At 37.8% G+C, this 57,671-nt stretch carries 53 protein-coding genes and 3 tRNA genes (2 of these 56 only partly in view); 26 read left to right on the top strand and 30 right to left on the bottom strand.

Annotation, left to right across the window (positions count from 1 at the left end; translation table 11 throughout):
• Window positions 1-134: the start of a DUF5606 family protein gene (locus LZF87_RS07725; RefSeq protein WP_244338213.1), read on the bottom strand. 289 nt of this gene lie to the left of the window's left edge; 134 of the gene's 423 nt are visible here — the first part of the coding sequence; its start codon is at window positions 132-134; the stop codon falls past the left edge of the window.
• Window positions 135-208: 74 nt separating this feature from the next.
• Entirely contained in the window at window positions 209-796 is a 588-nt protein-coding gene (gene def, locus LZF87_RS07720) for a peptide deformylase (RefSeq protein WP_244338211.1), read from the bottom strand.
• Between the two features lie 158 nt (window positions 797-954).
• Here def and LZF87_RS07715 point away from each other — a divergent pair, with 158 nt between their 5' ends.
• Complete coding sequence (locus tag LZF87_RS07715) at window positions 955-3,171, top strand: FUSC family protein (RefSeq protein ID WP_244338210.1); 2,217 nt, start codon at window positions 955-957, stop codon at window positions 3,169-3,171.
• A 35-nt stretch (window positions 3,172-3,206) separates the two neighbouring features.
• Here the strand turns inward: LZF87_RS07715 and LZF87_RS07710 are convergent, their stop codons facing one another.
• The 3 genes from LZF87_RS07710 to LZF87_RS07700 form a co-directional block, all read right to left on the bottom strand.
• A complete protein-coding gene (locus LZF87_RS07710; protein WP_244338209.1) occupies window positions 3,207-4,718 on the bottom strand; it encodes a malate:quinone oxidoreductase in 1,512 nt (503 codons plus the stop codon).
• Between the two features lie 104 nt (window positions 4,719-4,822).
• On the bottom strand, window positions 4,823-5,239 hold the full coding sequence (ruvX, locus tag LZF87_RS07705) for a Holliday junction resolvase RuvX (protein ID WP_244338208.1): 417 nt from the start codon (window positions 5,237-5,239) through the stop codon (window positions 4,823-4,825).
• A gap of 20 nt (window positions 5,240-5,259) precedes the next feature.
• Window positions 5,260-6,000 carry a class I SAM-dependent methyltransferase gene (locus tag LZF87_RS07700; protein ID WP_244338206.1) on the bottom strand — a complete coding sequence of 247 codons (741 nt, stop codon included), beginning with the start codon at window positions 5,998-6,000 and terminating at the stop codon, window positions 5,260-5,262.
• A 346-nt stretch (window positions 6,001-6,346) separates the two neighbouring features.
• Here LZF87_RS07700 and LZF87_RS07695 point away from each other — a divergent pair, with 346 nt between their 5' ends.
• A complete protein-coding gene (locus tag LZF87_RS07695; protein WP_244338204.1) occupies window positions 6,347-7,162 on the top strand; it encodes a 2,3,4,5-tetrahydropyridine-2,6-dicarboxylate N-succinyltransferase in 816 nt (271 codons plus the stop codon).
• Window positions 7,163-7,222: 60 nt separating this feature from the next.
• Here the strand turns inward: LZF87_RS07695 and LZF87_RS07690 are convergent, their stop codons facing one another.
• Window positions 7,223-7,978, bottom strand: a complete 756-nt coding sequence (locus LZF87_RS07690) for a lipopolysaccharide kinase InaA family protein (protein ID WP_244338202.1) — start codon at window positions 7,976-7,978, stop codon at window positions 7,223-7,225.
• A 62-nt stretch (window positions 7,979-8,040) separates the two neighbouring features.
• On the opposite strand from LZF87_RS07690, the gene LZF87_RS07685 reads away from it, so the two are divergent.
• Entirely contained in the window at window positions 8,041-9,102 is a 1,062-nt protein-coding gene (locus LZF87_RS07685; RefSeq protein ID WP_244338200.1) for a glycosyltransferase family 9 protein, read from the top strand.
• 60 nt (window positions 9,103-9,162) lie between these two features.
• Here the strand turns inward: LZF87_RS07685 and LZF87_RS07680 are convergent, their stop codons facing one another.
• Window positions 9,163-9,981: a glycosyltransferase family 2 protein gene (locus tag LZF87_RS07680; protein ID WP_244338198.1), complete on the bottom strand. Its 819-nt coding sequence runs from the start codon at window positions 9,979-9,981 to the stop codon at window positions 9,163-9,165.
• 53 nt (window positions 9,982-10,034) lie between these two features.
• Between LZF87_RS07680 and LZF87_RS07675 the strand changes: the two genes are divergently transcribed.
• Complete coding sequence (locus LZF87_RS07675) at window positions 10,035-10,772, top strand: glycosyltransferase family 2 protein (RefSeq protein ID WP_244338196.1); 738 nt, start codon at window positions 10,035-10,037, stop codon at window positions 10,770-10,772.
• Here LZF87_RS07675 and LZF87_RS07670 read toward each other — a convergent pair.
• Window positions 10,764-11,474, bottom strand: a complete 711-nt coding sequence (locus tag LZF87_RS07670; RefSeq protein WP_244338194.1) for a polysaccharide deacetylase family protein — start codon at window positions 11,472-11,474, stop codon at window positions 10,764-10,766. The genes LZF87_RS07675 and LZF87_RS07670 overlap by 9 nt on opposite strands.
• An 81-nt stretch (window positions 11,475-11,555) precedes the next feature.
• Here LZF87_RS07670 and LZF87_RS07665 point away from each other — a divergent pair, with 81 nt between their 5' ends.
• Window positions 11,556-12,311, top strand: a complete 756-nt coding sequence (locus LZF87_RS07665; RefSeq protein ID WP_244338192.1) for a glycosyltransferase family 2 protein — start codon at window positions 11,556-11,558, stop codon at window positions 12,309-12,311.
• Here LZF87_RS07665 and LZF87_RS07660 read toward each other — a convergent pair whose 3' ends face one another.
• The 6 genes from LZF87_RS07660 to LZF87_RS07635 all read right to left on the bottom strand — a co-directional run bounded on the left by LZF87_RS07660 (window position 12,312) and on the right by LZF87_RS07635 (window position 18,457).
• On the bottom strand, window positions 12,312-13,106 hold the full coding sequence (locus tag LZF87_RS07660; RefSeq protein ID WP_244338190.1) for a glycosyltransferase family 2 protein: 795 nt from the start codon (window positions 13,104-13,106) through the stop codon (window positions 12,312-12,314).
• Between the two features lies 1 nt (window position 13,107).
• Entirely contained in the window at window positions 13,108-14,007 is a 900-nt protein-coding gene (locus LZF87_RS07655) for a hypothetical protein (RefSeq protein ID WP_244338188.1), read from the bottom strand.
• On the bottom strand, window positions 14,004-14,822 hold the full coding sequence (locus LZF87_RS07650; protein ID WP_244338186.1) for a glycosyltransferase family 2 protein: 819 nt from the start codon (window positions 14,820-14,822) through the stop codon (window positions 14,004-14,006). The genes LZF87_RS07655 and LZF87_RS07650 overlap by 4 nt, the downstream gene beginning before the upstream one ends.
• Window positions 14,823-15,746, bottom strand: a complete 924-nt coding sequence (gene fcl, locus LZF87_RS07645; protein ID WP_244338185.1) for a GDP-L-fucose synthase — start codon at window positions 15,744-15,746, stop codon at window positions 14,823-14,825.
• A 2-nt stretch (window positions 15,747-15,748) separates the two neighbouring features.
• Complete coding sequence (gene gmd, locus LZF87_RS07640) at window positions 15,749-16,840, bottom strand: GDP-mannose 4,6-dehydratase (RefSeq protein ID WP_244338183.1); 1,092 nt, start codon at window positions 16,838-16,840, stop codon at window positions 15,749-15,751.
• Between the two features lie 462 nt (window positions 16,841-17,302).
• Entirely contained in the window at window positions 17,303-18,457 is a 1,155-nt protein-coding gene (locus tag LZF87_RS07635; protein ID WP_244338181.1) for a glycosyltransferase family 4 protein, read from the bottom strand.
• A 313-nt stretch (window positions 18,458-18,770) separates the two neighbouring features.
• Here LZF87_RS07635 and LZF87_RS07630 point away from each other — a divergent pair, with 313 nt between their 5' ends.
• Window positions 18,771-19,331, top strand: coding sequence for an L-threonylcarbamoyladenylate synthase (locus tag LZF87_RS07630; RefSeq protein ID WP_244338179.1), 561 nt, complete (start codon window positions 18,771-18,773; stop codon window positions 19,329-19,331).
• A 103-nt stretch (window positions 19,332-19,434) separates the two neighbouring features.
• On the opposite strand, the gene LZF87_RS07625 is transcribed toward LZF87_RS07630, so the two are convergent.
• Both LZF87_RS07625 and LZF87_RS07620 read right to left on the bottom strand, forming a co-directional pair.
• Window positions 19,435-20,322 (bottom strand): polysaccharide pyruvyl transferase family protein, encoded by an 888-nt coding sequence (locus LZF87_RS07625; protein ID WP_244338177.1) that lies wholly within the window; start codon window positions 20,320-20,322, stop codon window positions 19,435-19,437.
• A 10-nt stretch (window positions 20,323-20,332) separates the two neighbouring features.
• Window positions 20,333-21,475 (bottom strand): glycosyltransferase, encoded by a 1,143-nt coding sequence (locus LZF87_RS07620; protein ID WP_244338175.1) that lies wholly within the window; start codon window positions 21,473-21,475, stop codon window positions 20,333-20,335.
• Between the two features lie 346 nt (window positions 21,476-21,821).
• On the opposite strand from LZF87_RS07620, the gene LZF87_RS07615 reads away from it, so the two are divergent.
• Together LZF87_RS07615 and LZF87_RS07610 are read left to right on the top strand one after the other, a co-directional pair.
• Complete coding sequence (locus LZF87_RS07615; protein WP_244338173.1) at window positions 21,822-23,240, top strand: CCA tRNA nucleotidyltransferase; 1,419 nt, start codon at window positions 21,822-21,824, stop codon at window positions 23,238-23,240.
• A 75-nt stretch (window positions 23,241-23,315) separates the two neighbouring features.
• Window positions 23,316-24,338 (top strand): COX15/CtaA family protein, encoded by a 1,023-nt coding sequence (locus LZF87_RS07610; RefSeq protein ID WP_244338171.1) that lies wholly within the window; start codon window positions 23,316-23,318, stop codon window positions 24,336-24,338.
• 67 nt (window positions 24,339-24,405) lie between these two features.
• Here the strand turns inward: LZF87_RS07610 and LZF87_RS07605 are convergent, their stop codons facing one another.
• The 6 genes from LZF87_RS07605 to LZF87_RS07580 form a co-directional block, all read right to left on the bottom strand.
• Entirely contained in the window at window positions 24,406-25,173 is a 768-nt protein-coding gene (locus LZF87_RS07605; protein WP_244338169.1) for a LytR/AlgR family response regulator transcription factor, read from the bottom strand.
• A gap of 111 nt (window positions 25,174-25,284) precedes the next feature.
• Complete coding sequence (locus LZF87_RS07600) at window positions 25,285-25,608, bottom strand: 2TM domain-containing protein (protein ID WP_244338167.1); 324 nt, start codon at window positions 25,606-25,608, stop codon at window positions 25,285-25,287.
• On the bottom strand, window positions 25,598-25,921 hold the full coding sequence (locus LZF87_RS07595) for a 2TM domain-containing protein (RefSeq protein ID WP_244338165.1): 324 nt from the start codon (window positions 25,919-25,921) through the stop codon (window positions 25,598-25,600). Before LZF87_RS07595 ends, LZF87_RS07600 begins: the two co-directional genes overlap by 11 nt.
• A gap of 2 nt (window positions 25,922-25,923) precedes the next feature.
• Window positions 25,924-27,261 carry a histidine kinase gene (locus LZF87_RS07590; RefSeq protein ID WP_244338163.1) on the bottom strand — a complete coding sequence of 446 codons (1,338 nt, stop codon included), beginning with the start codon at window positions 27,259-27,261 and terminating at the stop codon, window positions 25,924-25,926.
• Between the two features lie 37 nt (window positions 27,262-27,298).
• Complete coding sequence (locus tag LZF87_RS07585; protein WP_244338161.1) at window positions 27,299-27,937, bottom strand: tetratricopeptide repeat protein; 639 nt, start codon at window positions 27,935-27,937, stop codon at window positions 27,299-27,301.
• 202 nt (window positions 27,938-28,139) lie between these two features.
• Window positions 28,140-30,293, bottom strand: coding sequence for a TonB-dependent receptor (locus LZF87_RS07580; protein ID WP_244338159.1), 2,154 nt, complete (start codon window positions 30,291-30,293; stop codon window positions 28,140-28,142).
• Window positions 30,294-30,462: 169 nt separating this feature from the next.
• On the opposite strand from LZF87_RS07580, the gene LZF87_RS07575 reads away from it, so the two are divergent.
• From LZF87_RS07575 to LZF87_RS07520, 12 genes are all read left to right on the top strand, one after another.
• The gene (locus tag LZF87_RS07575; RefSeq protein ID WP_244338157.1) at window positions 30,463-30,921 is read left to right on the top strand and encodes a YciI family protein; all 459 of its coding nucleotides are present in this window, start codon (window positions 30,463-30,465) and stop codon (window positions 30,919-30,921) included.
• A 3-nt stretch (window positions 30,922-30,924) separates the two neighbouring features.
• Complete coding sequence (locus LZF87_RS07570; RefSeq protein WP_244338156.1) at window positions 30,925-31,287, top strand: MmcQ/YjbR family DNA-binding protein; 363 nt, start codon at window positions 30,925-30,927, stop codon at window positions 31,285-31,287.
• An 87-nt stretch (window positions 31,288-31,374) separates the two neighbouring features.
• Window positions 31,375-32,655, top strand: coding sequence for a chloride channel protein (locus tag LZF87_RS07565; protein WP_244338154.1), 1,281 nt, complete (start codon window positions 31,375-31,377; stop codon window positions 32,653-32,655).
• Between the two features lie 3 nt (window positions 32,656-32,658).
• Window positions 32,659-33,267 (top strand): HPP family protein, encoded by a 609-nt coding sequence (locus LZF87_RS07560; RefSeq protein ID WP_244338153.1) that lies wholly within the window; start codon window positions 32,659-32,661, stop codon window positions 33,265-33,267.
• Between the two features lie 3 nt (window positions 33,268-33,270).
• On the top strand, window positions 33,271-33,660 hold the full coding sequence (gene gloA2 / locus LZF87_RS07555) for an SMU1112c/YaeR family gloxylase I-like metalloprotein (protein WP_244343762.1): 390 nt from the start codon (window positions 33,271-33,273) through the stop codon (window positions 33,658-33,660).
• Between the two features lie 86 nt (window positions 33,661-33,746).
• Window positions 33,747-34,298 carry a plasmid pRiA4b ORF-3 family protein gene (locus LZF87_RS07550; RefSeq protein WP_244338152.1) on the top strand — a complete coding sequence of 184 codons (552 nt, stop codon included), beginning with the start codon at window positions 33,747-33,749 and terminating at the stop codon, window positions 34,296-34,298.
• Window positions 34,299-34,407: 109 nt separating this feature from the next.
• A complete protein-coding gene (locus LZF87_RS07545) occupies window positions 34,408-35,466 on the top strand; it encodes a nucleoid-associated protein (RefSeq protein WP_244338151.1) in 1,059 nt (352 codons plus the stop codon).
• Window positions 35,467-35,580: 114 nt separating this feature from the next.
• The gene (locus tag LZF87_RS07540; RefSeq protein ID WP_244338149.1) at window positions 35,581-37,419 is read left to right on the top strand and encodes a hypothetical protein; all 1,839 of its coding nucleotides are present in this window, start codon (window positions 35,581-35,583) and stop codon (window positions 37,417-37,419) included.
• Between the two features lie 65 nt (window positions 37,420-37,484).
• Window positions 37,485-38,381 carry an ABC transporter ATP-binding protein gene (locus LZF87_RS07535; protein ID WP_244338147.1) on the top strand — a complete coding sequence of 299 codons (897 nt, stop codon included), beginning with the start codon at window positions 37,485-37,487 and terminating at the stop codon, window positions 38,379-38,381.
• Between the two features lie 80 nt (window positions 38,382-38,461).
• The gene (locus LZF87_RS07530) at window positions 38,462-39,298 is read left to right on the top strand and encodes an ABC transporter permease (RefSeq protein ID WP_244338145.1); all 837 of its coding nucleotides are present in this window, start codon (window positions 38,462-38,464) and stop codon (window positions 39,296-39,298) included.
• A gap of 15 nt (window positions 39,299-39,313) precedes the next feature.
• Entirely contained in the window at window positions 39,314-41,638 is a 2,325-nt protein-coding gene (locus LZF87_RS07525; protein WP_244338143.1) for a T9SS type B sorting domain-containing protein, read from the top strand.
• An 88-nt stretch (window positions 41,639-41,726) separates the two neighbouring features.
• Entirely contained in the window at window positions 41,727-41,981 is a 255-nt protein-coding gene (locus LZF87_RS07520; protein WP_244338141.1) for a GlsB/YeaQ/YmgE family stress response membrane protein, read from the top strand.
• Between the two features lie 50 nt (window positions 41,982-42,031).
• On the opposite strand, the gene typA is transcribed toward LZF87_RS07520, so the two are convergent.
• From typA to proS, 6 genes are all read right to left on the bottom strand, one after another.
• Window positions 42,032-43,831: a translational GTPase TypA gene (gene typA / locus LZF87_RS07515; protein WP_244338139.1), complete on the bottom strand. Its 1,800-nt coding sequence runs from the start codon at window positions 43,829-43,831 to the stop codon at window positions 42,032-42,034.
• Between the two features lie 145 nt (window positions 43,832-43,976).
• A complete protein-coding gene (gene rpsT / locus LZF87_RS07510; protein WP_023574315.1) occupies window positions 43,977-44,228 on the bottom strand; it encodes a 30S ribosomal protein S20 in 252 nt (83 codons plus the stop codon).
• A 157-nt stretch (window positions 44,229-44,385) separates the two neighbouring features.
• Window positions 44,386-44,457, bottom strand: a tRNA-Glu gene (locus LZF87_RS07505).
• A gap of 42 nt (window positions 44,458-44,499) precedes the next feature.
• Window positions 44,500-44,571 (bottom strand) — tRNA-Glu (locus LZF87_RS07500).
• Between the two features lie 25 nt (window positions 44,572-44,596).
• Window positions 44,597-44,668, bottom strand: a tRNA-Glu gene (locus tag LZF87_RS07495).
• Window positions 44,669-44,748: 80 nt separating this feature from the next.
• Entirely contained in the window at window positions 44,749-46,227 is a 1,479-nt protein-coding gene (proS, locus tag LZF87_RS07490) for a proline--tRNA ligase (RefSeq protein ID WP_244338137.1), read from the bottom strand.
• 102 nt (window positions 46,228-46,329) lie between these two features.
• Between proS and LZF87_RS07485 the strand changes: the two genes are divergently transcribed.
• From LZF87_RS07485 to LZF87_RS07465, 5 genes are all read left to right on the top strand, one after another.
• Window positions 46,330-47,403, top strand: coding sequence for a hypothetical protein (locus LZF87_RS07485; protein ID WP_244338135.1), 1,074 nt, complete (start codon window positions 46,330-46,332; stop codon window positions 47,401-47,403).
• Between the two features lie 67 nt (window positions 47,404-47,470).
• Window positions 47,471-48,997, top strand: a complete 1,527-nt coding sequence (locus tag LZF87_RS07480; RefSeq protein ID WP_244338133.1) for an OmpP1/FadL family transporter — start codon at window positions 47,471-47,473, stop codon at window positions 48,995-48,997.
• A 233-nt stretch (window positions 48,998-49,230) separates the two neighbouring features.
• Complete coding sequence (gene rimO, locus LZF87_RS07475) at window positions 49,231-50,550, top strand: 30S ribosomal protein S12 methylthiotransferase RimO (protein WP_244338131.1); 1,320 nt, start codon at window positions 49,231-49,233, stop codon at window positions 50,548-50,550.
• A 166-nt stretch (window positions 50,551-50,716) separates the two neighbouring features.
• On the top strand, window positions 50,717-51,259 hold the full coding sequence (locus LZF87_RS07470; RefSeq protein ID WP_244338129.1) for a YfbU family protein: 543 nt from the start codon (window positions 50,717-50,719) through the stop codon (window positions 51,257-51,259).
• A 265-nt stretch (window positions 51,260-51,524) separates the two neighbouring features.
• Window positions 51,525-52,397, top strand: coding sequence for a DUF808 family protein (locus tag LZF87_RS07465; protein ID WP_244338127.1), 873 nt, complete (start codon window positions 51,525-51,527; stop codon window positions 52,395-52,397).
• A 62-nt stretch (window positions 52,398-52,459) separates the two neighbouring features.
• Here the strand turns inward: LZF87_RS07465 and LZF87_RS07460 are convergent, their stop codons facing one another.
• Window positions 52,460-54,649 carry a B12-binding domain-containing radical SAM protein gene (locus tag LZF87_RS07460; RefSeq protein WP_244338126.1) on the bottom strand — a complete coding sequence of 730 codons (2,190 nt, stop codon included), beginning with the start codon at window positions 54,647-54,649 and terminating at the stop codon, window positions 52,460-52,462.
• A 397-nt stretch (window positions 54,650-55,046) separates the two neighbouring features.
• Complete coding sequence (locus LZF87_RS07455; RefSeq protein ID WP_244338125.1) at window positions 55,047-56,453, bottom strand: vanadium-dependent haloperoxidase; 1,407 nt, start codon at window positions 56,451-56,453, stop codon at window positions 55,047-55,049.
• Window positions 56,454-56,942: 489 nt separating this feature from the next.
• Here LZF87_RS07455 and LZF87_RS07450 point away from each other — a divergent pair, with 489 nt between their 5' ends.
• Window positions 56,943-57,671, top strand: the 5' portion of a protein-coding gene (locus tag LZF87_RS07450) for a T9SS type B sorting domain-containing protein (RefSeq protein WP_244338123.1). Its footprint extends 2,592 nt past the window's final position; 729 of the gene's 3,321 nt are visible here — the first part of the coding sequence; its start codon is at window positions 56,943-56,945; its stop codon lies beyond the right edge, outside the window.

The following is a 57,671-nucleotide window of genomic DNA, read 5'->3' as shown; positions in this document are numbered from 1 at the left end:
ACGTTGCTACGCATTCCAACAGTGATTTTTTTACCGTCGATTAATGACTCGGCAACGAAACCTGTTCTTGTTTGCAATTTTAAATCGTATAATCCCGGTTTACCTGAAATCGATAATATTCTTTCTATGCTCATTGTGTATTGTATGTATTGTGTATATTATTTTATAAGGATGACAAATATCTAATCTTTACGTTGAAAAACAAAAATTATCTGCCTTTTTTGGCAACAAATTTCATTTTATAATCCGGACGGGTTTTCCCTTCCATGATGTTTTGTAATTTCTTTGATATTAAACGTTTCTTAAGTGAAGATATCCTGTCAGTAAACAAAATCCCTTCAATATGATCGTATTCGTGCTGAATTACTCTGGCAATCAAACCATCATACACTTCCGTTTTCTTATTAAAATCTTCGTCGTAATATTCGATTGTGATTTGTTCATGACGGAAAACATCTTCACGAACTTCCGGAATGCTTAAACAGCCTTCATTAAAACCCCATTCCTCGCCTTCTTCTTTAAGAATTTTAGCATTGATGAAAGTTTTTTTGAAACCTTTTAATTGCTCTGCTTCTTCTTTTGACAAATCATCGCTGTCGCCGAAAGGTTCGCAGTCAACAATAAAAAGACGAATCGCCAAACCTACCTGCGGTGCTGCTAATCCAACGCCATAAGCATTGTACATTGTCTCATACATATTAGCAATGGTCTCCTTAAGATTCGGATAATCTGTAGAAATCTCCTCGCCCATTTTGCGAAGCACCGGATCGCCATATCCTATAATTGGTAAAATCATGTTTCGAAACTTAGTTATGCCGCAAAAATAATCAAAAAGTAGGGATTCTGACAGTGTTTCAACGCTTTTGGCTTTTTTTAAACAGAATATGTGAAATGATTCTTAAATTTATAGTCGGTTTTCCCGCCCAAAATACCCTAGTACTGTTGAAATCCGTCATGATTCAAAAAATTAAAAAACATACAGACAACACCAACTTCGCCAACGCTTTAAAAGTGACTATTGCCTGTGCACTTCCCGTAATTATTTTGTCGCAATTTGATCATTTTAAGGAAGGTTTTGCCATTGCCATCGGAGCTTTACTTACTTTCCCCAGCGATGTACCGGGCAGTTTAAGCCATAAAATAAGAGGTATTCTTATTGCTGTTTTCCTAATCACGACCACAACATTAACACTCGGTTTTATTCAGGACAGCCCTATTATCGTATATCCGATATTATTGGTTTTATTATTCTTTTTTTCGATGATTTCTGTGTACGGACAGAGGGCCAGTATGGTTTCTTTTGTCTGTCTGATGACTGTTTCGCTTGCTTTCAGTCATTCCTATAAAGGATCGCAACTTATTGAACATACCCTATATATTTTACTTGGAGGTTTGTTTTACCTTTTCATTTCGTTGCTTTTTCATTTCCTCCGGCCGCACCGTTATATGGAATTACAGATTGCCGATTGTTTGCGACTAACCTCAAAATATTTAAAGCTTCGTGGAGATTTATGGAATACTGATGCCGATAAATCCAAAATAACTGAAGAACAACTTGAAATTCAGGTGGAAATAAATACAATTCACGAAAGTATTCGTGAGTTTTTATTCCAAAACACCATCAATTCGAGCAATTCAAACCAAAATCGAAAAATGCTGATTGTCTTCACCAATTTGGTGGAAATATTGGAAATTTCGCTTTCATTTTCATTCAATCACGACGAATTACATCAGCGTTTCGACAATCATCCGAAAACATTACGAACCTATCAGAACCTCGCTTATGACATGGCGGCAACGCTTAAAAAACTGTCACAGAGTCTTCAAAACAATACAAAATACACTCCGGAACACACCCTGATCCACGATTTGGAAAAATTGCAGCAGATTATCGAACAATACAAAACCGAAATAGGCACAACCGCCACCCCGGAAGGTCTTTTGATGCTGAAAAATATGCAGCACTATGCCGAAAGACAGGTGGAGAAAATTAAAATTATCGAAAAGGCACTGGCCGGATACCTTAATCTGGAAGAGTTCAGTCACAAACACAAGGAAATAGAAAAGTTCCTGACACCTCAAAATTACCGTCTTCGCGTATTGGCTGAAAATATGAGTTTTTCATCCACTGCTTTCAGGCATTCTTTACGCCTGTCATTAACCATTCTTGCAGGTTTTATTATTGGAAAACTGCTTCCGCTTCAAAATGGTTATTGGATTTTGCTGACTATTGTGGTCATCATGCGTCCCGGTTACGGTTTAACAAAACAACGCTCTTTCCATCGGATTTTCGGAACTATCATTGGAGGAATAATTGCATTTGGTATACTTTACTTTGTGAGTAATAATTATGTTTTAGGAACGTTATCGGTTATTGCAATGATTTTAGGTTTTATCTATTCGCAAATCGATTATAAAATAGGGGCTACATTCGTAACCATCAATGTGATTTTCATTTACGGAATGCTTTCACCAAATGTAACTGAAGTTATTCAATACCGAATTTTAGACACACTATTTGGAGCTGTGCTGGCTTTTTTAGGCAATTACTTCCTTTGGCCTTCCTGGGAATTTTTAAAACTCAGCAATCACCTCGAGAAATCGATTGGCGCCAACCGGAATTACCTGAGGGAAATCACCCTTTTTTACAACCAAAAAGGAGAAACCACCACAGAATATAAATTATCCCGCAAACAGGCTTTCATTGAAATCGGGAATCTGATGGCTTCGTTCCAAAGGATGAAACAGGAACCGAAATCAAAGCAGAAAAACATAGCAAATGTTTACAAAACCGTTGTACTTAACCATACACTGCTCTCCTCAGCTGCATCGTTGGGTACCTATGTACAGTCGCATAAAACCACTGAAGCTTCCGAAGCATTTAACATAGTAACTGATACCGTTATCCGTAATTTAGATTTAGCCATTGAAACCCTCAACGGAAAAAGAAAAGACTCGGCGCTAACAAGCGATGAAAAAGAACGATTGGATTTGAGTTTTATAGAACTGAAAAACATCCGTTATCAGGAATTAAAACGCAAGAGCATTAATGAGGAAGATTTTCAACTGAAGATGGAAGAAGCGCAACTTGTAATTGACCAATTAATCTGGCTGATTAACCTATCTGAAAATTTATTGAAAGAGATAAAGAACCTAAATACAAACGAATAAAAAAAGGCGTCCCTAATTGGTTCGCCTTTATTTTTTTAGATTGAAGACTTAGTCAAATCTTTCAATTTCAGTATTGTTCCTGTTTTGTGACGAAGTTCGTCCGCCAACTGAGGATTTTCGTTTAATTTTTGACCATAAGAAGGAATCATTTCTTTCAGTTTACCTTGCCATTCCGGAGAAGCTAATTCTTCTTTGAAACAACGCCCGATCAAATCCAACATGATAGAAACCGCTGTGGAAGCCCCCGGAGAAGCCCCAAGCAGAACCGCCAAAGAACCATCAGCAGCATTTACCACTTCAGTACCGAATTCTAAAACTCCTTTACCGTTTTTATCTTTTTTGATTACCTGAACACGCTGACCGGCATTTTCCAATACCCAGTCTTCTTTTTTCGCATCCGGCAAATATTCACGCAATGCTTTCATTCGGTCATCCGGCGATTGCATTACCTGCTCAATTAAATATTTTGTCAACGGAATATTGCTGATTCCGGCACCAAGCATTGGTTTGATATTACCTGGTTTAATGGATTTTGCCAAATCTAAATACGAACCACTCTTTAAGAATTTCGTTGAAAATCCTGCATACGGTCCGAACAACAACGCTTTTTTACCGTCGATCATTCGTGTATCGATATGGGGAACTGACATTGGCGGAGCTCCAACCGCTGCCTTTCCATATACTTTTGCCTGGTGTTTTTCAATCAGCTCTTCGTTGGTACATCTTAACCATTGCCCGCTCACAGGGAAACCACCAAAACCTGCTCCTTCAGGGATATTGGCTTTTTCCAACAATAAAAGGGATCCTCCTCCTGCACCTATAAAAACAAACTTCGCTTTAACACGTTTTTTAATTCCTGTGCTAAGATCATTAACTCTCACCCTCCAAGGTCCGTCATTGTATTGTCTAAGCTTGCGCACATCATGATTGAAATGTAACTGTACACCATCCAATGTTTCTAGGTATCTGAAAATGCTTCGGGTTAATTCACCGAAGTTCACATCTGTTCCGAAACGCATCGTAGTAGCTGCTAATTTCTTAGCACCTTTACGGCCTTCCATGATAAGCGGAGCCCATTCTTTAATTCTTTCAGGGTCTTCCGTGTATTCCATATCCTTGAAAAGGTGGAATTCCTGTAAAGCGTCGAAACGTTTTTTAAGGTACTTTGTATTTTTTTCGCCCCAAACAAAACTCATATGGGGTACACTTTTTATAAAATTTTCCGGATTGTTCAACAAACCTTTCTCAACCAGATAAGACCAAAACTGACGTGAAACTTCAAAAGCCTCAACGATTTTCACCGCCTTAGAAGTATCGATAGAACCATCACCCTTTTCGGGAGTATAGTTCAGCTCACAAAAAGCAGCATGACCAGTTCCAGCATTATTCCATGCATCGGAGCTTTCGGCAGCAGCTATATCTAAACGTTCAAAAATTTCGATTTTTAAATTTGGCTGAAGTTCTTTCAGCAGTAATCCCAAAGTGGCACTCATAATTCCGGCCCCAATTAAAACTACATCTGCTTCTGATTTGTGTTGTGTTGTCATTGCAAAATTTTAAAGTGCAAATTTACGTCTTACGATGCAAAATTTATCTTAATTTTCAGCGGTTTACTGACAAAAAATCATTTTTAGGAAATTTTAAACAAAAGTTAAAACATTTTTCGGGATAGATAATCCTGAAGCATAATTGTTGCGGAAATCTCATCAATCAGCGCTTTATTTTGACGCTGCTTCTTTTTGAGTCCGCTGTCAATCATCGTTTGAAATGCCATTTTTGAGGTAAAACGCTCGTCCACACGCTCCAGAACCATTTCCGGAAAAGCCGATTTGAATTCAACAACGAAGGATTCTATAAGTGGCGCACTTTCAGACGGTTGCCCATTCATTTGTTTCGGCTCCCCGATAAGTACTTTAGCAACATTCTCTTTTGCGAAATAGTCTTTTAAAAAAGTGATTACAGTTTCTGAAGGAATAGTGGTCAGCCCCGAAGCGATGATTTGCATTTCATCGGTAACGGCAATCCCGGTGCGTTTCATACCGTAGTCTATAGCGAGAATTCTTGGCATTTTATTTTTTTTTTACAAAGTTACGGTTTTAATTTTCCAATCCTCAAAAACATCGGAAAAGCCACTTTCTTATTCCCTTTTTCCCAAGACGTTTTTAATTCTTCTCGAACAATATCGATTGGATTTTCATTGTTGTTTGCTTTCTTGTAATTTGTTGTGGCCGACCAGGTTTCCAGATATCCAATTAACTGTTCGAACGACCAAGTGTAAGATTCCGTAAATTTCTTATTCACTATTTCCTCGAACGGAAACGGAATCGTTTGATATTCCTGCGTAAGATAGTCCCGTTCCGGATCCCAATACAACCCTACTATATCTTCATACAACCGCCACAATATTTTATCCGAATCTTTATTGGTGGAGAAAAAACCGTAACCCATTACTGCGAAAACGCCTTCCGGTTTTAAAATTCTATAAACTTCCTTGTAAAAGACATCAAAATCAAACCAATGAATGGCTTGCGCAACCGTAATTAAATCGAATTGATGGTCAGTGAAATCGGTGTTCTCACCAGGCATTTTTTTATAGATGACATTTTGAATTTCAGGTGCCTGACTCAGTTGATTTTCGCTTATATCGGTACCATAAACCGTTTGAAAAAACTCCGACAGTTTGACTGCTACCTGACCATTGCCAGTTGCCACATCCAATGCTGTATTTTTATCTTTTACTAAGGAAACAATTTCGCGAATCATTTCCTCCGGATATCGGGGACGGAATTGGGAATATCCTTTCGAATTGACGGAAAAATAATCTTTCATTGATTTTGATTTTCCACCAATTTACAACATTTCAGAAAGATAACAAATGCAAAAATGGTTCCCTCCATAGCCCAGTCCCGATAGCTATCGGGAGCAGTGAAAATCCTTTCATTGCAAACTTGCAATGAAAGATTGAAACGGAAAGCGGGAACAAGTCCCGATAAGTATCGGGATACAAATAAAGCCCATCCCGATAGCTATCGGGACATTCGCTCCAAAAAATCCCAAAAATGATTTCGTTGAAAATTTAACATTCGGACTTTGCCTTGTGACTTTCGGATTTCGAATTCCGACTTTTCGTCAAATCCTCGTATCTTTGCCAAAAATTAATTACAATAATTACAATATGAGCACTTTACAGACTATCATAGAACAAGCTTGGGATAACAGAGCTTTATTACAGGAAGAAAGCACCCAGAAAGCGATCAGAGAAGTTATCGAATTGTTGGATTCAGGGAAACTGCGTGTTGCAGAACCTGTTGAAGGCGGATGGCAAGTGAACGAATGGGTAAAGAAAGCAGTAGTAATGTATTTCCCTATCCAGAAAATGGAAACTTGGGAAGCAGGTATTTTCGAATACCACGACAAAATGCTTTTAAAACGCAACTATGCTGAAAAAGGTATCCGCGTGGTTCCTAATGCTGTAGCACGTTATGGTTCTTATATTTCAAACGGTGTGATTTTAATGCCGAGTTATGTAAATATCGGTGCGTATGTAGATGAAGGTACGATGGTAGACACGTGGGCAACTGTGGGAAGCTGTGCTCAGATTGGTAAAAACGTACACTTGAGCGGTGGTGTTGGTATCGGTGGTGTATTGGAACCATTACAGGCAGCTCCGGTAATTATCGAGGACGGTGCTTTCATCGGTTCGCGTTGTATCGTGGTTGAAGGTGTTCGCGTGGAAACGGAAGCGGTTTTAGGAGCAAATGTTTGTTTAACAGCATCTACTAAAATCATCGACGTTACTGGTGATGAGCCGGTTGAGATGAAAGGTATTGTTCCGGCACGTTCGGTAGTAATTCCGGGAAGTTATACTAAAAAATTCGCAGCAGGAGAATTCCAGGTTCCTTGTGCTTTAATCATTGGAAAACGTAAACCTTCAACGGATTTGAAAACGTCGTTGAACAATGCGTTGCGTGAATATGATGTGGCGGTTTAAGAACCATTCGTTATAATCAAAACGAAAAAGCTCCGGATAACTCCGGAGCTTTTTTATTTATTAGCGTTTCAGTTTACGTTTTAACCATTTCTTTTTGGTTATTTTCCGCTTGAAATCCAAGGTTTTTTCTAAAAGTAAGGCATGTAGCTTTTCTTCTGACTGATTGGTTAATTCGGCATACTTTTGAGCGATGACCTTTACCATGGTTTTGGAAAGCCACATTTTTTTGAAATTGTCCATTCGGGCTTCGGTCGACATGGATTCGAATTTCATTCTGTTCAAATCAATCAGAAAGAACTCATACTCGCCTGCTCCTTTTTTTACTATCAGGGTATTCCCGGGTGAATGGTCCAAAAAATTCACATTGGCTTCGTGCATTTTGAAGGTAAACTCGGCAAACTGCTCCAAGATTATATTTCGCTCGGGAAATAACGGATCGTGAATCAACTCACGAATGGTAAAATCATAATCGATTTGCTGGCTTACATAGTAACTGTCCCCAATCAATCCTAATCCGTTTCTTTTTTCTAAATAAGCTATCGGAAAAGGTGTCGGAATGTTATGCTGAAGCAGATAGTTGGCATAATCATACGAACGTTTGGCTTTTGTGCTTCTAAAAAACGAATAAATAACCGATTTAATGAAGCTGGGTTTCTTGAAGTATTTGATATTTACCTTTTTTTCACCCAACACATTTGATTTGATGGTATTCCGGGCACCTTTCACAATCAGGTCTCCTTCGTCAAAAAAAGCCATAACTAATTGCAGTACAGCGTTTTTTTGGGATGCATATTTCGGATGGATGGTAATTCTCACTGAGGTAAATAATTTTGGTTTAAAAGTATAAAAAATAGTACTTTGCACCAAGAATTAGTTTTATGAAGAAAGTTTTAATCATACAAAACAAGCGAATCGGAGATGTATTGATCAGTTCGGTGATAGCCAATAATTTCAAGGCAAAATACCCCGACAGTGAAGTTCATTTCATGGCCTATGATTTTACGCACGGTGTGATCGAGAACAATCCGAACATTGATAAGATCATTTCCATCAATGACAAAGAACTGAAAAAATTCCCTGTTTTGTTGAAACTGATTCGTCAGATCCAAAAGGAAAAATACGATGTCATTTTTGATCCGTATTCCAAAACACAGAGCCGTATCATTTGTAAATTCTCCGGAGCCAAACAGACCATCGGTCATAAAAGCCGTAAGAAATTCGGAAATTGGGGCTACTACACCAACCCGGTTGAAATCTCAAAAGAAAAAACCAAAATCTGTGGTAAAGCTATTGAAGACCGCATTCATTTACTAAATCAGGTCGGCGATTTTGAACCGATTAACTATGAGCCGAAAATCTTTTTATCCGAAGCAGAGAAAAAAGAAGATTTGTTAGGAAAGTATGCCGACAAAAAAGTAATCGTCCTTGGCGTATTGGGAAGCACTCCGCAAAAATCGATGCCATATGAATATGTTGCTGAGATGGTTGATTTCATTTCTGAGAAGTATGATGTAAACATTCTTTTCAATTATGCGCCGCATCAGAAAGTCGAAGCCATGAAAATCTACGAAATGTGCAAAAACAAAAGCAACATCATAGTGGATATTTATGCGCAAAGTATTCGGGATTTTGTCAAATTAATGTCGCAATCCACTGCATTGGTCTCCAATGAAGGCGGAACAGTCCATATTGCAAAAGCGTTGAACAAGCCTACTTTTACGATTTTCTCGCCTTATGTAAACAAAGATCATTGGGCCAGTTTTGAAGACGGCAAATTCCATCATTCGGTACATTTACTGGAAATGAAACCGGATCTATTCGATAGTTTTACTTTTGAAGAGCGCAAGAAAATTGAAAAAAATCCGGACGAACTATACAAACAACTGACTCCGGAAATGATTTTACCTGAATTGGATAAATTCCTGCAAAATAATTTATAAGACAGAAATAAAAAAGCTCCAAATATTGAATTTGGAGCTTTTACTTTTATAACCTAGCAACTATTTTTTAACGATTCCGAAATCGGTCCATTTTTTCTTCAGATCCTTGGTTTCTTTACGGATGTTTTTATTCTTATTGATGGATTCCGGAGTGGCATAACCTCTTGGGTGATCCAAATGCAGGCAAACCGTACTATAGCGGATTTGTTTCGGCTTGATTCCGTAGTTAACCAAACGTTCCCCTAACTCTCTGTCCTGACCGCCATATTGCATGCGTTCGTCAAAACCATTGATGGCAACAATATCCTTTTTCCAGCCCGAAGCATTATGTCCGTTCCAACTTGGTGTTGTAGGCGTCAGCAAATTTAAAAACCAGCTTTTCATACCCACAGCATCAACTTTCTGGTTTTTAAAAGAGGATTCCATTCCGTTCTTCTTTAACCAATTTACATCAAAACATTTACCGGAATAAATATCTTCTTTGGTGATGTTTTTCGATAAATCCATTGGCAGTTTGTGATACCCTCCGGAAAGGAAATAGCCTTCTTCCCTGAATTTAATGTGCTGTTCCACAAAATCCGGGCGCGGAATGCAATCCCCGTCGGACATCATGATATAATCGGTTGTACAGGCTAAAATAGCTTTGTTTAAAATTTGTGATTTTTGAAAACCGTTGTCTTCATGCCACACATGGATAATCGGATAGAACACTTCCTTTTTCATTTCTTCGATCAAATCGAATGTGTCCTGACGTGAGCCGTCATCTGCGATAACCATCTCGAAGTTACGATAGGTCTGTGTGTTATACCCCCAAATTACTTTTTTAAGCCATTCAGGTGAATTGTATGTACTAATTACAACTGAAATATTCTTTTGCATAATGCTGCAAAGGTAACCTAATTTTGTTAAATTTGTTTTCCCAATTAAAAATAATGAGTACGCTTTCGGTTATTATCCCCACCTATAATGAGATTGACTATATTGAAGATGCAGTGAAATCAGTAGATTTTGCTGATGAAATTATTGTCATAGATTCGTTCAGCAGTGACGGAACCAAAGAAAAAGCCATCTCATTAGGCTGTAAGGTTTTGGAACGAAAGTTTGACAACTTTTCCAGCCAGAAAAACCACGCCATCAAAGAGGCAACTGGAGATTGGGTACTTTTCATTGACGGAGACGAAAGGGTAAGCCAAAAACTTAAATTCGAAATTCTTGAAGTTATGGCTTCAGGAAAACACGGCGGCTATAAAATCAATTTCCCTCATTTCTACATGAACCGCTTTTTATACCATAAAGTTGATCGTGTGGTAAGACTGGTAAGAAACAACAACATTCACTTTACCGGTGATGTACATGAAAAACTAAATGTACCGGGTAGTATCGGACAATTGAAAAATTTCATGCTGCATTACACCTATAAAGGCTTGTTTCATTTGCTGCAGAAAAAAGACTCTTATGCTTGGTTTCAGGCCAACACTTCGATTCAAAAAGGTAAAAAAGTCACATATTTTCACTTATTCTTTAAACCTTTATACCGCTTTTTTTCGTCCTATATTTTAAAAAGAGGATTTATGGACGGTGTCCCGGGGTTAGCACTGGCAAGTGTTAATGCTTACGGGGTCTTTTCACGTTATGCAAAAATGCTCCTGATTCAGAAAGGCTTAAAATAATTTCAGTTTACCGAAACGCAGTTTCAGTTTGAATTTCAGCAGACTGTCCTCTCCTTTTACATCAATACGCATAATTTCAAACGGATTTTTAAACGGAAATTTGTTGATTTTGTTACCAATCCGCAATCCCATTTTAATATCGTTCTGCTTCAAATTTGTCTTGAATTTGGATTTTTCAGGCTCTTTTTTGGGAAAATTACCATAAGGATAAGCAACAGCGCTATAAACTTTAAGATTGTGCTCTTCGATACATTTGAAGCATTTTTCGAAATCATTATTAATTTCCAATTCAGAAAGGGAGTCATATTTTTTATGAGCATAAGAATGCAGACCCAATTCAATGATTTCAGGAAGATTTCTCAATTGTTCATAACTCATGATTTTCTCGCTACCATCATTCCACATATCCGTTTTATCAACGTAGGCAAAAGGCACGAAAAATGTTGCTTTTAAATTGTATTTCTTCAATAATGGTACGGCATAGATCAATTGATTTTCCGTAACATCATCAAAAGTAATTATGATGCTTTTCTTTGGCAGCTGGCTCTTGGTTTCCAATTCCGACAAATGATAACTTATGTACTTATTCTCGGTTAAATAACGAAATTGACTCTCTAACTTTGCAGCAGAAATTATAAGTCCCCTACTCTTTTTCTCTTCTTCAGAAACGTTATGGTACATTAAAATTGGTAGTCGTGTCATTTCGTTATTTTATATTAGTAAATAATTGTAAAATTATTACATTTGCTTCTATATACATCAAAAAATACATCTCTAAATAATTTGACACCAAAAATAACAGCATTAGCGATTACCTTAAATGAAGAAGAAAATGTAAAACGGTATGTTGAAAGTTTATCTTTTGCTGATGAGATTATTTTTGTTGACTCCAACAGCGCCGATAAAACGGCAGAAATTGCAAAAAGTCTTGGTGTAAAGGTTATTCAAAGGGATTTTGACGATTTTTCCAACCAACGCAATTTTGCCATCAGTCAGTCTAAAAACGATTGGATTATTTTTTTTGATTTAGATGAAATTGTTACTCCCGAATTAGAAGCAGAAATTTTATCTGTTACTACCTCATCTTCTGATATTGTCGCCTATTATACGAAGCGAAACTTTCATTTCATGGGAAAGCACATCAAGTATGGTGGATGGCAATCTGATAAGGCAATTCGTGTTTTCAATAAAAAGTACTGTCAATACAACGGAAATCTTGTTCACGAAGTTATTGCCGCCAATGGCAAGGTAGGCTTCCTAAAAGAAAGGGTTAACCATTTCAGTTACAGAAGTTTCGACAATTACAACAACAAGCTCAATTTATACAGCAAACTACAGGCGGAAAGTCTTTATCTTAAGAACAAAAAGCCCAATGCCTATCATTTTTTCATACGTCCAAAATACCGTTTTCTTTGGCAATATTTCTATCGTTTGGGAATTTTAGATGGTAAAGAAGGATTCGTACTGGCCTATGTACACGCTTTTTCGGTTTTCAAAAGGTATTTGCAGCTCTGGATGATGTATCGAAAACTGGAATAATTATTTCAGGTATTTATCGGCGCCGTTTTCTATCCAAACCACTTTATTGGCAATCGTTTGATTCTGCATTTCATCATTTTTTTCAAAATTAGCCCTTGAATTAATTTTGTGATGAATATGAAAGACGATACCGGCATAACGAAGTCTTTTAGCTTTTACGCCTTTATTTCCCATTCTTATTACCAAATCGGAATCTTCTCTGCCCCAGCCTTCATAGTCTTCATTATAGCCGTTGATCTCGATAAAATCTTTTCTCCAGAAAGACACATTGCATCCTCTGAACTTATCGGAATATGCTTTATGTACTTTATAAAAAGAGGCAAAAAAAGGAATGTGCAACGATCTGGATTTATTTTTGATTTCTTTTGAAAAATACCCAAACGAAACAATTTCTTTTTCCAGCACTTCAGCCACAAAATCCGGAAGAATATTTACACGTGCTCCATATAAATAAGCCTCTTTTACACATGCTTTTATATGGTCTTCCACAAATTTTTCGTGCATGATACAATCACCATCCACCTGAATGATATAATCGGCATCGGTTCCAGCAACCGCCTGATTTAAGATTCTCGATTTTCGGAAACCTAAATCTTCCTGCCAGAAATGTTTTATGGGTACGACGCATTTTTGCTGATAGGACTCTATCAGGGCTTTTGTCTCTTCTTTCGAACCATCGTCAGCAATAAGAATTTCGTCCGGCATAACGGATTGAGAGACGGCACTTTTAAGCACGACGTTAAGAGCCGCTGGCCAGTTGTAAGTCGAAATTAATAAAGCTGTTTTTAGTTTCATGTTATAACTCGAAATAAGATTCGAAATCGTTTTTTTTCTTTTTGAATAAATGCTTGAACCATTGGCCAAAATTCCTGAAAAACAATTTGGTAACCGGGATGGTCAATGTTGCGTCGTTTTCAACAATTTTCTTAATCTCAGAAAGATTATTGGACGGAAAAAACCCAACGGACGGCCAGGTATCAGCGTCAAGATAAAAGACATCTTTCAGGTCTTTATAATTTTGTGCATTGGCCATTTTCCATTTGTCCAAAAACGTATCGTTTATTTCATGCTTATGCCCCCAATTCGCTAACTTCACTTTCAAATCCTCCTCGGTTCTAGCCAATCCTTCGTGTAACACTAAGGAATTGAAATATACTATTCGCGATTTCGTGTTTTTAGCGTATTTATAGTTGGGATAATTGGTCGCCACTAAAAATTTGGAAGGCTTGTCGATATACAAAATACCTTCCGGCAAATATTTATAGACATTGACATGAAAAGCGGCAAACTGAATCGGATTCTGTGCCGGGTTTTTCAGATATGAATCGTACTTTCTAAGATTCGTGACAAATGATTTAAAATCGATAAAAATCTCGTCGGAATCAATTTGAACCAGCCAATTACCGATACCCATTTTATTTCCGAGCATATGACGCTCACGGGTGTCATTCTGAATAGCATTCAGCTCCGGAACGTAAAAATTATCGGCGTAAATTTCGATCTTCTTATCAACATCGAAGGCTTTCAGCCAATCAAAAAAGTCATCAGGTATTGAAAATTTATTACCTGACCATGTTCTGTATTCTTTATCAACGGCCAAAAAAATAGTATCCGCGTCATTATATACCGGCGGAATGGATTTCTTCAGCAATTCGTAGTCATACGACAATAAAAAACCTACTTGTATCTTTTTCATTTTTTCATTTTAGGAATAAACAGTAACAGGACACTAATTGTACTTTTTAAAATTTTCCAGGCTACCGGAAAGTTCTTGATATGAAAAACCTGCTGTACCCGTTTTGAATTCAGTTCGGCCACCTGCTTGTAATCCTCCACAAACAATGGAAAATACATTTTCATAGTAGCTTCCTTTTCCTGAGCAATAGTATTTCTGCTTTTTTCAGACGATGAAATACCTGTGAAATCATATTCACTGATAGTACAGTTTAAGTACTTATACGGGACATTCTGCTTACAGATAGTGTAAATGAAAAAGTCCCAATCAGCTACAATTTTATAGTTCTCTTTGTATAAAAAATGGTCAAAAAATAACTTCCTTCTAATAAAAGTAGACTGATGATTTAATGAACTGGAATAGAAAAAAGAAAAAGACAATTGTTCAGGGTAGGTTTTCTTACGCTTTGCATTGTCTTTCACCTTAAAATTATCGCCGTAATAAATATCATATTCAGGTACCAGCATTTTCTGAACATTTTCAAGCACCTGCGTGTCATAAAACAAATCGCCGCCATTCATAAAGAGCACAAATTCTCCGGTAGCAGCTTTAATACCTTTATTCATGGCGCTGTAAACCCCTTTATCCGGTTCACTTACCCAATAGTCAATTTTATCGGCGTAGCTTTCTATCAACTCTTTACTTCCGTCGTTGCTTCCTCCGTCAATAACAACATATTCAAAGTCCTTCAGGGTCTGAGATGTTACACTTTGCAGTGTTTTCTCTAAACCGGCTTTATCGTTATAATTAACTGTTATTATTGATATTTTCGTCATTTAGCTCAAAAATTTTTCCTTGTAAACAGCTTCAATACCGTCTTTTAATTCGATGGAATAGTTCCAGCCTAAATCATTTAGCTTACTAACATCCATCAATTTTCTTGGTGTTCCGTCCGGTTTTGTGGTGTCGAAAATAATTTCTCCTTCAAAACCGACAATATCTTTCACCAAAAAAGCTAAATCATGTATGCTGATTTCTTTTCCGGATCCAATATTTACAAAACCTTTTTCATTGTAATTCTGCATCAGAAAAACGCAAGCATCCGCCATATCAGTGGCATGAAGAAACTCTCTTAGCGGAGTTCCTGTTCCCCAAACGGTCACTTCAGGTGCGTCGTTATGTTTTGCCTCATGAAATTTACGTAATAAGGCAGGCAATACATGGGAATTATTTAAATCGTAATTATCGTTTAAACCATAAAGGTTTGTTGGCATCACGGAAATAAAATTACAGCCGTACTGATCACGGTAAGCGTCACACATTTTTATTCCTGCAATTTTAGCTATGGCATAAGGTTCGTTGGTTTCTTCCAATAAACCGGTTAAAAGATAATCTTCTTTTAAAGGTTGCGGCGCCAGTTTAGGATAAATACAAGACGATCCAAGGAACATCAGTTTTTTAACCCCATTTTCAAAACTCTGATGAATCACATTATTTTGAATCATCATGTTTTCATATATGAAATCGGCTCTGTAGGTATTATTGGCTACAATTCCTCCCACTTTCGCTGCAGCAAGAAATACATATTCCGGTTTTTCAGCTTCAAAAAAATCGGCAACCGCTTTTTGATTTCTTAAGTCTAATTCAGACGAAGTCCTTTTAACAATATTAGTGTAGCCTTTCCTTTCCAGATTTGCCACGATGGCACTACCCACCATTCCACGATGTCCGGCTACAAAAATTTTCGAATGTAATTCCATTATTATTTAGCGTGTGCTTTTAGGTGTTTTTCTTTTTTAAACAATTCGACATCGGCCTCCATCATTTCCTTAACAAGCATTTCCAAAGTATATTTTGGTTCCCAGCCCAATTTTGTTTTTGCTTTCGTATTGTCGCCAATCAGTAAATCCACCTCGGTCGGTCTGAAGTAAGTAGGGTCAATTTTCACAACCACTTGACCAACGGTAAAACTGTATTCTGGGTTAGAAGTAGATACAACTACAGCCACTTCATCGACACCTTCTCCGGAAAATGCCACTTCAACACCAACTTCTTTAAAGGACATTCTGATAAAATCTCTAACGGTAGTCGTTACACCTGTTGAAATTACAAAATCTTCCGGTTTTTCCTGCTGCAAAATCAGCCACATAGCTTCCACATAATCTTTGGCATGTCCCCAATCACGCTGTGAGTCAATATTCCCCATAAACAGTGTGTCTTGCATTCCCATTGCCATTTGAGCAACCCCTCTGGTAATTTTTCTGGTTACAAAGGTTTCTCCTCGACGTGGACTCTCGTGATTGAATAAAATTCCGTTGCAGGCAAACATATCGTAAGCTTCACGATAATTCACCGTAATCCAGTAGGCATACATTTTCGCCACCGCATAAGGAGAGCGCGGATAGAAAGGAGTCGTTTCCTTTTGAGGAACTTCCTGCACCAATCCGTACAATTCTGAAGTAGATGCCTGATAAATTTTGGTTTTCTTGGTTAATCCCAGTAAACGAACGGCTTCCAGAATTCGTAAAGTTCCGATTCCATCAGCATTTGCCGTATATTCAGGGGTATCGAAACTAACTTTTACGTGGCTCATAGCACCCAAATTGTAGATTTCATCAGGTTGTGTTTCCTGAATGATTCTGATCAAATTGGTAGAATCACTTAAATCGCCATAGTGCAATTTAAAATGCTGGTTTTCAATGTGCGGATCCTCATAAATATGATCAATGCGCTGTGTATTAAATAAAGAACTTCTTCTTTTAATACCATGAACCATATATCCTTTTGACAGTAATAATTCTGCCAAATATGCTCCGTCCTGTCCTGTAACCCCTGTTATTAAGGCTGTCTTCATACTAATTTTATATAAAACAATTCATCTGTTGATTATCTCAAAAAGACGAATTTTATGTTGTTAATTGATATCTATTCCTTTTCAGTCTTTTAATCAGTAACTGATTTATCTAAAAAAAATATTTTATTATGATAAACTGCTTCTGCAAATACATCGCAAAAATAGAAAAAACATTTTGAGACAGGCAATCATCTTTAAAGACAATCCCTCTAATAGATCAAAAAACAGATTATTACCTAAGAAGCTGCATATTTATGCACAAAATTTTCTTCTTTGAAACGCATCTTTACTTCACAATCCTAATCAATAGGCAATACAGACGCCGCTTTCAAAATAACCTCAACATCCTTGTTTTCCCAGGACCAACTCTGGTCATAAACAACCTGTCATATCTTACTTTTCTGATCTATTCAAAACCCTATGAATTCTTTCCTGCCAGTTAAATATCAGAAAAAGAATTCTTTATTTATTTTTATGGGTCAATACTATAGCTTCATTATAAACCTTTATACAAGAAGCGCTGGCTTCATCCCAGCTAAATTTTTTTATTCTCTCCAATCCCTTCTGGATGTGCTTTTCTCGTAAATCAGCATCAGCAAGAACCATTTCTATTTTGCTTCTTAAATCTGCCTTATCATTCAGTTTGAAAAAAATACCGGCATCTCCTGCCACTTCCGGGAAAGAACTGTTATCTGTTAGTATTATTGGACAGCCGCATGCCATTGCCTCTAAAACGGGTATCCCAAATCCTTCATACACGGAAGGAAAAATAAAGGCGATTGCATTCTGATATATCTTCCCTAACTGTTTTTCCTTAAACGGCAACTGAAGAACTTTATCTGTCAACCCTTTACTCTTAAGGAATTCTTTTTCTTTTTCTTTAAAAGCCCCGCCTCCGGCACATAATAAAACCAAACCATCCTGACTTTTCAAAGTTTCTTCTATGGCTTCGGTGAGTAAACCAAAATTCTTATAATGCTCTCTGGATCCAACATAAAGAAGGTATTTCGGAGGTAAATCAATTTTTTCATCAGGATAAATTTCAATTGAATTTCCATGATAAATCACCTCAATTTTACTTGCGTCCAAATGAGGATAGATACGCAGAATGTCATTTTTGGTATTATTTGAAACCGCAATTATTTTGGTTGCTTTTTCCATCAGTAACAACTTGTTCTTAACAGTTGTGGTGTCATCCGGAAAATTGGAAGGAAACAATTCATGAATCATATCATAAACTGTCAGCACAAAAGGTTTTCCCCCAATTAGATTTAAAAAATACGGATCAAAATAAGTCGGGATAAACAAATCGAAGTCTTGTGAACCAATTATTTGCAACGCAAAGGATCTGTTTCTTTTTTTAATTTTTTTTCGGACACTGATTCCTATTTTATTCAAAAAATCAATGTAGCGCCCAAAAGATGCCGATTTGGAATCATTTAAATCACTTTCGGCCAGGTAAACATTCTTGGAATACAGCGCCGGTACTATAACTTCGAAATCCTTACTATTTCGCTTTACCCTGGAAAAAATCTCAACATAATATCTTGAAATCCCTCCATATTCCTGGTCGTTAAAAATTTGGGGATCTAAAACTATCTTTTTTTTATGCACCATAATAAAAATTCAATACCGGACTACTAATTCACTTTCATTTAAACTATTGTATCCGATTAATAAATAAACAGATAGTTTCTTTTAGACTTTATATTTTTGTCAAAAATCAATTTTCACAAAAATAAGAAATTTGATTAAGGAAATAGGCAAAACGATTACAACTAATTCAAATTGACAAAATGAAGTTGTTATTATTTCCCTACCGCAAGGAAACCTTTCTCAACAGCACTGTCTTTAGTTTTTTTGTAAAAGCAGATTTCATTATTAATAAACTATAATAAAATGATTAATTTTACTACGAAAAATAACTGCAATGAATACTGAAATCCACAACGCTTACGAAGTCATCAAAAATGGCGGAATCATTCTTTATCCTACAGATACCGTTTGGGGCATTGGTTGCGATGCGACTAATCCGGAAGCGGTAAAAAAGATCTATGCCTTAAAACAACGTGAAGAAAGTAAAAGCATGATCGTTTTAATGAACGGAGAGCGAATGATGTACAATGTTTTTAAAGACATACCCGAAGTGGCCTGGCAGATTCTTGATTTATCTGAAAAACCAACTACCCTAATCCTGGACAACCCACGAAATGTAGCTCAAAATATCATAGCAGAGGACAATACTTTAGGTGTGCGAATTGTAACAGAACCGTTTTGTTTTAAACTGATGGAACGCATGAAAAAACCATTAGTTTCAACTTCTGCCAACATATCCGGGCAACCTACTCCGAAGTCCTTCAAAGAGATAAGTCCGGAAATTTTAAAAGGTGTTGACTATGTGGTAAATCTAAACCAGGATAAAATTTGCGACAAACCCTCGACTATCATTAAATTAACTAATGACAATCAGGTAAAAATCATCCGAAAATAACCTTATTTAATTTATAAATATCAAATCCATCCTGATCCTGTCTTTGCCTTATTACCTGGTTCAAAAACATAGATTTTTCGAAATAATCTAAAGTAAGTGAACTTTATTTGTTGTTCATATAACGAATCAATTCTTCTTTTTTAGCTTTCAATTGGGAAACAATTGTTGTAAACCTTGCTTCGCTGGACAGATAAAAGGGAACTGATTCGTGTATTGACAATCGTTTTTTTACTTTTTTAAGGTGCTTTTGTTCATAGTAAAACTTAAGCAGTTTACGATACCATTTTTTTCGCTTTTGGGGAATCTCCAAGTATTGATTATCGTATATTTCAATCGAAAAAAGCCAGTCCATCCATTTGAATTCGGAAACTTTCTCTCCCTCATAATGGTGGGAATAAAACCGAAGCCTCTTCCAGGGAACCCTCAAAACATCAGCCAAAATAGCACCATGCATTGCTTCACTGATAACAAATTCGCTGGCTGCCACTTCTTGAATAAAATGTTCCACGTTCATTGTTTCAGGTGTAATCAAATGCCAGCCCAAATCACCACAAAGTTTTTTCCAATCCATTTTATCCATGGACCGATAATACGGTATCACAGAGATTTTGTATTTCTTGGGTGTATTTCTGTATGTCTCATATTTATCCAAAAGTGCCACATAATAAGCGCCATCCGTAATATAATCAGAAGTTGACTGTTTAAGCCGTAACGAGCTGAATGGTCCACGCAAAAAGGAAACATACCAGCTGTTGTCCATTTCAATCCGTTCGCTTACTGAACGTACTCCGGTCCCAAAAACAACTTTTTTGCTGTATTTGGAAGCTTCTTCAATATAGTCGGAATTTTCAAGAAGAATAGAACCAATGCCTAAAAAAGCTGTATCATCACCTTCTTCAAGGATTTTATCACCGAAAATTTTTGGCCAGAGCCAGACATTCAATTCATCGCCGATATTCCCCCTATCACAACTATAATAAATTAATTTCATGCACTTTTATTTAATTTATAAATATCGAATCCAACATTTTGTAAACTACATTTCTCTCGTAGTTTTGCATAAAATGGTTTACAGACTGCTCGGATACCTTGTTGTACAAATCGTTATCCGATAACAACTTGTGTATATTTTCAGCAAACTCTGATGGAGAATTTGTTGCTAAACATCCGTTATTGTATTTTGACGACAAACCATCTAACCCTCTTTCATTACAAACCACCGGAAGCCCATAAGACATGGCCTCAACAACTTTTATTTTCAGTCCTGTTCCTGAAAGCATCGGACAAATTGCAATCTTTGATTTCTTGTAATAATCGGTTAAATCATCAACACTCACCAACTTAATTATATTCGGTTTATCTTCAATATGTTCCGACACCTTGCCTATTACGCAAATTTTAACTTCCTCATTCAATAACGGATATACATTTTCAAAAAACCATTTTGCGGATTTGACATTATGAACATTATCACTGGCCACATAAATAAGGTCGTACTCGTAATCTTTTTTGGATACAGCTCCATTAAAAGCAATTGGATGAGGAGCCCAAATAACTTCTTTGTTTAAAAACTGTGAAAATATATACTTCTCATCAACCGAAATGGTCAAAATCTTATCAAACTTGTTCAGTAATTCAAGTTCTTTATCTAAAAAAGCGCCTGTTTTAAACTTTTTCTCTTCTTTATACTGTGCTGTTATAAAATCGTGGGTATCAATAATTAACTCGGCTCCTTTCAATAATTCTTTACTATCTATCAGGTGTGACCAAAAAACATACGAAATAACAATCTTATCGTATTTCTTCTTTTCTAAAATGTCCCTGAATTGATCGACTTTAACCAACTTTCCCTGCCTGAAGTATTTTCTTAAATAAGAAATTTTGTTAGGCAAAGAATGTTTAAACATATATTTAATTTGGTTTTTCTTTCTTGAAGGCGTTTCTAAAACATATCCATTCTCTATTAGTCCTTCTTCTTTTAGAAATTCTATACCTCCTTGAGCAAAAAAATCACTGGACGCACTAACAAAATCAACACTTATGCCTCGGTCTTTAAAATATTTCAATAATTCCAATGCCCTGACATTGTTCCCATGTCGTTGTAACATTAAGTTTTCCGGAAAAAAATAAAGGATATGGCTCATTGTCGATTTTTCAGTTTAAAGCACAAAACTAAAATTAATTCTATTTATTGAGGATAAACTTTACTATTTATTTTTTTTTAAAAAACTATTGCTGTATCACTCTTAACCAAGCAATAAATCTAAAATGAATTCAATAAAAAACCTTTTAAATTTTCGTTATCGATTATCAAAGTGGTAAATTTGCACCACGATAAAATTTGCGGCAAACCTCCCACTATCATTTAAATTAACTTCTGATAGCCTGGTGCAGATAATTCGCAAATAACATTTGTCGTACAGACGAAATCCTATCGGACGTAAACGTGAGATTTCTCCTTCGTCGAAATGACAAAAACGGAACCTTGAAATGAATTACAAAGAAGCATTACAGGATAAAATTTTCAGAATCATCGCTCAGGCAGCTAAAGAACTAAACGTAGAAAGTTATGTGATTGGTGGTTTTGTACGTGATTTGATTTTAAAAAGAGACCACAAAAAAGACATCGACGTTGTTGCTGTGGGCAGCGGCATTGAATTAGCTTTAAAAGTATCCGAACTCATCCCGCACAAGCCGAAAGTCCAGGTTTTTAAAAACTACGGAACGGCAATGTTGCGCTATGAAGACATGGATATTGAATTCGTTGGAGCCAGAAAAGAAAGCTACAACCGCGACAGCCGTAATCCGATTGTAGAAAACGGAACGCTGGAAGACGATCAGAACAGACGCGATTTTACCATTAATGCTTTGGCGCTTTCGCTGAATGAGACAACATATGGCGACTTAGTGGATCCTTTTAACGGACTGGCCGACATGGAAAACAAAACCATCAAAACGCCTTTAGATCCGGATATCACTTATTCAGACGATCCGTTGCGCATGATGCGTGCCATTCGTTTTGCTTCCCAGCTTAATTTTCATATCGAAGCCGAATCCCTGGCATCCATCAAAAAAAACAAAGACAGAATCAATATCATTTCGGGAGAACGAATTGTTGACGAACTGAATAAAATACTAATGTCTGAAGTTCCTTCTGTTGGTTTCATCTTGCTATACCAAACCGGATTGCTTGACATTATCCTTCCTGAATTAACCGCTTTAAACCAAGTGGAGGAAATTGAAGGGCATACACACAAAAACAACTTCTACCATACTTTGGAAGTTGTGGATAATATCTGCCCAAATACCGATGACGTATGGTTACGATGGTCGGCATTGCTGCACGACATCGGGAAAGCACCCACAAAACGCTACAACAAAAAACAGGGATGGACATTCCACGGCCATGAATTTTTAGGCGGGAAAATGGCGAAGAAAATTTTTGTTCGTTTGCATATGCCTTTGAACCAGAAACTGAAATTCGTTCAGAAAATGGTCATGATGAGTTCGCGACCGATAGTGTTGGCTGAGGATATTGTCACGGATTCTGCCGTTAGACGTTTGGTTTTTGATGCAGGAGAAGATGTGGAAAGCCTGATGACTTTATGCGAAGCTGACATTACGACCAAAAATCCGAAAAAATTCCAGAAGTACCATAACAACTTCAAGATTGTTCGCGAAAAAATCGTTGAAGTAGAAGAACGTGACCGGGTTCGCGTGTTCCAGCCTCCTATTACCGGGGAAGAAATCATGGAATTGTTTGACTTAAAGCCTTCAAGAGAAATAGGAATTTTGAAAGAAGCAGTGAAAGAAGCTATTCTGGAAGGTGAAATTCCGAATGAATATCAGGCCGCTTACGATTTTGTAATGAAGAAAGCAGAAAAAATGGGGCTGAAAAAAGTAAAATAGAAAAGATTAACTTCTATCCGATTGCATTTTAATTGAATTAAAAATAATTTTGCTCCAAATACCGCTGAATCTGAAATGAGAAAAGAAGACAAATCCATTATTATCTGGTTATTATCCGGTTGTGTATTATTGTTCATTATGGTAATGGTTGGTGGCATCACCCGATTGACCAACTCCGGTTTATCAATGACTGACTGGCATTTAATCACCGACACCTTTCCTCCGTTAACTGAAGAAAAATGGCAACAAGCTTTTGAAGAGTATAAAAAATTCCCTGAATATCAGCTAATTAACATACATAACGATTTTGATTTAAGCGATTATAAATTCATTTATTTCTGGGAATGGTTCCATCGTTTTATCGGACGAATCATCGGAATGGTTTTCATTATTCCTTTTGTTTACTTTTTAATCAAAAAACGACTTTCTTCGGAAACTATCAAAAAATGCATTGTCCTTTTGGGAATGGGTGCGTTTCAGGGATTCTTAGGATGGTTCATGGTGAAAAGCGGTTTAATTGACAATCCGGATGTCAGTCATTTCCGTTTGTCATTGCATTTGACCTTTGCTTTCATCACTTTCGCTTACACACTTTGGGTAGCGCTGGATTTGATTTACCCAAATAAAATTGAAGTTATAAAACCATTGCGCAGTATTGCCAGAATCGCCTTGGTTGTGCTTATCATACAAATTATTTACGGTGGATTTGTAGCTGGTTTGAATGCCGGATTAATACACAATCACTGGCCATTAATGAATGACGGTCAATTTTTCCACGAAAGTATTGTTTTGGAAAAAGATTCGTGGTTATTAAGACTAACCGAAGGGAAAAGCGGCGTACAATTCGTTCACCGATCCATAGCATACGTAGTGGTTGGTTTGATGCTGTATTTGTATTTCCGCAGTAAAAAATATGTTCTGAACACTACTCAGAAAAAAGGCTTAACAACTTTGGTAGCGATTGTTTTCGTTCAGTTTGCTTTGGGGGTTTTCACGCTATTATTCCATGTTCCGCTTTGGTTGGGACTGGCACACCAGCTGGTAGCTTTCGCGTTGTTATCGACGATGGTGTTTTCCTTGCATCGCCTTAGTAAATAAAACTTTTTAATATAGTTAAGTGTTCAAAAGACGATTAAAGTAATTCAATTGTCTTTTGAACATTTTTTTACCCCAGCCATTCTTTAAAATCACTCACGCGCTCTCTCGCCACAATTACCTCATCGTCATTGTATGTTTGCAGAAGGACTTTTAAACGTGAATTACTATGCAGTTGAATTTCCTTAATCGCTTTCATCGGAACAATGAATTTGCGGCTGACGCGGTAGAAATCCTTCGGATCGAGTTCGGCTTCCAATTGCTCTAAGGTACCATCCAACAGATAATCGCGATTGTCTAATGTATGCAGATAGGTTCCTTTGTTTTCGCTGTAGAAACATTCCACCTCATCAACATTAATCAATTTTAACTGCTGACCTATTTTAACCGTGAAGCGTTTTTTATAACTCTTATCGATTGGATTTACCAGCATCTTCTTAATCATTTCAAAATCCAACGACAAGTTTTGCGGCTGGTTTCGGGCTTTGAATTTGTTTACCGCTACTTCCAAATCGTCTTCATCAATCGGTTTTAAAAGATAATCGATGCTGTTTAGTTTGAAGGCACGCAAAGCATATTCATCATAAGCCGTGGTAAAGATTACAGCACTTTTGATAGGGCGCTGAGCTTTGTCGAAGTGCTCAAAAATCTCAAACGACAAACCGTCAGACAACTGAATGTCCAGAAAAATTAAATCCGGATGAGGGTTATTCTGAAACCATTCCAGTGACTCCTCCACCGAATGCAGCATAGTAGCCACATTCAATCCGAGTTTTTCAACTTTACGCTGCAATAAACGGGCAGCCGGTTTTTCGTCTTCTATTATGATGATGTTCATATCTTCTTTAAGGCACTAAGGCTCTGAGATGTTAAGGTTTATTTTTTACCTACAGTCTTAAATACTATTGATTTTCTACTTTCTGACTTCCGTTTTTTCTGACTTCAAAAACTACTCCCACTTTTCATGCTCCTGTTTATCCTTTTCCATGAACTCTTTGATCTTCCGCTCTTCCCATTCTTTTCCGAAAATCAAATGATGCCCGAAAACACTAACAGCATGTGCCAACAAACCAATTCCCCAAAAGAAAGCAGTAAAAAAGTTTTCAAATTGAAAATAGCTCTCTCCCGGTTTCAGATTATTAATATTGATAAAAACAATCAAAATATTTACCAAGACATAGATTATCAGGTGTGAATAAAAACCTTTTAACCGCTTTACCCTTTTTTGAGCATCTTCGTAGCGTTCGTCGAAATTGTCAATATTATTTTCCATTATGCTGATCTTTTAATTCAATCTTCTGAAGCTCTTCCTCTCGCATAAACTCGCGTATTTTTTTCTCTTCCCAATCATTCCCGAAAAATGGAATACAATTAAAAACACGTAATCCATGAAAGGTTACTCCGATTCCCCAGCCTAACATTGGCCAAAAAAACCATAAATCTTTCGGTGATGTTAACAGGTTGATTACCAAAAAGAATATGTTCACACTGACATAAACTGCTAAATGTCCGTAAAAACCTTTTATTTCCTGGACTCTTTTTTTTGCTCGTTCCAATTGTTCTCTTTCGTTATAATTTGTTTCCATGATTACTTCCAGTTTTGTTTGTCATTCTGTTTATTCAGTATTTCCCTGATTTTTCGATCTTCCCATCTGGATCCGTATCCGAAAACACCAAAACCATGCATAAAAAGTCCCATACCCCAACCAATCATCGGGAACCAGAACCATTGAAATTTAGGCGAAAAATAAAGGTTGATAAAAACCAGCGCCGGAATAACCACACAATACGATATCAGACTTCCGTAAAATCCGCGAATGGCTTCCACCCGTTTTTTAGCTCTGTAATAGGACGAATCATCGTTTGTTTTATATGTGGTTGACATAATTCCTATTTGTTTCGTTAATAACGGTAATTCTACCGTAAACTCTTTTTCGGTTTGCTTGATACTGACTTTACGTTCGGTCAGAATTGCGTATCGGTTGATTATATTCTGTAAACCAACCCCTTGCCTGTCTTTCAAGACTTCTTTTTTCTGTAAATCGTTTTGAACCACCAGACAATTGTTTTGTTCAAAAATCCGTATATGTAAAGGTTTCTTTTCGCTTACAACATTATGCTTTACCGTATTTTCCAGCAGTAACTGCAAGGACAAAGGCACCACTTTCGCTTCAGGATTATTTACTTTTTCTGGTAATTCGTAAAAAATACTGTTCTCAAAACGCATCTTTAGCAAATTCATATACGTTTTGGCAAAAGCCAGCTCTTCCTCAACACTCACCAGTTCCTTATCCCGTTGTTCCAGGACGTAGCGATAAATCTTGGAAAGCGAAGATGTAAATTTCTGAGCACTCTCCGGGTTTTCCTCAATGAGCGAACTTAATACGTTCAGACTGTTAAACAAAAAATGCGGATCAATCTGGTTTTTTAAGCTTTCAAATTTTGCAGATGCCGTTCCAGCGATTATCTTCTGTTCTTTAACCCTGTTTTCCTGATACGAACGGTAAAAAAATATTACATGAAAAATCAGCGTAACAATAAACGTCATGATTGTGGCCACTAAATAATCCGAAGCCTTCTCATTTTCTATAAAGCTTTCAAAAGAATCCATTTCTATAACAACTTCCTCGAAAATCCTCAAAAGGAAGATAGTTAAAACCGACACTACAAAAGAGCTGAAAAATCCAATCAGAATCCTTTTAAAAGTAAACCTGTTATTCGTAAAAACCTTATCTAAAAAAACAAATACCAAAGAGTTAACCATGTACAGACAAACCGAATACAACAAGGTATACTGAAAATTCATCAGCAGATTGTTGTCTAAGGCAATCTTTTTACCTGTGAGCAAACCTACAAAGATCAGCACTACAAATATGATCAGTCCTAAAACAATCGATTTTAAAAATTCTTTGAGATACTTATTCATTGATTACTGAATTTATCAGATTTTGATTTGAGACCGTTTATTTCCCACAGTTAGCCAAAACCTCTTTAGCGCGATCTAATCCCCAGCTTGGATGAAAAGCAGTCTCTGACTTAAATTTAGCAAAAAGTCCGAGGGAGCGCTCCACCTCAGCACACATAGGCTTTGTATCAGTTCCCCAATATTTTGCACCACCTATTTCGAATTCAGCCTTAGAGAAAACAACTCTTGGGTTTTCAGGTGCAAGGGCTTGTGCTTTGTAATACTGTTCCATTGCTTTGCTGGAATATTTCATCCCGTTGGTCATTGGATCCTGAACAATATAAGCAGTGTAAATCAGCGCCTGAACCACCATCAGCTCTGGGTTATTCTGACTAACCGCTGTGGCATTGTCCAAGGCCTGTTGTGCTTTGTCTAATAATGCAGAAGCTTTCGACTTGTCCTGTAATTTAAAAACTTCGATAGTATTGATGAACGCAACATAATAATTAGGCAGCCAATTTGTTTTCTCTACAGAAGCAATTCGCTCGAAAATGGCAGTTGCTTCAGCTGATTTTCCTTCTTTCCATAAACCCATCGCTTTCCCCATTCCCTGTTCGTAGGGTGAACTTGTAGCGGACGATTGTGAAAATGCCCAACTGCAGATAAATAATACTAATGATGTGATAATTCGTGTCATAATGTTCTTTTTTAGTTGATTAATGATTGATTTTTATTGATGATTAAAACTTCTTCTGATTTAAGACTCCAAAGGTATTTCAGTTTTTACTACTTTAAAATTCATACTTACTGAACTGTCGAAATTCAAGGATGAACTGTTTTTAAAACTTTGGGCCTCCCTCTTATCCCTTATCCCTTATCCCTTACTTCTTGTCTCTTTCCTACAAATTATCCAACTGATTCTTGCTCTTATCTTTACTGATTGTCCAAAAGAAACCTATAAAGAAAAAGCGGTCTGCAGGCTGTGTAATGGCTTGTCGTTGATATACTCCATTGCTGTCGGGAGAAAGTGCATAGTCATATCCGAAGATATTATCCCTTCCCAACACATTGGATACGGAAAAATACAAAATTTTCTGAGGCGAAAGCAAATATGCCCAACTCATACTCAGACTATTGTAATCTTTAGCCTTTCCGTTCATGAATGCTGTTTCATTGGGATTATCGTAAGGGCGTCCGGTGGCAAAACTGTTCGTAATACTCAATTGCGATTTCCAGTCTTCTATCCAATATTTAGTCACCACAGAAAGCGTATGATTAGCCACAAAGTTTGGTATCACATTGGTTTCATAATTCTTATAATCGCGTTTGCTGTCTATGTAAGAATACGAAATCCAGTAATCAAGATGTTTAACTGTTTTATTATCTCTCCAAAAAACATCCAGTCCTTTTGCGTAACCGTAACCATTGTTGTTGTAGTTGCTGTTAAATAGTGGCGTATAAGTATCGTATTTTACCAAATCGGAATAATCTTTATAGAAGACTTCGGCCCGCAGGGTTCTTCCGTTTACAGAATATATGTAATTCAGGATATAATGGGATGTTTTTTCGTAATTGAAATCCGAATGGAATTTCAAGTAATTCTGAACCGGATTCTGATGAAAATCACCGTAGGCCAAAGAAACCTGTCCGTTTTTACTCGTTTTATAAGCCAATGAAATCCTTGGTTCTATACTGCTCTTGTCAATATGAGTACTGTTTAGTGCACGAAGACCTAATTTGGCTGCCAGTTTTTTGGAAAAGAAAATATCCGTTTCGGCATAAACCGCTGTTATATTGTTGTAGTACCCATCTTTAAATTCACCTAAAGTGATATCGTTGTAATTTTCCTCGAAATCGGTAATGAAATAATCGCCTCCAAAAGCCAGATGAACTCTATCTGAGAACTTTTTGGTAAGTTTCAGTTTCATGTGTGATGCATTTTCCCTGTTTTTCAGATTGCTTCTGTCGACCTCATTTTTATTTTGATTGTAACCGAAACTGATTCCGCCATGAATGCCCCAACCTGCCCCGAAATTGCCTTTATAGGAGGCATTCGTATAAAAATTATTGTTTTGTGTATCCACGTTTATGGGTTGGGAAAAATTAACATTCTTCTGATTCAGATTGAACGTCGTATAATCAAATGCGGCATAAAATTTAAATAATCCGTTGTTAAACCCTTGTCGGAATACCGTTTCGCCTGACATAGACTGATATGGCTTTTCCCAATCAACATTTTGTTTAACAACTTTCTGATAAGGTTCTAAATTGATATACGTCAAATTGACGCTTAAGGAACTTTTCTTCCATTTCTGAACGTTGCTGGCTCCAAGACCGACAGTCATGAATGAAAAATTCGATTCCTCATTATCCACTTCGTTGATTGTATTCAACAACAGTACGCTTGACAAAGCATCTCCAAACTCAGCCGAATAACCGCCTGTTGAGAAAGTCATACCACTGAATAAAAAAGGAGAAAAACGCCCGCGTGTCGGAATATTGTTAGCAGTAGCATTATAGGGTTGTGCAACGCGGATTCCGTCTACGTATGTCTGCGTTTCATCAGATTCGCCACCGCGTACAAACAGACGCCCACTTTCCCCTACAATCTGCGCCCCCGGTAACGTTTGCAATGCACCTATAATGTCGCCCGCGGCTCCGGCTGTTGTAACAATATCTAAAGGTTTTAAAGCCGCTGCTTTCGAATTGTCGCCTGCTTTAAAAGTTCCTGCAGAAATCACAACGGCATCAAGCGTATTCACACTTTCTTTAAGTTTAATGGTTTGCGGTTTATAGTTTTCAATTACGATTGAAACTTTCTGCGTTTCAAAACTCAAAAAAGTAATTACCAATACCTGATTGCCTTTCTCTGATGCTGTAAAAGAAAAATCCCCGTTTGCATCAGATGTCGCTCCGTCATAAGCTCCTTCTATAAAAACGTTAGCTCCTTCAACAGGTTTTCCTTTCTGGTCCAAAACTTTTCCTGAAATCGTGGTTTGCGAAAACAGGCTCATGCTGCATAAAAAAACTAATAGGGTAATAAGGGTTTTCATTTCTGTAATTTTAACAGAGCAAATTTGCGTAAGAAAAAACGGAAAACCCAAAAAATAATTCCGAATTGTTATTTTTTAGGGATGAATTGTTTTTTAAAAGGGGCTAAGGGACTGGGACGCTAAGTAGCTAAGTTTTTGTACATTTGAGACATCATTAAAAATCCATATGATGAAAAAGCTATTCTTTATTCTACTTGTAGCCCTGAGTAATAATATAATTTCAGCACAAAAAACTGAAGTTACTTACGACGAAAAACTGGCCAATGAATTAGGAGGAGACAACAACGGTATGAAGACCTATATTTTCTGCATCCTTAAAACAGGTTCTAACACAACTGCGACGAAAGAAGAGAAAACAAAATATTTTGAAGGCCATATGGCTAACATCAATCGTCTTGCCGATGAAGGGAAACTGATTGTAGCCGGCCCATTTATGAAAAACGACCGTAATTACCGCGGGATATTCATTTTTAACTGCGCTACCGTGGAAGAAGCACAAAAATTAGTGGAAACGGATCCCGCTGTGAAGGCAAAAATCTTTGAGGTGGAATTAACTCCCTGGTATTGCAGTGCTGCTTTGATGGCGGTTCCTTCAACACATAAAAAAATAACCAAACCAACTAAGTAACCTATGAATATTGAAGATTTACAACAACTTTGCAAATCATTACCGTCAGTTACCGAAGATATCAAGTGGGAAAACGATTTGTGTTTCTGCATAGGTGAAAAAATGTTTTGTGTCGTCGGATTAAACCAAACACCCACTTCTGCTTCGTTCAAAGTCACTCCGGAAGAGTTTGATGAACTTTCCACTCAAAAAGGGTTCAAGCCTGCCCCTTATGTGGCGCGCTACAAATGGGTTTTGGTGGAAGACATCACTACTTTATCGCCTAAAGAATGGAAACACTATGTAACACAATCATATACGCTGGTGAAAGATAAATTGCCCGCAAAAATCAAAAAGCAATTAAGCCTTGGATGTTCTGACTTTTGAATTAAACTTTAACGTTTTGAAAAGATTTTTTCATTAGCCGATAATTATTTTTGCGATGCAAACCGCTTTGCACGATTACTTACACCTATGAACAAAACCGCACAGCTTCGTAAAAGTCACAAACTGATCAAATTCCAAAAACTGAGCATTGTTTCTGTACTGATTGGTTTTCTGTGTGCATTCATGGCGGTTTCCTTAAAGCGTTTAACCGAGCATTATGAGGAAATCCTCTTCCATAAGGCTTCTTCAAACTGGATTTTTTTTCTGGTATTTCCGGTTTTTGGTTTGTCTGTGATCTATTTTTTGCGTCAGTATCTGTTCAAAAAGAAAGAAAACAAAGGGATTAAAGAGATTTTTGAAAGCACTGGTTCCCGAACCAAAAAACTTCCGGTTTATAAAATCCCTTCCCATTTTTTCAACGGTTTGCTCACTGTTGCTTTTGGAGGCTCAACCGGAATTGAAGTCTCTACTGTGGTAGCTTCTGCCGCCATTGGTTCTGTCGCTCAGGAAAAAGAAAATGTTTTTAAAAGACATAAAACCGAACTCATTTGTGCCGGAATTGCCGCCGGGATCACAGCTTTGTTCTGTAGTCCGATTGCAGGAGTCTTGTTTGCCTTTGAAGTAATCTCCAAGAAGGTAACCAAAACCTTTGCCTTAACTACAAGTTTGTCGGTAGCTGTTGCTTACAGTTTCATTTTGCTTTTAGATGAAAAACCGCTGTTTGAAGTGTCAGTCACCAATTGGCACCTGTATGCTTTCCCGTATTTTTTATTGCTTGGCGTTTTGGCGGGAATTAATTCGGTGTACCTGACCAAATCTGTAATTTACATTAAATCGAAATTCGGGCAGATTGAAAAACATTCCACTAAAATCCTGATTGGTTCAGCCATAATCAGCCTATCATTATTAGTTTTACCACAATTATACGGAGAAGGATATCACGCTATAAAAGATTTGTTTTCCAATTCTGATTCTATCGTTTTGACTACTTCGTTTGTGCTTACGATGTCTGGCGTCTTACTTCTGAAACCAATTATCACTTCGGTAACTTTGGCTTCCGGTGGCGATGGCGGCGTATTTGCGCCCAGCATGTTCATTGGTGCTTTTTTGGGATTACTAACCGCATCTCTTCTCAATACTTATTTTGATGCCGATGTGATTCCGCTTAACTTCATGATTATCGGAATGGCTGCGATGTTGAGTGCCAGCATTCACGCGCCTTTCACCGCTTTATTCCTGATTTGCGGATTGATTAATAACTACACGTTGTTTTTACCACTTTTAGCCGTGTGCCTGGTTTCCAAAACCACAGCGCAGTTGCTTTATCCATATACCGTTTACAGTTACCAGCCAAAAACCGTTTCCTGATTTATGCCTACAAAACACTTCAAACGCAATTACCGAAAAGCCAAATACGTACTGTATAAGGAAACACTTGTTGATTTCAAGGAGCACTTTTGGGCTTTTGTGGGCGCTTTTGTCGGAATGGGGATTATCGCTTATTTACACTACAATATTTTCCCAAGAGAAGATTTCATTTTCTTAATCGGTTCCTTTGGTGCGTCGTGTGTTTTGGTTTATGGTGTGATTCAAAGTCCGCTCGCCCAACCGCGTAACCTCATTGGCGGGCATGTGATTTCTGCCATTGTGGGAGTTACCGCTGCCAAACTTTTTCCTGACATGATTTGGCTGGCTTCTGCCCTTGCCGTTGCATCATCCATCGTTTTGATGCAGATTACTAAAACCCTGCATCCACCCGGAGGTGCTACTGCACTGATTGCCGTTACCGGTTCGCCCGCCATTTTGAAACTGGGGTACCTATACGTAATTTCTCCGGTGCTGAGTGGTGCGATGATCCTTTTAACAGTAGCCTTGATATTCAACAATATGACTTCCAACCGTCAATATCCGACAAGTAAGAAGTTCACCAAGCTGAAAAAGAAAATTTCCGGTCATCTCAAAAAGAATCAAGACAATTAAATGATGCTGAAACTGAATAAAATTCACCATATCGCGATTATCTGTTCCGATTACGAAAAATCAAAGCACTTTTATACTGAAATTTTAGGTCTTGAAATCCTGCAGGAAATATATCGGAAAGAACGCCAATCCTATAAACTTGATTTGGCTTTAAACGGAAACTATGTGGTAGAATTATTTTCGTTTCCGAGTCCTCCAAAACGAGTTTCCCTTCCGGAAGCAGCCGGATTACGCCATCTTGCCTTTGAAGTGGATGATATCGAAAATACCAGAGGTTTTTTGGTTCAGAACAACCTCGAGGCTGAGACTATCAGAATCGACGAATTCACAGGCAAGCGATTTTTTTTCATCTCAGATCCTGATGATTTGCCTATCGAATTCTACGAGAGTTGATTAAAATCTTATCAACAAAACGCAAATCTGAAATCTGAAATCTAAAATTATAATTACCTTTGACCTTTCAAAAAAATAATAAGGTCATGGTTTATAAATTCCGAGTAATCCTCGATGCCGAGGAAGACATTTTTAGAGATATTGCAATCCTTGAAGACGATACTTTAGAAGATTTACACAATGCTGTCGTTAACGCTTTTGGCTTTGACGGTACGGAAACAGGTTCGTTTTTCACTTGTGAAAACGATTGGACATGGAATGAAGATGATGAAATCCCGATGTTTGATACCGGAGATGTTCTTGGGGAAATGAAAACGATGGCTGATTTCAAGATCAACGATTTAGTGCACAAGGACAACACCAAAATGGTGTATATCTATGATTTCTTCAGCATGTGGACGTTCTTCTTAGAGCTTGCTGCCATTGAAGAAAAAGAAGAAGGAGAAACTTATCCTGCACTATTGTTCTCCCACGGTGAACTACCTGCCGAAGCAGCTTCAAGCGGATTTAGAGGTGCTGATGTTACCAACGACGACATTTACGGCGACTTTGAAGATGAATTCGACGAAGAAGACATGGATATGTTCGAAGGAGATGATTCATTTGAAGATTTTGGTTACGAAGAAAACTGGAATTAAATCAGAAGCGAGAAACAGGAAGCAAGAGATTTTCCATAATAAAATTAACGGAACCAAGATTTAAGTACGATTCTTTTTTCTTGGTTCTTTCATCTAAAATATTACCCTAATGATCAATTTATTTAATACACACATAGACAACCTTTCCATCCACCGCGTTGGAAACAAGAGCCGCAATGAAGCTATTTTCCTTTCGGAACAACCTTATAACCTGAATGATGAGATTATGCCTCTTTTGAAAGAGTTTTTCTTTAAACCCTTCAGAGATAAAGAGGAAAATTACTTTCAGTTTGCTCACGATGTGGATTTAGATTATAACGAAATGTATAATTATGCGAATGAGATTTTCGCTAATCCAGGCAGTGTACATGAGGTTTCTAAAAAAATTACGAAGCACTTGTTCGAGCAATCAAACCATCCGCACATTAAAAACGGTGAGGTGTATGTGACCTATTTAACAAATGTTTCAATTGACAACAATGTGGTTGACGCTATCGGTGTTTTCAAAAGTGAAATCAAAGCCGATTTCCTTCAATTTGAAGAGAAAGACACTAATTTAGACATGATCCTGCAACAGGGAATCAGTCTGAACAAATTAGACAAAGGCTGCTTGATCTTCAACTATAAAAAAGAAGAAGGTTACAAAATCTTAACCGTAGACAGTAACCGTTATGATGCACGCTACTGGTTGGAGCATTTCTTATCGGTAGATGCTTTCCAGGATGAGAATTTCATCACTAAAAAATACCTGAAATTCTGTCAGGACTTTGCTAAAGAAGTAGTACTTCCTGCTGAAGACAAAAAAGAAGAAGTGATGTTCATGAACCGTGCTGTAAACCACTTCGCTAAAAACGACAATTTTGAAGAGACGAATTTCATTAACGAAGTAATTGACAATCCGGATTTGATTTCGGAATTCAAAAACTATAAAGTAGACAAAGGAGAAAAATACAGTATTGAAGATTTGACTTCCTTCCCTATTGCGAATGCTGCCGTTTCGGATGCTCGTAAGAAAATGAAAAACGTAATTGAACTGGATACGAACATTCAGATTAAATTAGATTTCATCAATCCGGAAAGTGCCGAAAAATTTGTGGAAAAAGGTTGGGATGAAGAAAAGCAGATGTATTATTATCTGGTATATTTTAACAAAGAACAAAAAAGTTAATAGTAAAGAGGCTCAACAGGCCTCTTTTTTTATTTTTGATTATCAGAACAATAAAGAGTAAATTTATTAGTTGATTTTCTAGTCGATTCCCACTTTCAAAATATGTGCAAAAAGTTGCTTTTATATATAGTCCTGCTCTTTTGTTTCTGGCAACCATTAGCTGCACAGGTTGTTCCTGTTAAAAAGGATTCGACAAAAGTAAAAACGGACTCAACAGAAGTTATGTTCCGCAATATTGAAAACTATTCCAAAAAAAGAAAATTCACTAAATTCCTCCACCGTCTCCTTTTTAAACCAACCGATAGAAAAAATAAAGCTAAAAGGGGTGGTGCTCCAATTCGCACCATAAATTTCGAATACTACCAATGTAAAATTATCCGAAATATTAACATTACTACTTTAGATCCCTTCGGGTTTGATATTAATGGTTATGAAAAAAATCCCAAAACATGGTTCGAAAGACAAGGAAATGCAGTCCATCTTAAAACAAAGCACTGGACCGTCCGAAATCAGTTATTATTCAAAAAAAACGACCTTCTGGATTCACTCTTGATAAAAGAATCCGAACGTTTAATTCAGCAGCAGCGATACATTCGGAAAGTTGCCATAAGACCGATCCCAACTAATTCCAATGACTCTATTGATATTGAAATTACCGTTTTGGATTCCTGGAGTTTGATTCCTTCTGGCTATTTATCGCAAACAAATGGGAGTTTTGAAATAACCGAACGCAATTTTTTGGGTTTAGGCCACGAATTTCAGAACATTTTCAAACAGCGTTTTTCGGATAATAAAAATGCATATGAAATGCGCTATATCGTTCCCAATTTTAAAAACACCTTTATCCGTACTACACTTCTGTACGAAAAAAAATACAATAATGATTATTATAAGGCAATCGGTTTCAGCCGCCCTTTCTTTTCTGCTTACACCAAATGGGCTGGGGGAATCATATTTGATGAGCGTTTTTACAAAGATTCCATAAAAGCAATAAACCGAATCCCCCTTTACAGCAATTTCAAACTTGAATCTGAAGATTATTGGGCCGGTTACGCCATCCGGATTTTCAAAAAAACCAAAAAGGAAAAACACGTCACCAACCTGGTAACAACATTTCGCTTTAACAACCTAAAATATACAGAAAGTCCAAGCGCAGTTTACGACAGCATCCGATATTTCACCAATTCCAGATTATACCTGGCGAGTATTGGGGTTACTTCCCGTCAATATATAGCCGACAAATACCTTTTCAATTACGGAATTCCCGAATACGTTCAAATCGGAAAAACCTATTCCGTTACAGGTGGTGTAGAATATAAAAACAACGTTAAGCGATATTATTTTGGAGGAAGGTATTCGGTTGGAGGGTATTATACTTTCGGATTTCTGGCCGCTACTTTTGAGGCGGGCAGTTTTTTTAAAGACGACCGCAACCAACAAGCAACCTTCAATGCCGAAATGAATTATTTCACACCATTATTCGAATTGGGGAATTGGAAATTTCGTCAATTTATAAAACCGCAATTAACAATTGGGAATAATCGGTTGGAGACAGAAAGTGATTTAATCAGTTTAGGTGGTAATTCAGGTATTGAAGGTTTCGAGGACAGGCGAAAAGGCTCTAAAAAAATGTTGGTGACATTTCAGACGCAATCTTATGTTCCCGGCCAGTTGTACGGATTCAGACTAAGTCCTTTCTATAGTATGGAATTCGGTATGCTAAGCGGTTCAACCGAAAAATTATTTCAAAGTAAATTGTATTCAAAATTTGGAGTCGGATTTATAATCAGTAATGACTACATGGTTTTTAACAGTTTCATTCTTTCATTTGCCTATTATCCTTCCATTCCCGGGGTTGGAGATGAGGTGTTTAGATCGAATGCCTACAAAAACAACTATATCAGGCTCCCTGATTTTCAGATTGGCCGACCTGAAATTGTACCTTATCAGTAATTTACAACTTGTCGGTAACAAATTATAGAATAGTTCGTCCTATTAATAACCTAAAGAAAGTTATTTTGGAAACTATACTGACAATTGACAACCTGAATAAAAAATTCGGAAAAATTCACGCCGTAAAAGATGTTTCATTTGAAATAAAAAAAGGAAATGTCTATGGTATTTTAGGTCCGAACGGAAGTGGAAAATCAACCACATTGGGAATCATCCTTAATGTTGTCAACAAAACTTCGGGAAATTATAAATGGTTTGACGGAAAAACAGACACCCACCACGCCTTAAAAAAAGTGGGGGCTATCATCGAGAGACCGAATTTCTATCCTTATATGACAGCTGAGGAAAATCTGAAATTGGTTTGTGATATCAAAGGTATCCATTATGATAAAGTTGATGAAAAGCTTGAGGTTGTTGGCCTATCGGATCGAAAAGACAGTCCGTTTCGAACTTTTTCTTTAGGGATGAAACAACGTTTGGCTATTGCCTCTGCCTTATTAAATGACCCCGAAATACTCATTCTGGATGAACCTACCAATGGGTTGGATCCGCAGGGAATAAGACAGATTCGAGACATCATTAAGCACATCGCTTCTTTAGGAACCACCATTTTATTGGCTTCCCACCTTCTAGATGAAGTTGAAAAAATATGCACACATGTAATTGTATTAAGAAAAGGAGAAGTTCTGTACTCGGGCTCTGTGCATGAAATAATGGCCAGCGAAGGATTTTTTGAATTGCAATCCGAAAACAATAATGAATTAAAAGCATTGCTTCAACGCCATAGTGCAGTTGACAAAATTGACGAAGAGGACGGAAAATTGTATGTCTTTTTAAAATCACCGCTGGAAGCTGCCGATTTGAACCGATACCTTTTCCAAAACAATATCAGCCTTCAGCTTTTGGTAAAACGAAAACACAGCCTGGAAGAACAGTTTCTGCAGCTAACCAATCATCAATAGCTATTCGAGTTACACTAGCAACTAATCAAATTCAAAAAAATGGACCCGATATGCCTTCGGGACTAATTCCCAAATAAAAAATGAAACGACTTTTAAATATAGAATTACAAAAACTTTGGAAAAACCACGCTAGCCGCGTACTGATCATCACCTATTTTGTACTGATCTGCTTTATTTCATTAGTTGCCTCGATCAAATTCGATTTAGGCCCTTTTAAATTTAATGCAGCCGATAGCGGTATCTTTAATTTCCCTTACATCTGGCATTTCAACACTTATTTTGTGGCGTGGTTAAAACTTTTCTTGGCTGTTGTTATCGTTTCGATGATAGCAAACGAGTACAGCTATGGGACGCTTAAACAAAATCTTATTGACGGAATGAGTAAAAAAGAATTCATTCTGTCAAAATTTCTAACCGTACTTTTATTTGCCGGAATTTCAACAGTGTTTGTCTTTATCGTTACCCTCATCTTAGGTTATTCATTTTCTTCCTATAATGAAATAGGTATTGTTTTTTCGGATCTGGAATACCTGATGGCTTATTTTATCAAGTTGGTTGCTTTTTTCTCTTTCTGTCTATTTCTTGGCATATTAATCAAACGTTCTGCATTTGCGCTTGGTTTTTTAATGGTTTGGTTTTTCATAGAAAAAGTCACCTACGGAATAATGGGCAAATTTGTATTTGATGATTTCGACAGAGCCAATACAATCTTTAAATTTTTCCCTCTTGAATCAATGTCCAATCTGATCATAGAACCCATAAGTAGGTTGAATTTCATTAAAACAGTCAGCACTCAAATTGGAGTGGAAAACATCAAGGATTACAATGTTCATTTCTCCTCCATCTTCATCGCGTTAATTTGGACAGTTATTTTTGTTATTATGTCGTTTAAAATTCTGAAAAAGAGAGACTTGTAGTATCTTTAAGGTACTATGCATACATCCTATATCCCATATCAAATACCATTACTCCTACTGTTCGTATTGTTCAGTATATCTTCTAATGCGCAATATATTACCATTGACAATACCAAGACTCCTACACAATTGGTCAAGGATCTTTTTTCGACTGAAAGCTGTGTGGAACCGACAAATGTTTCGATTACTGGATGGAATTTTGGCAATGGACAAAAAAGTTATGCCTGGTTTAACGCAAATTCTTCAGGATTCCCATTAGGACATGGGTTGATTATTTCCACCGGCAAAGCTTCATCAGCTGTCGGACCTAACACAACCTTACTTAGTCAAGGACCTACAAACTGGCCGGGAGATTCAGACTTGGAGCGAGCCATCGGAGAAAACAACACCGTTAATGCCACCATAGTCGAATTTGATTTTGTTTCGGTGACCAATTACGTAAGTTTCAATTACATATTTTCATCAGAACAATATTTATCAAATCCCAAATCTAACCAATGTAATTCTTCTGATGGATTTGCCCTTCTGATAAAAAAAAACAGCTCCCCAAACTATAAGAACCTAGGCGTTGTACCAAAAACAACCATTCCGGTAAAAGTGACCACTGTTAGAGGATCTGGAACAACATGTCCACCAGCAAATGCTGAATATTTTGACGCTTTCAACGGAAGGATCTATCCCACCAATTTTAACGGTCAGACGCAGATTATGAATGCAGAGGCTGACATAGAACCCGGAATATCATATCATGTCAAGTTAGTTATTGCCGATCAGGCAAATAATCTTTATGATTCGGCTATTTTTATTGGCGGTAATACTTTCAGTAACGATTATGCTATGGGAGAAGATCGTTTATTTGCGAACGGAAACCCGCTTTGTCCTGGAGAAACCCTTACCATAACACCAGATTATATTGTACCAGGCACACGAAGCTATACCTGGCACAAAAACGGCACACCTATTCCCGGTTATATCAATATCAGTTCTCCTACCTATACCATTGCTTCTGCAGGCGTATATATGCTGCTTGCAGATGTAGGTACTTGTAAAGTTCGCGGCTATATGAATGTTGAATATGTCCCTACACCAAATGATGCTGTTTTAGTCCAATGTGATGACAACAATGATGGTATCAGCGCATTTAATTTAAACACTGCCACTCAAACTATTACGGGAGGATTAAACGTAATATCCATCACTGGGTATTACCACAGCTTAACAGATGCCCAAAACCAACAAAATAAAATCACTAATCCTCAATCGTATTCAAACAGCCAGGGAAATACTATTGTAGTTCGAGTTGAAAATAAGTTTGGTTGTCCTGTCGATTATGCCACCATCACGCTTCAAACAGTTAACAATGCCGTAAATCCGCTTGCCCCCGTAATTATCTGTGATTCAACTGAACCACAAGATGGCTTACATCCTTTTGATTTAGATGCAATATCACAACAAATCATTGCTAACAATTCGTTACCAGCAAATTATATCATTAAATATTTCATAAGTTCACAGGACGCTCTTCTCGAGAATAACCAACTAAACACACCATTCACAAATACAATTGCAAATCAGCAAACCATTTATGCACGTATTATTAACGGACCGGATTGTTATGGAATAATTCCTGTGACTCTGAAAGTAAATTCTTTTCCTAACTTACTCGATGAAACAATTGTACTTTGCAACGGCGAAAGTATAGTATTGGATGCCGGGAGTGGTTATACCAGTTATTCATGGGATACGACACCTGTTCAAAACGCGCAATCCATAACGGTTTCCGAATCTGAAGATTATACTGTGACCGTTACCAATGCGGATAATTGCGTTACTTCTAAAACATTTACAGTTATTGCTTCGGAAGTGGCAACTATCATAAGTATTGAAGTAAACAGTTTTTCAGGAATGAACAATTCTGTCACTGTGCATGTAAGCGGAAACGGAAATTATGAATTCTCATTAGATGGCGTCGTTTATCAGGACAGTAATGTTTTTACAAATGTTTTACCTGGAGAATATCAGGTTTTTGTCCGTGATAAAAATGGTTGCGGCACCACTAGACCTCAACATATTATTGTATTGGATTACCCGAGGTTTTTCACGCCTAACGGAGACGGTTACAATGATATTTGGGCAATTAAAAATCTTGACAGTGAATATCCAAATTCCAAACTCTTCATTTTTGATCGTTACGGTAAACTTGTAAAACATATTTTCCCTCTAAACGATGGATGGAATGGTACTTTAAACAATTCTGCATTGCCATCGGATGATTATTGGTTTAACCTTACCTTGGATAATGGCAGAAATATAAAAGGCCATTTCACTTTAAAGCGATAAGTCTTCTCAATATTCATACTATAAATGATATCGTTTTGTGAATTTATAGTGGTAACTTTGTAGCTATCAACTTATAAACCAATACATTATGGAATTAATAGGGACATTAATCATCGGGGCTATAGCCGGATGGTTGGGGAGCCAGATTTTCAGCGGAGGCAGTTTGGGATTATTAGGCAATATCGTTGTTGGTATTTTAGGAAGTTTTGTAGGATATTGGCTCTTAGGTAAGCTTGGGATAAGTCTTGGAACCGGTATTTTAGGGGCGATTTTAACCGGTGCCATTGGTGCCATTGTTATTTTAGCAATCGTAAATCTACTTTTCAAAGGAAAACCGAAATAATAAAAAAAGCCACTCGTTTGAGTGGCTTTTCATTGTATAGTACGATAAGATTATGCAATCTTGAAACGTTTTCTGTCATTTTCAGTCAAATGGATTTTACGTAAACGTAACGATTTTGGCGTTACCTCAACATACTCATCTTTTTGAATGTATTCTAATGCTTCTTCCAATGAGAATTTGATAGCAGGAATAATTCTTGCTTTATCATCAGCACCAGACGAACGAACGTTAGAAAGTTTCTTAGTCTTAGTTACGTTCACAGTCATATCATCGCTACGGGTGTTTTCACCAATAACCTGACCTTCATAGATATCTTCATTCGGATCAACGAAGAATTTACCTCTGTCTTGTAATTTATCAATAGAATAAGGAATAGCTTTTCCGTTCTCCATAGAGATTAACGACCCGTTATTTCTTCCTGGAATCTCACCTTTAAATGGTTCGTACCCGATAAAACGGTGTGCCATAATCGCCTCACCAGCCGTAGCGGTAAGTAATTGATTTCTCAATCCGATGATCCCACGAGAAGGAATGTTGAATTTCACAATCATACGATCGCCTTTACCTTCCATACTTAACATTTCTCCTTTACGAACAGAAACAAATTCTACTGCTCTACCAGAAAGGTTTTCCGGTAAGTCGATAGTCAATTCCTCAATTGGCTCACATTTAACACCATCAACTTCTTTGATGATTACCTGTGGCTGACCAATCTGTAATTCATATCCTTCACGACGCATTGTTTCAATAAGTACCGATAAGTGCAATACACCACGACCGAATACCATGAATTTATCTGCTGAATCGGTATCACCAACTCTTAACGCTAAGTTTTTCTCTAATTCTTTAGCCAAACGATCTTTAATGTGTCTTGAAGTAACGAATTTACCTTCTTTACCAAAGAATGGCGAATCATTAATCGTAAACAACATGCTCATGGTTGGCTCATCAATGGCGATAGACGCTAATGCTTCCGGGTTTTCGAAATCAGCAATAGTATCTCCAATTTCAAATCCTTCAATACCAACAATCGCACAAATATCTCCAGCAATTACTTCGGTAACTTTTTTACGTCCAAGACCTTCAAAAGTGTGTAATTCCTTAATTCTTGATTTGATGATTTTCCCGTCTCTTTTTACCAAAGAGATTGGCATACCTTCAGTCATAACACCTCTTTCCAAACGACCGATAGCGATACGTCCTGTAAAAGAAGAGAAATCTAAAGATGTGATTAACATCTGAGGAGTTCCTTCCGATACTTTCGGAGCCGGAACGTGCTCTAAAACCATATCCAATAATGGCTCGATGTTTTCAGTCTGATTTCTGAAGTCATCAGACATCCAGTTATTTTTAGCAGAACCGTACACTGTCGGGAAATCCAACTGCGCTTCGGTAGCGCCTAATTCGAACATTAAGTCGAAAACTTTCTCATGAACTTCTTCCGGAGTACAGTTTTCTTTATCTACTTTATTAATAACCACACATGGCTTTAATCCTAAATCAATCGCTTTTTGCAATACGAAACGGGTTTGTGGCATTGGGCCTTCAAAAGCATCCACCAATAAACAAACACCATCCGCCATATTCAATACACGCTCTACTTCACCACCAAAATCGGCGTGACCAGGAGTGTCGATAATGTTGATTTTTGTTCCTTTGTAAGTTACGGAAACGTTTTTAGAAGTGATGGTAATTCCTCTTTCTCGTTCTAAATCGTTGTTATCCAAGATCAAATCACCTGTGTTTTCGTTTTCACGGAATAACTGACAGTGATACATAATTTTGTCAACCAATGTTGTTTTACCGTGGTCAACGTGAGCAATAATCGCGATGTTTCTAATTGAAGTCATATACAAATTTTGAAGGTGCAAAAGTACAACTATTTTTTGAATTAAAAATACTAACTATGAACTAGTTAGCTAAATTTTAACCTATTGATAATAATAAAAAAAGCTCTCAATGATGAGAGCTTGATTATTTTTCAAAGAACGCCTACTATAAAGCAGCTACGTGTCTTGTTAATTTTGATTTTAAGTTTGAAGCTTTATTAGCGTGGATGATGTTTTTCTTCGCTAATTTGTCAATCATAGAGATTACAGAAGATAATTTCGCAGATGCTTCAGTTTTATCAGTTGCTAAACGGATTGCTTTAATAGCATTACGTGTAGTTTTATGTTGGTATCTGTTTAATACTCTTTTTTTCTCGTTGCTTCTAATTCTTTTTAAAGCTGACTTATGATTTGCCATTTTTTTAATTTTTTAATTGTAATAATTATTTTAAACTATTAGCTAAAAAAGAAAAACCTCCCACAATTGCTGAACAATCACTTTGGTTTTAACCAATAAAACAATGATTCGAGACACTGAATCATTATTTTATAAAACTTAATCACAACTAATTTTGTAGCCCGTAGGGGAATCGAACCCCTCTTACCAGGATGAAAACCTGGCGTCCTAACCGATAGACGAACGGGCCGTTAAGCTCATTTCTTTGGTTGCCCAATTTTTCAATAAATAGTAGCCCGTAGGGGAATCGAACCCCTCTTACCAGGATGAAAACCTGGCGTCCTAACCGATAGACGAACGGGCCAGTAAAGCAATAAAGAAAAAAGTTGTAGCCCGTAGGGGAATCGAACCCCTCTTACCAGGATGAAAACCTGGCGTCCTAACCGATAGACGAACGGGCCGTCTTTTTTCTTCATTGCGGTTGCAAAAATACAACTAATTTCTATTCTTGCAACACTTATCTCAAAAAAATTATTTTTTTTTAATACGCTTTAGCGAAAAGCACTCTGCCTGAGGATGGTTTGCCTGTAAAAACACAGCTTCCCGCCTCTTCTTTTCGCTCCAAAGCGATACATCGAATGGTCGCTTTTGTAAGTTCTTTTATCTTTTCTTCCGTCTCTGGAGTACCATCCCAATGTGCTGCCAGGAAACCACCTTTGTTTTCCAAAACATCCTTGAATTCCTCAAACGAATTCACCTCGGTAATATGTGTATCCCTGTAGCTCAATGCTTTATTAAACAAATCGCTTTGAATTTGCTCCAACAGACCCTGAAGATGACCCACAATCCCTTCTTTAGAAACCGTTTCTTTTGTTAAAGTATCACGACGCGCCACTTCATACGTTCCGTTTTCCAAATCATTAGGACCTATAGCCAAACGAACGGGCACTCCTTTCAATTCCCATTCTGCAAACTTAAACCCTGGCTTTTGGGTATCTCTGTCGTCAAATTTAACTGAAACACCTACCTTACGCAATTCCTTCATTAACTCACTAACTTGTGCAGAAATTGCTTCTAATTGCTCTTCCGTTCTGTGAATTGGAACAATTACCACTTGAATAGGTGCTAAATTCGGAGGCAACACCAATCCGTTATCATCGGAATGCGTCATCACCAAAGCCCCCATTAAACGGGTAGAAACTCCCCAAGACGTTCCCCAAACATGCTCCTGTCTCCCTTCTTTATTCGCAAATTTCACGTCAAATGCTTTAGCGAAGTTTTGCCCTAAGAAATGTGAAGTTCCTGCCTGAAGTGCTTTCCCGTCCTGCATCAAAGCTTCGATACAGTATGTCTCTTCCGCTCCGGCAAAACGCTCGGTTTCGGTTTTCACACCTTTCATTACCGGAATAGCCATGAAATTCTGAGCGAAATCAGCATAAACATTCATCATCTGCACTGATTCCGCCAATGCTTCTTCTTTAGTAGCATGCGCTGTATGTCCTTCCTGCCATAAAAATTCAGCAGTACGCAAAAACAAACGTGTACGCATTTCCCAACGCACCACATTTGCCCATTGGTTAATCAATAGCGGCAAATCTCTGTAGGATTGTACCCAGCCTTTATAAGTAGACCAAATGATTGCTTCACTGGTAGGACGAACAATTAATTCCTCTTCCAGTTTGGCATTTGGGTCTACCATTAATTTCCCTTTGTTATCAGGATCGTTTTTTAATCTGTAATGCGTAACAATAGCACATTCTTTAGCAAATCCTTCGGCATTTTTCTCTTCTGCTTCAAACATACTTTTCGGAACGAACAACGGAAAATACGCATTGCTGTGACCTGTTTCTTTGAACATACGGTCTAATTCTCCCTGCATCTTTTCCCAAATTGCATATCCGTACGGTTTGATAACCATACAACCTCTTACTCCGGAATTTTCTGCTAAATCTGCTTTTACAACCAGTTCATTATACCACTTGGAATAATCTTCTGATCGCTTCGTTAAGTTCTTACTCATTTTTAATACTTTGGCACAAATATTGTTTAACTTACTTTAATGAAAATAGTTCGACAAAACTAACTAATTTTGTTATGTCCAACAATAAAAAACACCATCGATATGAAAACTATATACGTATCCGGCCGAAATTTATCCATTTATATACTATTTGGACTAGTAGGACTTTTGGCTTCTTCTTGTGGTTCCTATCAGAACTCATCATATTACGACAATGATGGCGTTTACGGTTCTTCCGAAAAACCTCAATATCAATACACAGAAGCCAATGTTTCACAAAACAGCAAATACAAAGAGTACTTTGCTGCCAATAAAGACAATTATTCACCTAATGACAGCGGAGCCATTACAGACACCACCAACGACACCATTGTTTACAAACAGCAAGATAATTATGCCGGTTGGGGTGAAAATTCAAAAAACGTAACCGTAAATTACTACGATAGCTACTACAATCCCTGGTATTCCGGCTACGGATGGTACTACCCTTACTATGGATGGAGCTGGGGCATCAGCTGGGGCTGGGGCTGGGGTTATCCATATTACGGATGGGGCTATTACAACCCATACTGCTACTACCCTTATTACGGATACCATTATGGCTACTGCGGCTATTATGGCAACTATGCTTACGGCACAAGAGGCGGTTATGCCTACAGCGGAGGGCGAAGCAGCTACTCTTACACCAACGGAAACAGAAGAGGCTATCCAACGCAATACAATTCTTCAGGCACCAGAGCTGATGGTGGAAGAAATTATAGCGCTACATCAGGCACAAGAGGTAACACAAGAAGCAGTGGCCAATATTACAACCCAAGCGCAAACTCAAGTTTAAACAATCAAAGTGTAACGCCTAGAAGCGGAAACTTCACCAACCCAAGAAGCAGCGGACAATATTCAACTCCTAGAAACGGCCAGGGAACACAACCACGAAATTACCAATATTCTACCCCAAGAAGCAACGACAGCTATTCAACTCCTAGAAGCTCTGGAAGTTACTCAAACCCGAGAAGTTCTGGAAGCTATTCCACACCATCTTCCCCTAGAAGTTCAGGAAGCTATTCTACACCTTCTTCACCTAGAAGTTCCGGAGGTTATGGCGGAGGTGGCTACGGAGGCGGTGGCGGCGGAGGTCGTTCCGGCGGTGGCGGCGGTGGCGGCGGAGGCCGAAGATAAATTTTCAAATCACCTAAGCTCATTCAATTGGGCTTAGGTTTTTATTTCTATTTAAACCAGATTTGTCATGAAAAAATACTTACTTTACACAGCCCTTTTCTTGTCAGCACTAATAGCAAACGCCCAAGAACCCACTCCTTTGACGGCACTACGTTATGCTATAGACAACACTCAGGGTAGCGCGCGGTTCCGGGGAATGAGCGGTGCTTTTGGAGCTGTTGGAGGCGATTTGTCAGCGATTAACGTCAACCCGGCCGGATCAGCGTTATTCAACAGCAATGCTTCTTCGTTAACCATGAGCGTATACAACAACAGCAACAAGTCGGATTATTATGGCGGAATGGCCAAAGACAACACCACCACGTTTAATTTCAACGAAATAGGAGCCGCTTTTGTTTTCTACAACACCAAACCGAACAGCGACTGGAAAAGATTCACTTTTGCCATCAACTATGAAACCACAAATGACTTTGACAATGACATTTATACTCAGGGGGTAAATCCGAACCGCTCCATAAGTGAATACTTTACTTCTTTTGCAAACGGATTCGGCGGACTTGGCGGAATACAATTAAATGTATTAAATACAGCCCCGTATGAAAGTTTACCTTTTCCTGATCAGCAGGCGTGGTTAGGATACAGAGCCTACATGTTTGATCCTGTTACCACAGCGGCAGACAACACTTCCTATACCTCAAATGTACCCAGAAACACTTCCTATTATCAAACCAACATGGTTAACTCATCGGGATACAACGGAAAATTGAGTTTTAATTTTGCTACCGATTACAAAGACATACTTTATTTAGGGATTAATCTGAATTCTCATTTCAACAATTATTTTCAGTATTCCTCTTTATATGAATCAAACTCTGGTCCCAACAACTTAACCGGAAACACGCTTCACAGTGTCGTTTTCAACAATTATATGCACACTTATGGAAGCGGTTTTTCTTTAAGCGTTGGAGCCATAGCCAAATTAAGCAAAGAATTCAGGGTTGGATTTGCATATGAATCACCTACCTGGTATAATCTTACAGACGAACTTTCACAGGACATTTCATCAAGATACAGTGATCCTAACAATGTAGCATCAGCAGCCTATGCATACCCTGGAGTAGTTAATGTTTATCCGAGCTATAAATTACATACTCCTCAAAAATTCAACGGTAGTGTGACTTATTTGTTTGGCAAAAAAGGGTTAATCAGTTTTGATTACACCCTTAAAGACTATTCCACTACGAAATATAAACCGGAAAACGATATATTTTACAGTTCTGTCAACACTTTAATGTCTAACTCATTGAGAAAAGCTTCGGAAATTAGAACTGGATTTGAATACCGCATGAAACAAGTCAGCCTGAGAGGAGGATATCGCTTTGAACAAAGTCCGTATGAAAACGAGAAAACCATTGGTGACCTACATGGATTCTCCACAGGGATTGGTTATGATTTTGGGTTCTCCCGACTTGATTTTGCCTACGCCTACTCGCAAAGAGATATGCAGGTATATTTGCTATCAAGTTTTACGGATGCAGCCACGGTTACAACAAAAACCAACAACTTCTTCCTGACCTATACATTTAGCTTTTAAAAAAAGCCCCTATAATAATACGTAAGCCACTCTTTCGGGAGTGGTTTTTTATTCCCCGACCTTTGTTTTTAGCCCCGACAGCAGCGGCATCCTTTTACTTTTTTCTTTAAAAAGTAAAAGATATAGCGGATGGCGGGACCAAACCCTTAAAAAATTCCCAAACGATGGTGCTCCTAAATATAAAAAGCGTAATTTTGCGCACTTTATTTAAATAAAATAAACATCATAATTACATGAGAACCAAGTCATTAAAGAAAAACAAAATCAATGTAATCACCCTTGGGTGTTCAAAAAACGTGTATGACAGCGAAGTACTGATGGGCCAATTAAAAGCCAGCGGTAAAGATGTTGAGCACGAGGCACCTGCGGAAAAAGAAGGTAACATCATCGTTATCAATACTTGTGGGTTTATTGATAATGCGAAAGCAGAATCGGTAAACATGATTTTGGAATATGCCGACAAGAAAGAAAGAGGTTTGGTTGACAAAGTTTTTGTAACCGGATGTTTATCTGAACGATACAGACCCGATTTAGAAAAAGAAATCCCGAATGTGGACCAATATTTCGGTACTACTGAATTACCGCAATTATTGAAAGCTTTGGGTGCCGATTATAAGCACGAATTATTGGGAGAGCGTTTAACGACGACACCAAAAAACTACGCCTATTTAAAAATTGCCGAAGGTTGCGACCGTCCGTGCAGTTTCTGTGCGATTCCGTTGATGCGTGGCGGACACGTTTCTCAGCCGATTGAAAAATTGGTAAAAGAAGCAGAAGGTCTGGCGAAAAACGGCGTAAAAGAATTAATCCTTATTGCTCAGGATTTAACGTATTACGGTTTGGATCTGTACAAAAAACGTAACCTTGCCGAATTATTAGAAAACCTTGCAAAAGTAGAAGGTATTGAGTGGATTCGTTTACATTACGCCTTCCCTACCGGTTTCCCGATGGACGTATTGGAATTGATGAAGCGCGAACCGAAAATCTGTAATTATATTGATATTCCGTTGCAACACATTTCAGATAATATCCTGAAATCAATGCGTCGCGGTACGACTCAGGCAAAAACCACGAAATTGTTGAAAGAGTTCCGTGAAGCGGTTCCGGGAATGGCAATCCGTACGACTTTAATCGTTGGTTATCCGGGAGAAACTGAAGAAGATTTCAACATCCTGAAAGACTTTGTACAGGAAATGAAGTTTGACCGTTTAGGTTGTTTCGCTTATTCTCACGAAGAAAACACGCATGCGTATTTGTTGGAAGACGATGTTCCAAATGAAGTAAAACAAGCCCGTGCCAATGAAATAATGGAACTTCAATCGCAGATTTCATGGGATTTGAACCAAGAGAAAGTAGGTCAGGTTTTCCGATGCATCATCGACCGAAAAGAAGGAGGTCATTTCGTGGGAAGAACCGAATTTGACAGTCCGGACGTAGATAACGAAGTTTTGATTGACGCAACACAACACTATGTAAAAACAGGTGAATTCGTAAACATCAAAATCACTGATGCTACAGAGTTCGACCTTTACGGCGAGCCAGCACAACAATAAATTCCTTTTAATTTATATACCAAATCCCCATCAACTCTGTTTGTTGGGGATTTTTTTATTTCAACTCCCACTACTCCGACTCATTTTAACATTAACTGAGGAAAAACCGCAACGGATTCTTTCAGCTAGTTTCTAGTATTGCATAAAACTACTAAACACTCAAATTATGATACCGGAAACCTTAACCGTAGCTGAAAGACAAATTTTAGTCAACCAATTTAAAATTCTGTCAATAATAGGAGACAACAACAATTACGAAACCAAAATCGAGATTCTGGAAAATGGCTATACCGAACAGTATTTCGAAGTTTTCGATGTTGCCACAGAAGAGATTCCGATGGCCATTTGCGAAGAAACAAGCCAGATCTTGCAAATGTTCCGAAGAATTAATGATGCCGTTCATTTACTGTCGGAAGAAGAAAAAGGATTACTGGATTTAGAGAAATTAAAATTTGAAGGATTTGATGCCAATAATGACCCTCATTATCATTACATGACTTTTTTGGTGGACAGAATGAACTTATGGAAGGAATACAAAGGGATGTATTTGAATTCCCACAGTAGTTTCCCCATGTCGAAATACAGAAAAATGCTGGAATATCAGTATTATCTTCTTGACAATGATCAATATGATTTAAACAAGGAAGATTTGAAATGCATGATTGAACTTTTAAGTTCGTCTAAAAAAATAGTTACCATGAATGCGTAAATTTTTTTTTCATACATCACTCGGTTAATTTTACCCAAAGGAAATCCCCGATGTGAATTGGGGATTATTGCTATTGTTTTTGAATTCGGATTTAGCAGATTCTTATAGTTCTTTCATGCACTATATCTAATCATTATGACTATGGTTTTATTCTCTTTGCGGATTAAATTGTCAGCAAAAAATGGACTGATTAAGACAAAAACCAAAAGTGTGTTTTCAAATCCTTTGAAAAGGTTCTATTTTTGCGGCTCAAACCAAAACAATTATGGCAGGAGGATTTTTTGCGGTTCTGGATGATATCGCAGCTTTGATGGACGACATCGCAGTAACGAGTAAAGTAGCAACACAAAAAACAGCGGGTATTCTTGGTGATGATCTGGCAGTAAATGCCGAGAAGGCAACCGGATTTTTATCATCTCGTGAATTGCCGGTGCTTTGGGCAATTACTAAAGGCTCGTTCATCAATAAGCTTATTATAATTCCGATTGCTTTATTATTAAATTACTTTTTTCCAATTGCTATAAAGTGGGCTTTGATTTTAGGTGGATTATATCTGGCTTATGAAGGTGTAGAGAAAATCATTGAGTATTTCTTCCACCGATCAAAAACGGGACATGAAGTAATTGAAGAGGCTAATGAAGAGGATGCCGCTGCTGAAGAAAAAGCTAAGGTAAAATCGGCAATAACTACCGACTTTATTCTTTCTGTAGAGATTGTTATCATTGCTTTGGGCAGCGTGCTAGACAAGCCTTTGATTTCACAAATTTTAACTGTGTTTGTTGTAGGGTTTCTGGCTACGGTAGGTGTATACGGAATCGTGGCTCTTATTGTGCGTATGGATGATGCAGGGTTCAGCTTAATCAGGCGCACTAACGACAAAGGCTTTTTGGCTGTCTTAGGTAATTTATTAGTAAAGGCATTGCCAATTGTTATAAAAGCGCTTGCTGTAATTGGTACCCTGGCTCTTATTTTGGTGGCGGGAGGTATTTTTGTGCATAATATTGAGGAACTACACCATTTGTTCCCGCAACTTCCATCTATCGTAAAAGATGCGGCTATCGGCCTTTTAGCAGGTATTGCTGCTACCATAGTTATGACTATCGGCAAAAAAACAATATCGCTTGTAAAACCTAATTAAGGTTCGCAAATATCTACTATGAAAATGCTCTTAAAGGGGCATTTTTTCTTTTAAGTAAAAAATTAAACCGTTGCCCAAGCAACGTAACGCAGGCTTGTTATGGGCTTCGAGTACCAGAACATTTCAAAATCTTCCAGATCGGAAGCCTCAAAATCGGATTTGACTTCGGCAAAAGTCATTTTTTTGTCATTTGTTATCGATGCTTTTTCAATCAATGACTGCAGCCAGATTCCTTTATCTTTCTCAATGGTGATTTCAGACACTTCGCGCTTGTCGTGGAATGTCATTTTCATCATTTCCCACGAATTTCCTTTTTTGCTTTTCGTAAATGTGTTTACTATAGGCTTCCCTCCTATCCAGACCATTTTAGCATTCGGTTTGATATTGAAGTTGGTTTCCTTTTCAAGACAATCAACGATAAAATCCGGTTTTATAGTTGTTCTCGGAATCTTGAAATCGAACCAATCCTGCAGCGGATAATCGAAACAGATGCCGTGCATGTAATTGAACAGCGATTTTTTCAGTCCGAAACTGAACTTATCGTGGTCGATTCCGGTTTTATCCTGAAACTGAATGTCGTTGTTGGCAAAGGTAATGTCGTTTATATCCGGTACTACTCCGAATTCCTCCGGGAACATTCCTACGGGACTATGTGCCGTCATGGCAAATTGATGCCAGAAACCGGACTGCAATACACCAACTTCAAACAACTGACGCACCATTTCCAGGCTGTCCACTGTTTCCTGAACCGTTTGCGTCGGATATCCATACATCAGATAAGCATGAACCATGATCCCGGCTTCGGTGAAATTTCGCGTCACCTGTGCCACCTGTTCTACCGTTACACCTTTCTTAATAAGCGCTAAAAGTCGGTCGGAGGCAACTTCCAATCCACCCGAAACAGCAATGCATCCGGAAGCTTTCAGTAGTACACATAAATCAGATGTAAAGCTTTTTTCGAAACGGATGTTCGTCCACCAGGTTACGGTAAGATTTCTTCGGAGAATTTCCAGTGCCACTTCACGCATTAAAGCCGGTGGAGCTGCTTCATCCACAAAATGGAATCCGTTGTGTTTGGTTTGTTCGATGAGCTCCTCCATTCGGTCCACCAGCGTTTTGGCGGCGATGGGTTCGTATATTTTGATGTAATCGAGCGAAATATCGCAGAAGGTGCACTTACCCCAATAGCATCCGTGTGCCATGGTGAGTTTGTTCCATCGTCCGTCGCTCCACAAGCTGTGCATCGGATTGGCGATTTCGATTACGGAAATGTATTTATCCAAAAGCAAATCTGTGTAATCGGGTGTGCCTACATCCGTATGTTTGTAGTCATGACGAAGCGTGTTGCTTTTATACACCACCTGATTATCCTCCAATGTAAAGGTTCTTTTGAACTCGGTATGTTGGGAATTACAAATCGTGTTGTATAAAAGTTCTACAGGAAGTTCGCCGTCATCCAAAGTAATGAAATCAAAGAATTCGAAGACACGAATATCTTTCAGTTCACGCAATTCGGTATTTGGGAAACCGCCTCCCATGGCCACTTTAATCTCCGGAAAATTTTCTTTGATGTGTTTAGCACAACGAAAACCACTGTACAGATTTCCTGGGAAAGGGACTGAAAAACAAATCAGTTTCGGCTGAACCTGTGTGATTCTTTCGGCAATAATCTTTAAAGTGATTTTGTCTATATAAGTCGGCTCGGTTTGTAAATAATCGTATAATTCGTCAAATGAATTGGCACTTCTTCCCAGACGCTCTGCATAGCGGCTGAATCCGAAGTTTTCATCGACGCATTCCACTATGAAATCGGATAAATCCTCGAGGTATAATGTCGCCAAGTGTTTCGCTTTGTCCTGCATTCCCATGGTTCCGAACGCCCAATCCATATCGTCGAGCTGACTGAAACGCGATGCTTCGGGTAGAAAACCGTCCAAACAGATTTGTCGGGCTAGCGTTGGATTTTGTCCCTGCAGAAAAACAATAACCGAATCGATGGTTTTGATGTACTCGTGCTGCAGATTGAAAATGCGCTTCGAGTTATCGGAGAAATTATTTTTATTGGTTTCAGCGTAATTGAAAACACCTGTCAGCCCTCCTTTTGAAAACAACTCCAGAATCACCTCGATACCCAAGTCCATCTGAAACGACGGGATGCCTTTGGTATTGAGAAAACCTTTTAAATAAGCCGTTGCCGGATACGGCGTATTCAGCTGGGTAAAGGGTGGCGTGATTAAGAGAATGCTATTCAAGGGATTATTTTTTTTTGCAAAGGTAAACTATTTCGATATTATTCATAAATATCTCTAGAGCTAACCTTACCTGTTCTCCATTCTACTCAAATTCAATTTCTAAAATGATTTGTTGCGGTTTTCAAAATGGTTTATATTTTATAAACGCTTTTTTTGTTTTTATTCGGTTTTGGTGGATTTACTTTGTCAGTACGAGCAAGATTCTTATGCAAGTGGAGATTACCCGATAAAGAAAATCCTAACTTTTTACAGTTAGGATTTATTGTTTTCTCTCTTTTTGGGCACGGACTCCTATGGCTGCCGCTACGCTCGAGTGCACCCGAGGCTTTAGCCGAACTGACGAAGTAAATCCGAGCTATGGGGGAAACTTTTTTCTCCAGGATTGATGATGTTGAATTTAATTTTCTGCCAATGAATGGGTCGCAATCCACTTGCCAATGCTTTTGCCTAAAACTTCACCATCCATGCAAGCTTTTCGGAAATGATAACCCACATAAATCCTCGATAAAGAATTTTCTCTTGCTGCCTGTGATAAGCTGCCGAAATTTCGGGTTTTATTGGGCAGCGTAGTGCTTTGAGCTGCAAAACTAAAATCATCCTTCCCAAAAACCTGTTTCAATAATTCTGCAGCGCCGCCGCCGGCGGTTGCATGTGCCGATGGATGATCGGCAACCGGCGGTGTGGGAAACACCAGTACCTGCCAATCGGGATCACCAACTGTGTTTGGATTGCCATCATTGTCTCCAAGGTTTATAGCGGTTACCGGCCTCCAGAAAAAGTGAATCATTTTTGCTTTCAGGCAGGCAGTATACGCATCGGCTTCTGTCATTTGTAATAAAGCCAGTACTCTTGCCACTTTCCAAGCATTCATATTTTTTTGAGCAATGATCGTTCTTGCAATTTTATTCCATCCGTAAGGGGAACTTTCCACCCAGAACCGGGCAATATCTTCCTGGTCGGATGTACGTCCGTTTATACCCGTGCAGTTTGCACAACCCAATCTTTTTACTTCATTATAATCGGCAGTGTAATTACCACTGTTTACACTGTAAGGTGCAGGTACAGAAAACTGTGTGCTGTTCTGAAGGCCAAAAGTGCTGATGTCGCCCCAGCCCGGAGAATCATAAAAACCCTGGAATGGTGGAGGAAGCGGAAATGGAGGAACGGTAAACGGGAAATAAAAACGATATTGACCCGGCTGAGTTCCTTCAGTTACGGGAAACATTACATTGGCTATGCCATCATTGCTTCGGTTTTGAATAATAGCTTGTGCTGCCGCTGCGCCCAATGCAATGCCCTTTGTTTTTGCTTCACCGTCCGCAATGGAATTTAAAGATTGGCTGAGTAGGTTATTGATATAATCCTGTACCGGCTGTGGGGTAACCATAGCAGGCGGGTTTAATTTACCAAAGAAATAGGCGATTACATCATGTGCTGCTTGGGCCACTGCTGCATTGGGGTCTGCATCTTTATCTCTTGAATTTTTCAAGGCCAATGTTTTGTATTTAGGCACAATATTGTTCAGTGCATCATGCATGGCCACATTTACCATGGCATAATAGCGGCTTTCAATAAATGGTGGAATGGGTGGGTTGGGGACTGCCTCCTGGGTCTGCAACACTACATAGGTGGCAGCTTCATTCCAACGTAATACCATTTCCGGACTTGTATTTTTGTTTTGAAACTTTTCACTGTTTACTTCTTCAGATAATGAAGTGGTGGGTATTTCCTCCTGTCGGCAGGAAAAAAATGTTACAAATCCTACAAATAATAACACTTTTAAGGGTGTAAATGACTTTTCCATTTTAATGAGTTTTAAGTTGTAAATTTTTAACGAACACTTTTTTAATTAATAATAAATTTATTTACTCAAAATTTGAAGCCTAAAATTTAGGGGAAATACTAAATTTTTTCAGGTATGAAAGATTCCTGATTTTCGGGACAAAAAAGAATCTTTTCGTCTGAAGTTTTTTGATTATTTTATTTTTAAGTATTGATAATCAGATATTTACAAAAAAGAATTAAAATTACGAGAATAATTAACAACATTACTTTTTTTTCTATCAGTAGCCTCAATACCCGTTGAAAGGTATCCTCTCCTTCGCCAGCTGGGAAAATAAAATTGAAGACACAGGCAAGATGCTCGCGCTAGCCGGTGGCGTGATTAAAAAATGTTATTCAAGGGATTATTTTTTGCAGTGGTAAAATTTAAGTTTTAATCTGCCTTCACAATGTTTATCTAACTTTATTCTCGCCGTAAAAGGACTATATTTGCAAAAAATACGCATAAAACATGGAGAAATTTTTGATTTATATTCTAATTTTATTGTATACCTCAAACACATATTCTCAATGTTTTGATTGTAATAAAAATTATGGTGGATGGACTGATGACCATATATCTGATATAAAGCAAACAAATGATGGGGTTTCTATCTTAGTTGGCGGAGGATCTTATTACCCAAGAATAATTAAACATGATTTTAACTGCAATGTCCTGTCGCAAAAAATATTCACAAGCAACAATTTAACCCTTAAAAAACATGTTTATGACAATTCAGGCAATACTTATCTGTTAATTCATTATGGTTCTCTATTAACAACTACATCACCCGGGCCATTTTATGAGAATGGAATTGTTTATTATAGAGGATTAAACCTCTTAAAATTTGATGCCGGCGGAAATTTTATTTGGATTAAACATGTTGGCGATAATATAGGTCGTACTCTAGCAGATGTCTATTATTCAAAAAATCAAATATATGTGGTAGGCACTTTTTATCAGAATATAAGCATTAATGGTCAGATTTCATTTAATTTTCCATACACAGACCATCCAAGAGCTTTTGTTGCAAAATTTCTCGAAAATGGCAATCTGATAGCTGCTAATTATTTTGGAAATGGATATGATGATTTCACAAATTCAGCAATGGATTCAAATGAAAATATTTATTTAGCTAGATACAACAGAACTAATTTCATTGCACATTCTGATATTGATAAAATAAATAATAACCTACAG

This window comes from Flavobacterium enshiense, from assembly GCF_022836875.1.
Classification (GTDB): domain Bacteria; phylum Bacteroidota; class Bacteroidia; order Flavobacteriales; family Flavobacteriaceae; genus Flavobacterium; species Flavobacterium enshiense_A.
The sequence above is the reverse complement of the archived record's forward strand: the minus strand, read 5'-3'. Positions and strand labels throughout refer to the sequence as shown.

Excerpts from the sequence above, each read along its gene's own strand:
- LZF87_RS07560 (WP_244338153.1), top strand. The coding sequence starts at position 32,659 with ATGCCTACAAAACACTTCAAACGCAATTACCGAAAAGCCAAATACGTA.
- rimO (WP_244338131.1), top strand. The coding sequence starts at position 49,231 with ATGAGAACCAAGTCATTAAAGAAAAACAAAATCAATGTAATCACCCTT.
- LZF87_RS07455 (WP_244338125.1), bottom strand. The coding sequence starts at position 56,453 with ATGGAAAAGTCATTTACACCCTTAAAAGTGTTATTATTTGTAGGATTT.
- LZF87_RS07600 (WP_244338167.1), bottom strand. The coding sequence starts at position 25,608 with ATGGAAAATAATATTGACAATTTCGACGAACGCTACGAAGATGCTCAA.
- LZF87_RS07710 (WP_244338209.1), bottom strand. The coding sequence starts at position 4,718 with ATGACAACACAACACAAATCAGAAGCAGATGTAGTTTTAATTGGGGCC.
- LZF87_RS07685 (WP_244338200.1), top strand. The coding sequence starts at position 8,041 with ATGAAGAAAGTTTTAATCATACAAAACAAGCGAATCGGAGATGTATTG.
- LZF87_RS07525 (WP_244338143.1), top strand. The coding sequence starts at position 39,314 with ATGCATACATCCTATATCCCATATCAAATACCATTACTCCTACTGTTC.
- LZF87_RS07485 (WP_244338135.1), top strand. The coding sequence starts at position 46,330 with ATGAAAACTATATACGTATCCGGCCGAAATTTATCCATTTATATACTA.
- LZF87_RS07630 (WP_244338179.1), top strand. The coding sequence starts at position 18,771 with ATGAATACTGAAATCCACAACGCTTACGAAGTCATCAAAAATGGCGGA.
- gloA2 (WP_244343762.1), top strand. The coding sequence starts at position 33,271 with ATGCTGAAACTGAATAAAATTCACCATATCGCGATTATCTGTTCCGAT.
- LZF87_RS07470 (WP_244338129.1), top strand. The coding sequence starts at position 50,717 with ATGATACCGGAAACCTTAACCGTAGCTGAAAGACAAATTTTAGTCAAC.
- LZF87_RS07480 (WP_244338133.1), top strand. The coding sequence starts at position 47,471 with ATGAAAAAATACTTACTTTACACAGCCCTTTTCTTGTCAGCACTAATA.
- LZF87_RS07580 (WP_244338159.1), bottom strand. The coding sequence starts at position 30,293 with ATGAAAACCCTTATTACCCTATTAGTTTTTTTATGCAGCATGAGCCTG.
- LZF87_RS07595 (WP_244338165.1), bottom strand. The coding sequence starts at position 25,921 with ATGGAAACAAATTATAACGAAAGAGAACAATTGGAACGAGCAAAAAAA.
- LZF87_RS07625 (WP_244338177.1), bottom strand. The coding sequence starts at position 20,322 with ATGAAATTAATTTATTATAGTTGTGATAGGGGGAATATCGGCGATGAA.
- LZF87_RS07715 (WP_244338210.1), top strand. The coding sequence starts at position 955 with ATGATTCAAAAAATTAAAAAACATACAGACAACACCAACTTCGCCAAC.
- LZF87_RS07700 (WP_244338206.1), bottom strand. The coding sequence starts at position 6,000 with ATGAAAGATTATTTTTCCGTCAATTCGAAAGGATATTCCCAATTCCGT.
- LZF87_RS07680 (WP_244338198.1), bottom strand. The coding sequence starts at position 9,981 with ATGCAAAAGAATATTTCAGTTGTAATTAGTACATACAATTCACCTGAA.
- LZF87_RS07675 (WP_244338196.1), top strand. The coding sequence starts at position 10,035 with ATGAGTACGCTTTCGGTTATTATCCCCACCTATAATGAGATTGACTAT.
- LZF87_RS07635 (WP_244338181.1), bottom strand. The coding sequence starts at position 18,457 with ATGGTGCATAAAAAAAAGATAGTTTTAGATCCCCAAATTTTTAACGAC.
- LZF87_RS07550 (WP_244338152.1), top strand. The coding sequence starts at position 33,747 with ATGGTTTATAAATTCCGAGTAATCCTCGATGCCGAGGAAGACATTTTT.
- rpsT (WP_023574315.1), bottom strand. The coding sequence starts at position 44,228 with ATGGCAAATCATAAGTCAGCTTTAAAAAGAATTAGAAGCAACGAGAAA.
- LZF87_RS07520 (WP_244338141.1), top strand. The coding sequence starts at position 41,727 with ATGGAATTAATAGGGACATTAATCATCGGGGCTATAGCCGGATGGTTG.
- LZF87_RS07610 (WP_244338171.1), top strand. The coding sequence starts at position 23,316 with ATGAGAAAAGAAGACAAATCCATTATTATCTGGTTATTATCCGGTTGT.
- LZF87_RS07530 (WP_244338145.1), top strand. The coding sequence starts at position 38,462 with ATGAAACGACTTTTAAATATAGAATTACAAAAACTTTGGAAAAACCAC.
- LZF87_RS07465 (WP_244338127.1), top strand. The coding sequence starts at position 51,525 with ATGGCAGGAGGATTTTTTGCGGTTCTGGATGATATCGCAGCTTTGATG.
- gmd (WP_244338183.1), bottom strand. The coding sequence starts at position 16,840 with ATGAAGACAGCCTTAATAACAGGGGTTACAGGACAGGACGGAGCATAT.
- ruvX (WP_244338208.1), bottom strand. The coding sequence starts at position 5,239 with ATGCCAAGAATTCTCGCTATAGACTACGGTATGAAACGCACCGGGATT.
- LZF87_RS07570 (WP_244338156.1), top strand. The coding sequence starts at position 30,925 with ATGAATATTGAAGATTTACAACAACTTTGCAAATCATTACCGTCAGTT.
- typA (WP_244338139.1), bottom strand. The coding sequence starts at position 43,831 with ATGACTTCAATTAGAAACATCGCGATTATTGCTCACGTTGACCACGGT.
- LZF87_RS07615 (WP_244338173.1), top strand. The coding sequence starts at position 21,822 with ATGAATTACAAAGAAGCATTACAGGATAAAATTTTCAGAATCATCGCT.
- LZF87_RS07565 (WP_244338154.1), top strand. The coding sequence starts at position 31,375 with ATGAACAAAACCGCACAGCTTCGTAAAAGTCACAAACTGATCAAATTC.
- LZF87_RS07620 (WP_244338175.1), bottom strand. The coding sequence starts at position 21,475 with ATGAGCCATATCCTTTATTTTTTTCCGGAAAACTTAATGTTACAACGA.
- LZF87_RS07670 (WP_244338194.1), bottom strand. The coding sequence starts at position 11,474 with ATGACACGACTACCAATTTTAATGTACCATAACGTTTCTGAAGAAGAG.
- LZF87_RS07585 (WP_244338161.1), bottom strand. The coding sequence starts at position 27,937 with ATGACACGAATTATCACATCATTAGTATTATTTATCTGCAGTTGGGCA.
- LZF87_RS07545 (WP_244338151.1), top strand. The coding sequence starts at position 34,408 with ATGATCAATTTATTTAATACACACATAGACAACCTTTCCATCCACCGC.
- LZF87_RS07695 (WP_244338204.1), top strand. The coding sequence starts at position 6,347 with ATGAGCACTTTACAGACTATCATAGAACAAGCTTGGGATAACAGAGCT.
- LZF87_RS07575 (WP_244338157.1), top strand. The coding sequence starts at position 30,463 with ATGAAAAAGCTATTCTTTATTCTACTTGTAGCCCTGAGTAATAATATA.
- proS (WP_244338137.1), bottom strand. The coding sequence starts at position 46,227 with ATGAGTAAGAACTTAACGAAGCGATCAGAAGATTATTCCAAGTGGTAT.
- LZF87_RS07605 (WP_244338169.1), bottom strand. The coding sequence starts at position 25,173 with ATGAACATCATCATAATAGAAGACGAAAAACCGGCTGCCCGTTTATTG.
- LZF87_RS07590 (WP_244338163.1), bottom strand. The coding sequence starts at position 27,261 with ATGAATAAGTATCTCAAAGAATTTTTAAAATCGATTGTTTTAGGACTG.
- LZF87_RS07650 (WP_244338186.1), bottom strand. The coding sequence starts at position 14,822 with ATGACGAAAATATCAATAATAACAGTTAATTATAACGATAAAGCCGGT.
- def (WP_244338211.1), bottom strand. The coding sequence starts at position 796 with ATGATTTTACCAATTATAGGATATGGCGATCCGGTGCTTCGCAAAATG.
- LZF87_RS07655 (WP_244338188.1), bottom strand. The coding sequence starts at position 14,007 with ATGAAAAAGATACAAGTAGGTTTTTTATTGTCGTATGACTACGAATTG.
- LZF87_RS07660 (WP_244338190.1), bottom strand. The coding sequence starts at position 13,106 with ATGAAACTAAAAACAGCTTTATTAATTTCGACTTACAACTGGCCAGCG.
- fcl (WP_244338185.1), bottom strand. The coding sequence starts at position 15,746 with ATGGAATTACATTCGAAAATTTTTGTAGCCGGACATCGTGGAATGGTG.